This is a genomic window from Novosphingobium sp. LASN5T, assembly GCF_003856955.1.
GTDB lineage: Bacteria > Pseudomonadota > Alphaproteobacteria > Sphingomonadales > Sphingomonadaceae > Novosphingobium.
In genome coordinates, this window is the sequence record NZ_RQSI01000006.1 from 1 (window position 1) to 56,199 (window position 56,199).

53 protein-coding genes, 1 tRNA gene and 1 pseudogene (1 of these 55 only partly in view) are annotated in these 56,199 nt (G+C 66.6%); 34 read left to right on the top strand and 21 right to left on the bottom strand.

Going from position 1 to position 56,199, the window contains the following annotated elements:
- Positions 1-125: 125 nt before the first annotated feature.
- The 5 genes and pseudogenes from EH199_RS05985 to mobF all read left to right on the top strand — a co-directional run.
- A pseudogene (locus EH199_RS05985) lies at positions 126-308 on the top strand (zincin-like metallopeptidase domain-containing protein); the annotation flags it as partial.
- Positions 308-556: an RNA polymerase subunit sigma gene (locus EH199_RS05990; protein ID WP_124808373.1), complete on the top strand. Its 249-nt coding sequence runs from the start codon at positions 308-310 to the stop codon at positions 554-556. The pseudogene EH199_RS05985 and the gene EH199_RS05990, both read left to right, overlap by 1 nt.
- A 62-nt stretch (positions 557-618) precedes the next feature.
- Positions 619-1,548, top strand: coding sequence for a HEPN domain-containing protein (locus EH199_RS05995; RefSeq protein ID WP_124808374.1), 930 nt, complete (start codon positions 619-621; stop codon positions 1,546-1,548).
- A gap of 384 nt (positions 1,549-1,932) precedes the next feature.
- Positions 1,933-2,238, top strand: a complete 306-nt coding sequence (locus EH199_RS06000) for a hypothetical protein (RefSeq protein ID WP_124808375.1) — start codon at positions 1,933-1,935, stop codon at positions 2,236-2,238.
- Between the two features lie 3 nt (positions 2,239-2,241).
- Entirely contained in the window at positions 2,242-5,175 is a 2,934-nt protein-coding gene (gene mobF, locus EH199_RS06005) for a MobF family relaxase (RefSeq protein ID WP_124808376.1), read from the top strand.
- Between the two features lie 13 nt (positions 5,176-5,188).
- Here mobF and EH199_RS06010 read toward each other — a convergent pair whose 3' ends face one another.
- Positions 5,189-6,475 (bottom strand): integrase arm-type DNA-binding domain-containing protein, encoded by a 1,287-nt coding sequence (locus EH199_RS06010; protein ID WP_124808377.1) that lies wholly within the window; start codon positions 6,473-6,475, stop codon positions 5,189-5,191.
- A gap of 158 nt (positions 6,476-6,633) precedes the next feature.
- A tRNA-Ser gene (locus EH199_RS06015) sits at positions 6,634-6,726 on the bottom strand.
- 252 nt (positions 6,727-6,978) lie between these two features.
- Between EH199_RS06015 and EH199_RS06020 the strand changes: the two genes are divergently transcribed.
- The 6 genes from EH199_RS06020 (at position 6,979) to EH199_RS06045 (ending at position 13,939) form a co-directional block, all read left to right on the top strand.
- Positions 6,979-7,782, top strand: coding sequence for a DUF1134 domain-containing protein (locus tag EH199_RS06020; RefSeq protein WP_124808378.1), 804 nt, complete (start codon positions 6,979-6,981; stop codon positions 7,780-7,782).
- Between the two features lie 158 nt (positions 7,783-7,940).
- Positions 7,941-9,113: an amino acid aminotransferase gene (locus EH199_RS06025; protein WP_124808379.1), complete on the top strand. Its 1,173-nt coding sequence runs from the start codon at positions 7,941-7,943 to the stop codon at positions 9,111-9,113.
- The gene (locus EH199_RS06030) at positions 9,100-9,669 is read left to right on the top strand and encodes a GNAT family N-acetyltransferase (protein WP_124808380.1); all 570 of its coding nucleotides are present in this window, start codon (positions 9,100-9,102) and stop codon (positions 9,667-9,669) included. Before EH199_RS06025 ends, EH199_RS06030 begins: the two co-directional genes overlap by 14 nt.
- Before the next feature lie 15 nt (positions 9,670-9,684).
- Complete coding sequence (locus EH199_RS06035; RefSeq protein WP_223806494.1) at positions 9,685-10,764, top strand: glycoside hydrolase family 76 protein; 1,080 nt, start codon at positions 9,685-9,687, stop codon at positions 10,762-10,764.
- A gap of 95 nt (positions 10,765-10,859) precedes the next feature.
- Entirely contained in the window at positions 10,860-11,345 is a 486-nt protein-coding gene (locus tag EH199_RS06040; RefSeq protein ID WP_124808382.1) for a MarR family winged helix-turn-helix transcriptional regulator, read from the top strand.
- Positions 11,346-11,524: 179 nt separating this feature from the next.
- Complete coding sequence (locus EH199_RS06045; protein ID WP_124808383.1) at positions 11,525-13,939, top strand: TonB-dependent receptor; 2,415 nt, start codon at positions 11,525-11,527, stop codon at positions 13,937-13,939.
- Positions 13,940-13,985: 46 nt separating this feature from the next.
- Here EH199_RS06045 and EH199_RS06050 read toward each other — a convergent pair whose 3' ends face one another.
- From EH199_RS06050 to EH199_RS06070, 5 genes are read right to left on the bottom strand one after another with little or no spacing between them, the layout of a single operon-like run.
- Entirely contained in the window at positions 13,986-14,501 is a 516-nt protein-coding gene (locus tag EH199_RS06050) for a hypothetical protein (RefSeq protein WP_124808384.1), read from the bottom strand.
- Positions 14,494-17,310: a 2Fe-2S iron-sulfur cluster-binding protein gene (locus EH199_RS06055; RefSeq protein WP_124808385.1), complete on the bottom strand. Its 2,817-nt coding sequence runs from the start codon at positions 17,308-17,310 to the stop codon at positions 14,494-14,496. Before EH199_RS06055 ends, EH199_RS06050 begins: the two co-directional genes overlap by 8 nt.
- A complete protein-coding gene (locus EH199_RS06060; RefSeq protein ID WP_124808386.1) occupies positions 17,307-17,588 on the bottom strand; it encodes a sarcosine oxidase subunit delta in 282 nt (93 codons plus the stop codon). Before EH199_RS06060 ends, EH199_RS06055 begins: the two co-directional genes overlap by 4 nt.
- Complete coding sequence (locus tag EH199_RS06065) at positions 17,588-18,847, bottom strand: sarcosine oxidase subunit beta family protein (RefSeq protein WP_124808387.1); 1,260 nt, start codon at positions 18,845-18,847, stop codon at positions 17,588-17,590. Before EH199_RS06065 ends, EH199_RS06060 begins: the two co-directional genes overlap by 1 nt.
- Complete coding sequence (locus tag EH199_RS06070) at positions 18,844-19,992, bottom strand: aromatic ring-hydroxylating dioxygenase subunit alpha (protein WP_223806495.1); 1,149 nt, start codon at positions 19,990-19,992, stop codon at positions 18,844-18,846. The genes EH199_RS06065 and EH199_RS06070 overlap by 4 nt, the downstream gene beginning before the upstream one ends.
- Before the next feature lie 121 nt (positions 19,993-20,113).
- Between EH199_RS06070 and EH199_RS06075 the strand changes: the two genes are divergently transcribed.
- From EH199_RS06075 to EH199_RS06095, 5 genes are all read left to right on the top strand, one after another.
- Positions 20,114-21,727, top strand: a complete 1,614-nt coding sequence (locus tag EH199_RS06075) for an NAD(P)/FAD-dependent oxidoreductase (RefSeq protein ID WP_190287159.1) — start codon at positions 20,114-20,116, stop codon at positions 21,725-21,727.
- Positions 21,727-23,163 carry an APC family permease gene (locus EH199_RS06080; protein ID WP_124808389.1) on the top strand — a complete coding sequence of 479 codons (1,437 nt, stop codon included), beginning with the start codon at positions 21,727-21,729 and terminating at the stop codon, positions 23,161-23,163. Before EH199_RS06075 ends, EH199_RS06080 begins: the two co-directional genes overlap by 1 nt.
- A 46-nt stretch (positions 23,164-23,209) precedes the next feature.
- Positions 23,210-23,845, top strand: a complete 636-nt coding sequence (locus tag EH199_RS06085; RefSeq protein WP_158454022.1) for a TetR family transcriptional regulator C-terminal domain-containing protein — start codon at positions 23,210-23,212, stop codon at positions 23,843-23,845.
- Positions 23,846-23,984: 139 nt separating this feature from the next.
- Positions 23,985-25,595: an NAD(P)/FAD-dependent oxidoreductase gene (locus tag EH199_RS06090; protein WP_124808391.1), complete on the top strand. Its 1,611-nt coding sequence runs from the start codon at positions 23,985-23,987 to the stop codon at positions 25,593-25,595.
- Positions 25,596-25,899: 304 nt separating this feature from the next.
- Positions 25,900-27,498, top strand: coding sequence for a sulfotransferase (locus EH199_RS06095; RefSeq protein WP_223806509.1), 1,599 nt, complete (start codon positions 25,900-25,902; stop codon positions 27,496-27,498).
- A gap of 6 nt (positions 27,499-27,504) precedes the next feature.
- Here the strand turns inward: EH199_RS06095 and EH199_RS06100 are convergent, their stop codons facing one another.
- Positions 27,505-28,464, bottom strand: a complete 960-nt coding sequence (locus EH199_RS06100) for an alpha/beta fold hydrolase (protein ID WP_223806496.1) — start codon at positions 28,462-28,464, stop codon at positions 27,505-27,507.
- Positions 28,465-28,625: 161 nt separating this feature from the next.
- Between EH199_RS06100 and EH199_RS06105 the strand changes: the two genes are divergently transcribed.
- The 8 genes from EH199_RS06105 to fghA all read left to right on the top strand — a co-directional run bounded on the left by EH199_RS06105 (position 28,626) and on the right by fghA (position 36,377).
- Positions 28,626-28,901, top strand: coding sequence for a hypothetical protein (locus tag EH199_RS06105; protein ID WP_124808393.1), 276 nt, complete (start codon positions 28,626-28,628; stop codon positions 28,899-28,901).
- Between the two features lie 146 nt (positions 28,902-29,047).
- Positions 29,048-29,761, top strand: a complete 714-nt coding sequence (locus EH199_RS06110) for a response regulator transcription factor (protein WP_124808394.1) — start codon at positions 29,048-29,050, stop codon at positions 29,759-29,761.
- Positions 29,758-31,092, top strand: coding sequence for an ATP-binding protein (locus tag EH199_RS06115; RefSeq protein WP_223806497.1), 1,335 nt, complete (start codon positions 29,758-29,760; stop codon positions 31,090-31,092). The genes EH199_RS06110 and EH199_RS06115 overlap by 4 nt, the downstream gene beginning before the upstream one ends.
- 126 nt (positions 31,093-31,218) lie before the next feature.
- A complete protein-coding gene (locus EH199_RS06120) occupies positions 31,219-31,914 on the top strand; it encodes a carbonic anhydrase (protein ID WP_124808395.1) in 696 nt (231 codons plus the stop codon).
- Positions 31,911-33,446 carry a SulP family inorganic anion transporter gene (locus tag EH199_RS06125; RefSeq protein ID WP_124808396.1) on the top strand — a complete coding sequence of 512 codons (1,536 nt, stop codon included), beginning with the start codon at positions 31,911-31,913 and terminating at the stop codon, positions 33,444-33,446. Before EH199_RS06120 ends, EH199_RS06125 begins: the two co-directional genes overlap by 4 nt.
- A 134-nt stretch (positions 33,447-33,580) precedes the next feature.
- Positions 33,581-35,047 (top strand): D-alanyl-D-alanine carboxypeptidase/D-alanyl-D-alanine-endopeptidase, encoded by a 1,467-nt coding sequence (dacB, locus tag EH199_RS06130; RefSeq protein WP_223806498.1) that lies wholly within the window; start codon positions 33,581-33,583, stop codon positions 35,045-35,047.
- Positions 35,048-35,149: 102 nt separating this feature from the next.
- Positions 35,150-35,521, top strand: coding sequence for a VOC family protein (locus EH199_RS06135; protein WP_124808397.1), 372 nt, complete (start codon positions 35,150-35,152; stop codon positions 35,519-35,521).
- A 4-nt stretch (positions 35,522-35,525) separates the two neighbouring features.
- On the top strand, positions 35,526-36,377 hold the full coding sequence (gene fghA / locus EH199_RS06140) for an S-formylglutathione hydrolase (RefSeq protein ID WP_124808398.1): 852 nt from the start codon (positions 35,526-35,528) through the stop codon (positions 36,375-36,377).
- 54 nt (positions 36,378-36,431) lie between these two features.
- Here fghA and nusB read toward each other — a convergent pair whose 3' ends face one another.
- Genes nusB through hisG form a run of 3 tightly spaced genes read right to left on the bottom strand, consistent with a single transcriptional unit; the run spans position 36,432 to position 38,862 of the window.
- On the bottom strand, positions 36,432-36,893 hold the full coding sequence (gene nusB / locus EH199_RS06145) for a transcription antitermination factor NusB (RefSeq protein WP_124808399.1): 462 nt from the start codon (positions 36,891-36,893) through the stop codon (positions 36,432-36,434).
- Entirely contained in the window at positions 36,890-38,179 is a 1,290-nt protein-coding gene (gene hisD / locus EH199_RS06150; RefSeq protein ID WP_124808400.1) for a histidinol dehydrogenase, read from the bottom strand. Before hisD ends, nusB begins: the two co-directional genes overlap by 4 nt.
- Positions 38,179-38,862 carry an ATP phosphoribosyltransferase gene (gene hisG / locus EH199_RS06155; protein WP_124808401.1) on the bottom strand — a complete coding sequence of 228 codons (684 nt, stop codon included), beginning with the start codon at positions 38,860-38,862 and terminating at the stop codon, positions 38,179-38,181. Before hisG ends, hisD begins: the two co-directional genes overlap by 1 nt.
- A gap of 50 nt (positions 38,863-38,912) precedes the next feature.
- On the opposite strand from hisG, the gene EH199_RS06160 reads away from it, so the two are divergent.
- Positions 38,913-39,995 (top strand): DUF2332 domain-containing protein, encoded by a 1,083-nt coding sequence (locus EH199_RS06160; RefSeq protein ID WP_124808402.1) that lies wholly within the window; start codon positions 38,913-38,915, stop codon positions 39,993-39,995.
- 28 nt (positions 39,996-40,023) lie between these two features.
- Here the strand turns inward: EH199_RS06160 and EH199_RS06165 are convergent, their stop codons facing one another.
- Genes EH199_RS06165 through EH199_RS06185 form a run of 5 tightly spaced genes read right to left on the bottom strand, consistent with a single transcriptional unit; the run spans position 40,024 to position 43,775 of the window.
- Entirely contained in the window at positions 40,024-41,247 is a 1,224-nt protein-coding gene (locus EH199_RS06165) for a low temperature requirement protein A (RefSeq protein WP_124808403.1), read from the bottom strand.
- The gene (locus tag EH199_RS06170; protein WP_124808404.1) at positions 41,240-42,151 is read right to left on the bottom strand and encodes an alpha/beta fold hydrolase; all 912 of its coding nucleotides are present in this window, start codon (positions 42,149-42,151) and stop codon (positions 41,240-41,242) included. Before EH199_RS06170 ends, EH199_RS06165 begins: the two co-directional genes overlap by 8 nt.
- 5 nt (positions 42,152-42,156) lie before the next feature.
- Positions 42,157-42,981: an SDR family NAD(P)-dependent oxidoreductase gene (locus EH199_RS06175; protein WP_124808405.1), complete on the bottom strand. Its 825-nt coding sequence runs from the start codon at positions 42,979-42,981 to the stop codon at positions 42,157-42,159.
- Between the two features lie 54 nt (positions 42,982-43,035).
- On the bottom strand, positions 43,036-43,506 hold the full coding sequence (locus EH199_RS06180) for an NUDIX hydrolase (protein WP_124808406.1): 471 nt from the start codon (positions 43,504-43,506) through the stop codon (positions 43,036-43,038).
- Complete coding sequence (locus tag EH199_RS06185; RefSeq protein WP_124808407.1) at positions 43,503-43,775, bottom strand: BolA family transcriptional regulator; 273 nt, start codon at positions 43,773-43,775, stop codon at positions 43,503-43,505. The genes EH199_RS06180 and EH199_RS06185 overlap by 4 nt, the downstream gene beginning before the upstream one ends.
- 40 nt (positions 43,776-43,815) lie before the next feature.
- Here EH199_RS06185 and EH199_RS06190 point away from each other — a divergent pair, with 40 nt between their 5' ends.
- Positions 43,816-44,406, top strand: coding sequence for a J domain-containing protein (locus tag EH199_RS06190; RefSeq protein WP_124808408.1), 591 nt, complete (start codon positions 43,816-43,818; stop codon positions 44,404-44,406).
- A 6-nt stretch (positions 44,407-44,412) separates the two neighbouring features.
- Here EH199_RS06190 and EH199_RS06195 read toward each other — a convergent pair whose 3' ends face one another.
- From EH199_RS06195 to EH199_RS06205, 3 genes are all read right to left on the bottom strand, one after another.
- The gene (locus EH199_RS06195; protein WP_190287161.1) at positions 44,413-45,432 is read right to left on the bottom strand and encodes a VacJ family lipoprotein; all 1,020 of its coding nucleotides are present in this window, start codon (positions 45,430-45,432) and stop codon (positions 44,413-44,415) included.
- Between the two features lie 147 nt (positions 45,433-45,579).
- Positions 45,580-46,026, bottom strand: coding sequence for a hypothetical protein (locus EH199_RS06200; RefSeq protein WP_124808410.1), 447 nt, complete (start codon positions 46,024-46,026; stop codon positions 45,580-45,582).
- Between the two features lie 84 nt (positions 46,027-46,110).
- Positions 46,111-47,727, bottom strand: coding sequence for a phosphoenolpyruvate carboxykinase (locus tag EH199_RS06205; RefSeq protein ID WP_223806499.1), 1,617 nt, complete (start codon positions 47,725-47,727; stop codon positions 46,111-46,113).
- Between the two features lie 293 nt (positions 47,728-48,020).
- On the opposite strand from EH199_RS06205, the gene EH199_RS06210 reads away from it, so the two are divergent.
- From EH199_RS06210 to EH199_RS06245, 8 genes are all read left to right on the top strand, one after another.
- Entirely contained in the window at positions 48,021-48,764 is a 744-nt protein-coding gene (locus EH199_RS06210) for a response regulator transcription factor (protein WP_190287166.1), read from the top strand.
- Positions 48,757-50,355, top strand: a complete 1,599-nt coding sequence (locus tag EH199_RS06215) for an ATP-binding protein (RefSeq protein WP_223806510.1) — start codon at positions 48,757-48,759, stop codon at positions 50,353-50,355. The genes EH199_RS06210 and EH199_RS06215 overlap by 8 nt, the downstream gene beginning before the upstream one ends.
- Positions 50,352-50,789 carry an HPr kinase/phosphorylase gene (locus EH199_RS06220; RefSeq protein WP_124808413.1) on the top strand — a complete coding sequence of 146 codons (438 nt, stop codon included), beginning with the start codon at positions 50,352-50,354 and terminating at the stop codon, positions 50,787-50,789. Before EH199_RS06215 ends, EH199_RS06220 begins: the two co-directional genes overlap by 4 nt.
- 57 nt (positions 50,790-50,846) lie before the next feature.
- Positions 50,847-51,779 (top strand): RNase adapter RapZ, encoded by a 933-nt coding sequence (gene rapZ, locus EH199_RS06225; RefSeq protein ID WP_124808414.1) that lies wholly within the window; start codon positions 50,847-50,849, stop codon positions 51,777-51,779.
- 123 nt (positions 51,780-51,902) lie between these two features.
- On the top strand, positions 51,903-52,307 hold the full coding sequence (locus tag EH199_RS06230) for a PTS sugar transporter subunit IIA (RefSeq protein ID WP_124808415.1): 405 nt from the start codon (positions 51,903-51,905) through the stop codon (positions 52,305-52,307).
- A gap of 3 nt (positions 52,308-52,310) precedes the next feature.
- On the top strand, positions 52,311-52,607 hold the full coding sequence (locus EH199_RS06235; protein ID WP_124808416.1) for an HPr family phosphocarrier protein: 297 nt from the start codon (positions 52,311-52,313) through the stop codon (positions 52,605-52,607).
- A 7-nt stretch (positions 52,608-52,614) separates the two neighbouring features.
- The gene (locus EH199_RS06240; RefSeq protein WP_124808417.1) at positions 52,615-53,415 is read left to right on the top strand and encodes an RNA methyltransferase; all 801 of its coding nucleotides are present in this window, start codon (positions 52,615-52,617) and stop codon (positions 53,413-53,415) included.
- Positions 53,416-53,471: 56 nt separating this feature from the next.
- The gene (locus EH199_RS06245) at positions 53,472-53,903 is read left to right on the top strand and encodes an META domain-containing protein (protein WP_124808418.1); all 432 of its coding nucleotides are present in this window, start codon (positions 53,472-53,474) and stop codon (positions 53,901-53,903) included.
- Here the strand turns inward: EH199_RS06245 and EH199_RS06250 are convergent.
- Together EH199_RS06250 and rmuC are read right to left on the bottom strand one after the other, a co-directional pair.
- Positions 53,900-54,676 carry a hypothetical protein gene (locus EH199_RS06250; protein WP_124808419.1) on the bottom strand — a complete coding sequence of 259 codons (777 nt, stop codon included), beginning with the start codon at positions 54,674-54,676 and terminating at the stop codon, positions 53,900-53,902. The two genes, EH199_RS06245 and EH199_RS06250, sit on opposite strands and share 4 nt — an antisense overlap.
- A 1-nt stretch (position 54,677) precedes the next feature.
- Positions 54,678-56,199, bottom strand: partial view of a DNA recombination protein RmuC gene (gene rmuC / locus EH199_RS06255; protein ID WP_124808420.1) — the 3' portion only. It continues 26 nt past the right edge of the window; only the last 1,522 of its 1,548 coding nucleotides appear in the window; its start codon lies beyond the right edge, outside the window — the gene reads right to left on this strand; it ends in the stop codon at positions 54,678-54,680.

The window sequence follows — 56,199 nt, forward strand, 5'->3', positions numbered from 1 at the left end:
AGCAAGGCCCAGGCCGCAGCCGATTGGATGCATGCCCAGCAGCCCCAGGCCGAGGAGATGGCGGCGTGAAACAGGTTCGCAAAAATGGCGCTGGAATTCACATTAGCGCTGGACTGTCAGGATATGTCGCCGAGATGTCCTGCGCCTTTACCTGCGCGGCGCTGGGGATCGTGCCTACGGTCCGGCATGTGGACTATATCGGTGCCTGGCTGACCCTCCTCAAGGAAGACGAGAAGGCGATCTTCCGCGCCGCGAGCGGTGCCAGCAAGGCCGCCGACTTCCTCCTCGGCAAGGGGGAGGACCAGTGATGGAGCAGTCCTTCCTCTCCCGTTTGATCCTGCGCCACCGGCTGCGACTGGCGCTGCGCCGGATGACCCCGCTGCAGCGCGAGATCTTCCTCGCGCTGCGATTCAAGGCCGATACTGTCGCCAGACTGGCCGACGTTCACGGACTGAGCAGCGATGCCATTCTCGAAGAGTTTGCACAGGCGCTTCTCGTTCTCGTGCGTACGCTCAATCCGCCGCGCCGATCATGGCGCAACTGGTGGCTGCGATGACACGCCGCCACCAGCGCGGCCCTTGCCAATCTGCGCCTGCCCGGACAGGGTAGCAGGCAGCCATGCGTACCGACCTCGATCATCTTCCGGCGCAGAAGCAGCGCGAGCTCGAGCGCGTGATCGCGCTTATCTTCGAGGAGTTCGAGGACGCCTTTGCGCTCTCCCGTGACGAGTGGAAGAAGCAGGGCCGGATCCTCAAGGTCATCCTCTACGGCTCCTACGCCCGGGGCGGCTGGATCGACGAGCCGCATACCGCCAAAGGCTACAAGTCGGACTATGATCTCCTCATCATCGTCAACGACAAACGCCTCACGGACCGCGTCAAGTACTGGTCCCGGCTCGATGAGCGGCTGATGCGCGAGTACGGCATGACCGGGACCATCCGCACCCCGGTCAACTTTATCGTCCATACCCTCGGCGAAGTGAACGATGGTCTCGCCAACGGCCGGTACTTCTTCATCGACGTCGCCCGCGACGGCATCGCGCTCTATCAGGCTGACGACAGCGAACTCCATGAGCCCAAGCCCAAGACGCCCGCGCAGGCACTGGCCATGGCGCGGGAGTACTTCGAGGAGTGGTATCCGAGCGCGCTTGTCTACCTCGGCTCTGCTCAAGATTTAGTAGCGCAGGGCAGGACGAAGGAGCCTGCTTTCATTCTCCATCAATCGGCGGAGCGGCTGTACCACTGCATTCTATTGGTCGTGACTTTCTACTCGCCACACGTTCACAATCTGGCGTTCCTCCGCACGCAGGCCGAGCGGATCGATCCGCGCCTGACTGCCGTCTGGCCGCGCGATAATCGCAAGCAGCGGGCCATGTTCGAGAAGCTCAAAGAGGCCTACGTCAAAGCCCGCTACTCTAAACACTACCGCATCACGGCCGACGAACTGGCATGGCTCGGCGAGCAGGTTGAGGAGCTCGGACGCGTCGTCCAGGCAATCTGCGAAGAGCGCATCGCCATGCTCGAAGATACCGCTCGGGAAGCGGGCTGAACCTCAATCAGCTGACCACGCAGGCCAGCGCCTGAGAGCAACCGGAGGCCCCGCCGGTCCTGTTCTCCAGATCCCGATTGTCAGTCCGTCCGTGAACCTGGAGCCACCACTCTGGAAGGGGGAAGGTAAGCACACCGTACCCGGGTGCCCGGTGTGCTGAAGTGGCAGAATTCCTGAGCTTTCGAGTGATTGCGCGCTCGTTCCCGAGCTACTGTCATCTGAGGTCCGCCACGAATCTACACTGTAGAGTGACGTACATCCCACGTAACTCGCAGAGATATTGTTCTATATTTGTTCTTCCCACTCGCCAGCTCTTACCCTATCATGATGCCTCGTCCCGGAGGGGTTTCCGGCCGAGGTGGCGGCCAACGCAAGTTGGAAACCATGCGTTTTGCGCTTCAGTGTTATGTCGACGAGAGCCTCCACGAGGCCGTCAGGGCGGCTGCCGCCGCATCCCATATGAGCATGAGCCAGTGGCTCAAGCTGGCCGTGATCGAGAAGATCGAGGGCCATGATGAGGCAGCCTATCGCGACCAGTTGATGGGCCATATGCTGTTTGCGACAGCGGCAGCCGAAGGCCTGCTGCTTGCTCAGGCAGACAAGGGTATCCGCACCCGGGTCCACGCTGCTCACGGCAAGCGGCTGAACGAGTACCGCGAGCGCGTTGCCCGCGCCAGAAGGGACGACTGAGCCATGCTGTCGGTCGCCAATGTGCGCTCCGCCGGCGGGGCAGCAAGCTACTTCGCCAAGGACAACTACTACACCTCGGCTGATGCGGATCGGTCAGGATCGTGGGTCGGCAAAGGCGCTGAACGGCTCGGTCTGACTGGTACCGTCGAAGCTCGTGCCTTCGAGGCCATCTTGCGGGGCGAGTTGCCGACGGGAGGCCGGATCGGGCGCGAAGGCGCAGCGCACCGCGCGGGTACGGACCTGACCTTCTCGCTCCCCAAAAGCTGGTCGATGCTGGCGCTCATCGGGAAGGATCAGCGCATCGTCGATGCTTACCGCGAGGCCGTGATCGAGACGCTCAAGTGGGCGGAAAAGAACGTGGCCTTCATGCGCATCGAGCAAGCAGGGAAGGAGCGGCAGGTGCAGACGGACAACCTGACTGTGGCTTTGTTCCAGCACGATACCAATCGCAATCAGGAGCCCAATCTCCACTTCCACGCCGTCGTTGCCAACATGACGCAAGGCAAGGACGGCACCTGGAAAGCGCTGCGCAATGACCGGCTCTGGCAACTCAACACCTTGCTCAATGCGATGACCATGGCGCGCTTCAGGGTCGAGGTTGAGAAGCTCGGCTACCGCGTCGGTGAGGTCGGCAAGCATGGCAACTTCGAGGCTGCCGGGATCGACCGCGAGGCGGTGATGGCCTTCTCCACACGGCGGCAGGAAGTGCTCGAGGCGCGCCGTGGCGGTGGGCTGGAGGCAGGTCTGATCGCCACGCTGGCAACGCGCTCGGCGAAGGAACAAGGCGTCGATCGCGATGCGCTTCTGTCCCAGTGGCAGGAGCGTGCCTGGGGCCTTGGTCTCGACCTCGCCGGCATGGTGCGCGATGCCCGTGAGCGGTCGACTGCGATGGCCATCGCCGACCAAAGGGCATCGCAAGATCGTCCCTCGATCGCGCAGCGTGGCAAGGTGATGGTGCTCGAACTGGCGGAGCGACTGGGGATCAGGGAAGGGGACCCGCTCGTCCCCACGCGCATCCATCTGCGGCCTGCGCAGGAGATCGCTGCAGCCCATGCAGTGGCCTCCGCTGTGCGGCATTTGTCGGAGCGGGAAGCAGCGTTCAAAGTGACCGATCTCGCCAAGGCCGCACTCGATATCGGTCTGCCCACGACAATGCCGCTGATCGAGAAGCGCATCGGCCAGCTGGCCGACCAAGGGGCGCTCAGCAAGGGGCGCGGTGCCATGCAAGGCTGGCTTACCACCTCCGATGCCGTCGCGCTCGAAAGCCACATGCTCGCAGAGATCGAGAAGGGTAAAGGCGCCGCCACTCCGATCATCGCGATGGACGAAGCAGGTTCTCAACTGCAGGCCTCGGCCAGCCTGAACTTCGGGATGCAACTCAATGCCGGGCAGGAAGCAGCGGGGCGGTTGATCCTGTCGTCGACCAACCGCATCGTTGCCGTGCAAGGCGTAGCCGGTGCCGGCAAATCCAGTCTGCTCCGCCCCGCCGCTCAGATCCTCGGCGAGAACGGGAAACGGCTGATCGGGCTTGGCGTGCAGAACACGCTGGTGCGTATGCTGGAGCGCGATACCGGGATCCCGTCGATGACCTTGCATCGGTTCCTTGGGCAGCATCGAGCGTTGCTAGATGGGACGGCGAGCAAAGCGGAAATGGCCGAAGCACGCTCCGCATATCGGGATACGGTGCTGGTGCTCGATGAGGCCTCGATGGCCTCGACACGCGATCAGGACAGGCTCGTCAGGCTTGCCAATCTGCTCAAGGTCGACCGCCTCGTTCTCATGGGTGATCCGAAACAGCTTGGCGCGGTCGAGGCGGGGAAGCCCTTTGCGCTGGCGCTTGCAGCCGGTACCGAGACCGCGCGGATGGAGACCAACCTGAGGGCGCGATCCGAGACGCTCAAGCTTGCCCAGGCCGCTGCGCAGCAGGGCCGCACTGGCGAGGCGATGGAGCATCTCAAGGATCACATCGTCGAGGTCAGTGAGAACGGCGCGGTCGTGGCAGCAGAGCGCTGGTTGTCGCTGCCGCCTGCCGAGCGGGAACGGACAGGAATCTACGTCTCTGGGCGTCAGTTGCGCGACGAGGTCAACGTGGCTGTGCAGACCGGGCTCGCCCTCAATGGTGAGATCGGACCGGACAAGATGACCCTTCCCGTCCTGTCCCGCGTCAACGCGACGCGCGAGGAGCTAAGACAGGTACGGACTTACGCGCCGGGCATGGTGCTGGAGGTGGCGGCGCGGCAGTCGCGGCAAAACCTGGCGAAGGGGCGGTATGATGTCCTGAAGGTCGATGCCGATAAAGGCACAGTCGAGCTGAGAGGCGCTGATGGTCAGAGGCAAACGTTCCTCCCTTCGCGCATCGGCTTGAAGGGGGACAATCAGGTGCTCCAGCTTCTCGAGCGCAAGGCGCTGACCGTCTACACCGGCGACACCATCCGCTGGACCGCCAACGACCATCAGCGCGGGCTGATCAATGCCGACCGGGCGACGATCAGCGCCATCACGCAGGATGGCATCAGCGTTCGGACATCGGCAGACATGGATCAGAAGCTCAAGGTTGGCGATCCTATGCTGGCGCGGCTCGATCTGGCCTACGCGCTCAACGCACACATGGCGCAGGGGCTAACCTCCGACAAAGGCATCGCCGTCATGGATAGCCGCACCCGCAAGCTGCTTTCTGCGCGAAACTTCCTCGTGACGATCACCCGGTTGCGTGACGAACTCACCCTGATCGTCGACAACCGCAACAAGGTCGAAATGAGAATCGGCCGCAATCCTGGCGACAAAACTTCGGCGCTGGAGGTGGCCGAGCGGCTCGGCGCGGCAGCGACCAAAGGCCAGGAAGCTGGCAAGCCGCCAGAGCCCGAGGCAGAGGCCAAAAGGCCACCCGAGCTTGAACGCACAATCACGCGTGTGGTGCCTTTCGAGATGGGAATTTGATGCCGGGCTTGCCTTATCGGCTCGGCCAACCGAGCATCTTCGCTGGCTCAGGAAATATCCCGAGCAACATCGAGCCCCATACATCGATGATTTCGCGGCGGCGCTTGAGGTATGCGGCGCGATTGTAAGCACCCTCCGAGCCCGACACGCCTTCTGGGATATGAGCCAGCATCAAGTCGATGACATGGCGATCGCCCGGCGTGCCCCCGCGCTCGGCCCACTCGTTCATGATCGTTGAGAACGATGCCCGCCAGCCATGTGGCACATGGCGGCCCTGATAGCCGCAGCGGTTGTAGAAATAGCTCAAAGTGTTTTCGCTCATCGGTACACGCGCATTGCGGTTGCTGGGGAATATCAGCGGACCGCGCCCGGTGAGCACATGCACCGCGCGCAGCACGGCTACCGCTTCGGCTGACAGCGGCACCAGATGTTCAAACCCATCGTCGTGCTTAAGCTCGAGCATGAGTTTCATCCGAGCGGCGGGCACGCGCCACAACGCGTCGGGGCAAGGCTCCTCGTTGCTCCAATCCACGTTCTCGATCTCGGTCCACGGCAGAGCCCGGATCATGCCGGGGCGCTGAGCAGTCAATGCCAGAAAGCGTGAGGCCAGCTTGGTCAGTGGCGAGGCGGGCTCGGCTTCTGTCTTACGGATCATGTCGTGCAGGGCATCGATAGAGACTAGCGCGGGACGCTTGCGGGCGCGTGGTACCGGCCTTAGCGCCTTGGTCACCACACCTGCTGGATCCCGCGCCGCTGCGCCCTCGGCAATGGCATGCACAAACACTGCCGAGATCCTCTGCCGCACCCGGTGCGCCGTCTCGATAGCGCCTCGCTTCTCGATCTTGCGCAAGACCGAGAGTACCAGCGGCTCATCGATCTCGCGGATGGGCAGCTTGCCAATCCACGGAAACACTTCCTTCTCGAGGCTGCTGATAACATCGCCTGCATGGATCGGCGTCCAGCGGCTCTCCTGCAGATCATACCAGCCCCGCGCCAGCGCCTCGAACGTGTTTCCCGCAGCAATTGCCCGTTCGACCTTGGCCTTCTGCGCTTCAAGCCCCGGATCGCGGCCTTCGGTCAGAAGTTTGCGCGCCGCAATCTTCCGGTCGCGCGCCGCCTTCAGCGACAGATCGGGGTAGCTGCCAAGAACGAGCCGCCGCTCCTTCCCGGCAAAGCGGTACTTCATCCGCCAGCTACGGTGACCGGATTTGGTCACATAGAGGTACAGCCCCTCGGAATCGGAGAGCTTGTAATCCTTGTCCTTCGACTTGGCATTCTTGACGGTGAGTTCTGTGAGCATTGATGCCCCCGGGTCGGCGATCGAGTGCCCCCACTAGCGCCCCCGGATGGTCGCGGATGCTCAGGGATCAATCGAAACAAACAGGGAACAATATTGACCGCAAATCCGCAGAAATGCAAGGAAAATAGGATGTTAGGGGAACCTTGCAGATTGCAAGGTGGCGGAGACGGAGGGATTCGAACCCTCGGTACCGGATTTACCAGTACGACGGTTTAGCAAACCGTTGGTTTCAGCCACTCACCCACGTCTCCGGATCGCAGCGGCGAGGGCGGCCTATAGCGGCGGTTCACCAAGGCGGCAAGGGGGGACCGGCGGCCGCCTGCAATTCCTGAACCGGAAGGTGGAAAAGCGGCAACGGTCGCCTGTTTTCGTCGGTCCGGCGTATTTCCGACTCGACTCATCGCCCGTTCATTGTCGCGGAGCGACGACTGGATTCTGTGCTTGAAGGTTGACCGTGGCGGCTGCGGCCGGGGGCCGGGCATGAACAGGATCGGGATGGACGTATGAATATCTACCGCCGGATTATGCAGGCCGCCGCCGGGCTGGCGCTTGTCGCGGGGCAAGCCGCAGTGGCGCAGGTGCAGACGATCGATCCCAATTCGGCGATCGACGGCGATTTGTCGCACGGCGCGGCGGCGGCGCGTGCCACCCCGGTCACGCCGTCTTCGGGAACCTATGCCACGCCCGTCGGGCAAGAGGTGGGCACCACGCCGGCCCTGCCAGCCCCGTCCACCGTGCCGGCACCGGCGTCCGATCCGTCTTTGCCCGCGACGACGACCGCGGCGCCCGTGCCGCCGCCGGCCAGCGCGCAGGCCGCGCCGGGCAATACCTATCACGAAGACGATCTTATCGGCGCAGCGGAAGGCGTGTTCGGCAAGGGCGCCAAGGGGCTGGCGCTGATGATCCGCGATATTCTGGGTAAGCAGGGCGAACCCAACGGGTACATTACCGGACGCGAGGCCGGCGGGGCGCTGGTGGTCGGCCTGCGGTACGGGTCGGGCACGTTGCACCACAAGGTGGAGGGCGAACGGCCGGTCTACTGGACAGGTCCGTCGATCGGCTTCGATGCCGGCGCCAATGCCGGCAACACGTTCGTGCTGGTTTACAACCTGTACGACAGCGAGGATCTCTATCACCGCTTCGGCGCGGGCGAGGGGCAGGCTTACCTCGTCGGTGGGTTCAACGTCAGTTATCTGCGCCGGGGCGATGTGGTGCTGATTCCGGTGCGCATGGGCGTTGGCCTGCGGCTGGGCGTGAACGCCGGTTACATGAAGTTCTCGCACAAGCAGAACTGGCTGCCGTTCTGACGCGGGTCCGGCGGGGCGCCTGACCGGAAACGGCCTGCGAGCCGGACGGGCTCCTCTTTGGTCGACAAATCAGGCCAAAGGCCAAATCAGGGGTTGCCCCGAAGGCATAGCGGCGGCATGGAGCCGCCGCGTTTTCCGCAGCTTTCAGGACACACCCCATGCTCGAAAATCTTGCTCCCCAGCCCGCCGATGCATTGCTTGCGCTGATCAAGCTGCACAATGCCGATCCGCGCGCGGACAAGATCGATCTGGGCGTGGGTGTCTATCGCACGTCCGATGGCGCGACTCCGGTTTTCGCGGCGATCAAGGCCGCCGAGAAGCGGCTGCTCGATACGCAGGATTCCAAGGCCTATCTCGGCCCTGAAGGCGACATGGGCTTCGTCCATGCGCTGATCCCCTATGTTTTCGGCGCGGACTTCGATCGTTCGCGGGTGGAAGGCATGCAGGCGCCCGGTGGAACCGGCGCGGTGCGGCTGGCGGTGGAAGTGGCCAAGCGCGCCGGCATCAAGCGCCTGTGGATGGGCACGCCTTCGTGGCCCAACCACGCCCAGATCGTGAACGCGATCGGCCTGGAACTGAAGACTTTTCCGCACATGACCGCCGATGGCGCGGCCGATCTCGATGCGCTCAAGGCGGCGCTGGCACAGGCGGAGGCGGGCGACGCCGTGCTGCTGCACGGTTGCTGCCACAACCCCACCGGCGTCGACTATACCGATGCGCAGTGGGACGAGATCGCACCGCTGCTGCAGGCACAGGGCGTGCTGCCGATCCTCGATCTGGCCTACCAGGGCCTTGGCGCGGGCATGGAGGCCGATGCCTATGGTCTGCGCAAGGTGCTGGCGACGGTGCCGGAAGCGCTGGTGGCCTACAGCTGCGACAAGAACTTCGGCCTTTACCGCGATCGCGTCGGCGCGTTCTACGCGGTGACGTCGGATGCCGATGCGCTGGCCAAGGCGATGTCGAACGGCGCGACGATCGCGCGCGCCAGCTGGTCGATGCCGCCGGATCATGGCGCGGCGGCCGTGCGGCTGGTGCTGGAAGATGCAGAGCTGACGAAGCTGTGGCTCGCCGAACTTGACGAGATGCGTGACCGGATGCGCTGGGTGCGCGATCGCCTCGCCGCCGCGCAACAGGTCGGCACGGTCAACATGGCGCCGCTCGGCACGCAGCACGGGCTGTTCTCGATGCTGCCGCTCAACGGCGAGCAGATCCTGGCCATCCGCGAAAAGCATGGCGTGTACATGGCCGGTTCCGGGCGCATCAACATTGCCGGGCTGACCAATGGCAATATCGAGAAGTTCATCGAAGCGCTCGGTGATGTCGCGGCCTGATCCGGCCGGGACGGAGCTGTTCGACCGGCAGGCGGTGCTGGAGGGGGAACGCCTCCTTCTGCGCCCCTACCGGCCCGAAGACTACGAAGCGCTATACGCCGTCGCGTCCGACCCGCTGATCTGGGAAGTGCATCCGGCGCATGACCGGTGGCAGGAGCCGGTGTTTCGCGCCTTCATGGCCGATGCGGTGGAACAGGGCGGAACGCTCGTCGCCATCGACCGGGCAAGCGGGGAGGTCGTCGGCTCCTCCCGCTTTCAGGGACTGGACGCGGTACGTTCGCAAGTCGAGATCGGCTGGACCTTTCTGGCGCGCAAATGCTGGGGCGGGGCGTACAATCGCGAGATGAAGCGGCTGATGCTGGCGCAGGCCTTCACCGGCGTGCAGCGCGTGGTATTCCATATCGGCGCGGACAACGGCCGTTCGCGCAAGGCCTGCGAGGCGATCGGCGGCCGGCTGACGGACGCGACCGACGTGGTCGAGCGCGGCGGCGCGATGGTGCTGCACGTGATCTACGAGATCACCCGCGATAGCTTCGCCAGCGGTCCGCTGGCCTGAATGCCCGGCCGTGCCGTGAAAGGCAGGCGCCGGCTGCTATCGCTCGCGATCCGCCTGGGCATCGTGGCCCTTGGCGCGGGGTGTGCCGTGCCGCTTCATGCGGAGGATGCGCCGTGGTCGGCGCGTGCCCGAACGGTGGCGGCCTATCTGGACCAGCAATGGGGCCAGCCCGCGGGCTGGGGCGCAAGCGAACCCTGGCAGCGGTTCGTGATCGTGGACGCGCTGATCGATTACGAACGGCGCACGGGCGATCGCGCGTGGCGCGGCCGCGTGGATGCCGCCGTGCGCAACAGGGCCGGCCTTGCGCTCAACGATGATGCGCTGTGGGCGGTGATCGCCAGCGTTCACGCGTGGAACGGCGATCACGATCCGGCGTTACTCGACTATGCCAGCGATACCTATCGCCGGCTCGTCACGACCTATTGGGATGATCGTTGCCAGGGCGGGCTATGGTGGGACCCCGCGCGATCGTACAAGAACGCCATCACCAACGAACTGCTGCTCTATGCCTCCACGCAATTGTATCTGGCGACCGGACAACAGGCGTATCGCGAGTGGGCCTTGCGTATCTGGTCCTGGATCAGCCAGTCGTCGATGATCGGACGCGACGGGCTGGCCAATGATGGCCTGAACGCCTCCTGTCGCAACAACGGGCAACCCTATTTCACTTACAACCAGGGCGTGCTGATCGGTGGGCTTACCGATCTGGCGACGATCACCGGCGATCCGGCCTATCGCGATCTCGCGGTGCAAACGGCCCTCACCGCCACGCGCCTGCTCTCCACGCCCGGCGGCATTCTGCGCGAACCGGTTCCCTCGATCGGTTCGGACGGCTTCATGTTCAAGGGCGTGTTCGCTTATCATCTGGGCCATCTGCTCGACGACATGCCGGCCGGCCCGGACCATGTGGAACTGCTGCGCTGGAGCCAGGCCAATGCCGAAGCCGTATGGCAAGCCAGCGACGCCGGCATGCGCGCGATCGGAAGCGACTGGTCCGATCGCGCGTCGGCAGCCGGTGCGGCGTCGCAGGTATCCGGCCTCAACATCCTGCTGGTGGCAGGCGCATCCGCTGATACCGGCGGCCCCCACCTTTGAGAACGCGTTGACAAGTCACCGCTTCGCAACACACTGACGCTTCGATCCGGCGGTCAGGCCAGCCGGTGTTCGCGGACCGATGCGGCGGAGATGGCATGAGCGAGGACAGTCAGGATGCCGGATTGACCGGATGGAAGATCGACCAGCTCGATTTCCCGACGTTCCGTATCAGTCTTCTGGCCAAGATCATGGATCGCGTCACGATCCGCACCCTCTCGCAGCAGACCGATTTGTCCTATGCCCAATGGCGCGTGCTTGCCCGGCTGGGTTTGATGCCGGGCGGCGGCACGGTGCGCGATATCGCGACGCTAGCCTGGGTCGATCGTGCGGAGGTCAGCCGCGCGGTGAGCGCGCTCGAAGAGTTGGGGCTGGTGGCGCGCAAGGATAACCCCCGCGATGGGCGCGCGCCGATCCTGACGCTGACGGCGGAGGGCGAACGGGTCTATCGCGATGTGCTGGGCAAGCGCACCGCGTTCCATGAACACCTTCTGGAAGACCTTTCGACGGAGGAAAGGGCCACGCTGGACGCCCTGCTCGTCCGCATCGGAGACCGTTTGCTGGGCGAATTCGACAAGGCATGAATGCCGGGCCGACGGATAGCGCGGAGTCTAGGGTGATCCGCGCGCACCATCCTCGACAGTTGTGCTCCATCCTAGACAGTTGGAGAATAAGTGCTTGACGATTGTCTAATTGCATGAAAACCTCCCCAACAAATTCGATAAGCATAACGTGATTGCGACAGGGCAATGGGGAGCTGGCCATGCGGCGTAGCGACGGTCGTGTTTCGGGTTTGTGGTGGCGCGCGGGGGCCTTGCTGGGGTCGACCGCGCTGGCGGGAACAGGGCTGGCGGGAAGCGGGGTTGCGTACGCGCAGCAGGCGGCGGACCCCAACCAGCCGGTCGATATCGTGGTTACGGCCACCAAGCGCAGCGAACGCATGCAGGACGTGCCGATCAGCATCCAGGCGCTCGGCAATACCGAGCTGGACCAGCGCCAGGTGCAGAGCTTCGACGATTACGCGAAGCTGCTGCCCAGCGTCAGCTTCCAGTCGTTCGGTCCCAGCCAGAGCCAGATCTACTTCCGTGGCGTGACCAGCGGTGGTGACGGGCTGCACGGCGGCTCCGCCCCGGCGAGCGGTCTCTATCTCGATGAAGTGCCGCTGACCACGATCGCCAACAACGTCGATTTCCATGTCTATGACATCGAGCGGGTCGAGGCGTTGTCCGGCCCGCAAGGCACGCTTTACGGCGCAAGTTCGCTTTCAGGCACGCTTCGCCTGATTACCAACAAACCTGATGCGTCAAAGTTTTCAGCGGGTTATGACCTTGATCTCAACAAGTTCGGCAAGGGAGCGGTGGGCGGCACCGCCGAAGCGTTCGTCAACATCCCGCTGGGCGAGCGTGCCGGGATCCGCCTGGTCGGGTTCTACGAGCACGACGGCGGCTATATCGACAACACGCCGGCGACGCGGACCTACACTCTGAACGATGATGACTCGACGACCAACGTCACCATCAACAACGCGAAGTATGTCAAGAAGGACTTCAACGACGTCGATACCTGGGGCGGCCGGGCCGCGCTGAAGATTGATCTGGACGATGACTGGACGGTGATGCCGGGCATTACCTATCAGCATCAGGTCGCGCACGGTGCCTTCCTCTACGATCCCCGTGCCGGCGACCTGCAGGTTCACGATTTCACGCCCGATCTCAACAAGGATAGCTGGTATCAGGCCGCGCTGACCATCGAGGGCAAGCTGTCTGACTGGGACGTGACCTATGCCGGCGGCTATTTCGAACGCCATACCAGCAACCAGACCGACTACAGCTATTACACCGTCGCCTATGACGGAGGCTCGCATCAGGGCGGCTTCTATTACACTTATTTCCCGACAGGGAACGGCGGCTTCCTCGATCCCACGACCTACCAGGTACTGGCCGATCGCTATACCAAGATGACGCACGAACTGCGCATTTCCTCTCCCGCCAAGGAGCCGTTGCGGTTGACGGCCGGCCTGTTCTTCGAACGGCAGACCGACTACATCGAGGCGGATTATATCATTCCCGGCATCTCGCAGATCCCGCAGGACGGGTTCTTTTATCCCAAGCCGATTCCGGGGTTCGGGGATTCGACGTTCCGGACGCGCACCAACCGCGTGGACCGCGATTACGCCGCCTTTGCCGATGTCGCGTGGGACATCGTGCCCAACCTGACGCTCGACGTCGGCATCCGGGGTTTCATCACCAAGAACACGCAGATCGGCTTTTCGGGCTTTGCCTTCAATGCCGCAGATCCGAATTGCGTGCCGACGACCTCAACCGACCGGCCCTGTACCAACATCAACGGCAAGTTCGTCGATTCCGGGGAGACGCACAAAGCCACGCTTTCGTGGAAGTTCGCGCCGAACAAGATGGTCTATGCCACCTATTCCACGGGCTATCGCCCCGGTGGCCTCAACCGCAGGACCGGTATCCTGCCCTACAAGTCCGATACGCTCGACAACTTCGAGATCGGCTGGAAGACAAGCTGGTTCGATCGCAAGCTGACGATCGGCGGGGCCGTGTTCATCGAGAAGTGGAAGAAGCTGCAGTTCGGCCTCAGTCCGGTCGGGCAGGCGGGCGTCACCAACATCTACAACGCCGGCGACGCGCGCGTGCACGGGATCGAGGGCAACTTCGACTGGCGGATGGGCGGATTCCAGCTTTCCGGTTCGGGGACGTATGTCGATGCCAAGCTGACCACGGACTTCTGCCAGTTCGATGCGGCGGGCAACAGCGTGTGCGTGCCGGGCGTCGTGCCGGCGGCGGCGCGGGGCACGCGCCTGCCGATCCAGCCGAAGTTCAAGGGATCGGCCACCGCGCGCTACAACTTCCGGCTGGGTTCGATCGACGCCTACGTACAGGGATCGGTGCTGCATCAGAGCAATTCGCGGACTTTCCTGACCGACGCCGAATATGCGGCGGTCGGGCCGACGCCGGCCTTCACCACGGCGGATTTCGCGGTGGGCGGGCAACTGGGCGACATGACGTTCCAGATATACATCCAGAACGCCTTCGACGCGCGCGGGGAACTGAGCCGCAACACGGCCTGCGCGCCGTCGTTCTGCGGGGCTTACTACCGTGTCTATCCGGTGAAGCCGCAACTGTTCGGGATCAAGTTCGGACACCACTTCTGACGGAGGGGGATGGCGGCCGCGCTCTCGATCCGTCGAGGGGCGGTCGCTAACTCGCCGGCATCTCCACCGCATCCCAGCGGTCCAGCAGCCATTGCCTGACATAGGCCGCATGCGAGCGGTCCACATGGAGGCGGACGGTGTCATCCCGCCACACCGCCGTCACGCGCAGCGCGGCGAAGCGCATCACGCGCGAGCACAGACCGGGGCCGGGCCGGTCATGGTCGAGCCGTGCGGCCACACCCGATCCCGAAAGCGTGAAGGAGACCAGCCCGGCGCCGGCGTCGCCCACCAGCGCGGACTTGCCCGCCACGGCCTGTTCCAGCGCCGGCAGGAGCGCGCCGGGCGTTTCGATCAGGAAGTCATGCGGCCCTTGCCAGATCAGCAGGGCGCCGCCGGCTTGCGTGGCAACGGGCACGGTCGGTGCGGGAAGCGGCGCTTCCAGCACGGCGGTGATCGCGCGCGTCAGCGCGGAATCGCGGTCCGGATCGAACGTAAGCCGGGCGAGAGCGGGCATACTATCGACGTGAAAATGCACGGCCTCCGTGGCCACCGGTTCAGACATGGAGCCGGGCTCCTTCGGGATCGAGGAAGCGCGGCGCCACCACGCGCGCCCGGAAAGCGCGCCCTTCCGACCAGATATCGACCATTTCCCCGTGGCGCTGGCGCCCGTCGGCGAGCAGTCCCAGCGCGATTGCGCGGTCCAGCGTGGGGCTGAAGCAACTGCTGGTGACGAAGCCCTGGCTGGGATGCGGCGAGCCGCCCACGACATGGGCACCCACGGGCAACGGTTCCTGCCGCTCCAGTGGCTCCAGACCGACAAGCTGGCGGCGGCCGGCCTTGGTGGCGGACGGATGGAGCAGCGAACGCTTGCCGAGGTAATCGCCTTCGCGCTGGCCGGGCTTGCCCCAGCCGATGTCGGCCGGGATCGTCGCGCCGTCGGTGTCTGTGCCGACGTGGATGAAGCCCTTTTCGATGCGCAGGATGTCGAGCGCCTCCAGCCCGAACGGCACCATGCCGAACGCCTGCCCGGCTACCCACAGACGGCCGGCCAGCATTCCGGCCTGTGGCGCGGCGATCGCGATCTCGTAGCTGAGTTCGCCGGTGAAGCTGACCCGCTGGATGCGGAGACGGTGGCCATCGAGCGTGGTTTCGGCGACGGACAGGTGCGGGAAATCGGCCGAGGCCGGGGGAAGGGCGCAGCCCGCCGCGCGCACCACGTCGCGCGCCTTCGGCCCTGCGATGGTCAGCACCGCCCATTCCTCGGTCACGTCGCGCGTCACCAGATCGAGCGGCCACTGGCACTGGTGCCAGTCCTCGATCCAGCCGCGCACGCGCGCGGCATGGCCGCTGCTGGCGTTGAGCAGGAAGTGATCGTCGGCCAGGCGGGCGATCACGCCATCGTCGAGCAGCACGCCGAGCTCGTCGCACAGCAGGTTGTAGCGCGCGCGCCCGACCGGAATCGTGCTGGGGCGGCCGAGCGAGATCAGGTCGAGGAAGCGGCCGGCCTCCGGTCCTTTCAGCTCGATCTTGCCGAACGAGGAACTGTCCATGACGCCCACGTTGCCGCGCACGGCCAGCGCCTCGCGCCGGGCCGCCGCCTCCATGCTCTCGCCGGCAAGGGGGTAGTGCGACGGGCGCAGATGGCCGAAGTCCTCGAACACAGCCCCCCGATCGACGTGCCAGTCGTGCGTCGGCAGGTGCTGCCACGGGCGGAACAGCGCGCCGTTGGGGCGGTCGGCGGCCAGCGCGGCGATGGCGACCGGGGCGAAGGGCGGGCGGTATTTCGTGGTGCCGAGCGCCGCCGGATCGTCACCCCGCAACTGCGCCAGCGCGGCAACGCCGTTGGTGCTGCTGAGCCGCCCCTGGTCCACGCCCATGCCCCACACGGTATAGCGCTTGACGTGTTCGACTGAGCGGTAGTTCTCGCGCGTGGCCTGTTCGAGATCGGCCAGCGTCACGTCGGTCTGCAGGTCCACGAACACGCGCTTGGGGTTGTCGCCCGGCGGCAAGGGCGGCGCGGGCGGGCCGGCGAGGGGAAGGGGGGCGGCGGGCGCGTCCCCCCGCGCGGCGGCAAGCCCGGCGGCGCGTCCGCTGGCGACGGCTTCGTCATGATCCCGCAGGCCGGCGGCAAGGCCGCAGACGTGCGTGGGTTGCGCGGCCTTGTCGGGCACGAAGCCGCCCAGCGCGGGATCGTGGCGCGTGCGGCCGCCGGACTGGCTGAACAGCTGGATGGCGGGCGACCACCCGCCCGAAACCACGATCAGGTCGCAGCCGATCCGCTGCGTCCCGTCCGGCCCGTCGATCACCGCACCACGCACGCGGGACCATCCCCGGGCGGCGCGCACGTGGCTGCCGGCATGGACGGGTATCCCGCGCGCGCGCGCCTGCTCTGCCAGCGGTGGCGCGGGACGCAGATCGACGATAGCCCGGACGGCAAGGCCAGCCTCCTGCGCTGCGAAAGCCGCCGCATAGGCGGCGTCCTCGGCGGTCGCGAACAGCGCGGCCTTGCCCGGCGCCACGCCGTAGCGCGCGATATAGGTCTGTACCGCACCCGCCAGCATCACGCCGGGCAGGTCGTTGTTGGCGAACAGCATGGGCCGCTCGAATGCGCCGGTCGCGATCACCACCTGCGCGGTGCGCAGCTTCCACAGCCGCTGGCGCAGACTGCCGGTGTCGATCTCCTCGACGGCGGTCACGAAGTTCGCATCGTAATAGCCGAGCGCGGTGGTGCGGGTGAGGGCCTCCACGCCGGGCGGCAAGGGGCCGGACAGGCGCGTGTCGGCTTCCACCAGCAGGACCTTGGCGCCCGCCGCATGGGCCGCTTCGCCGGCCGCGAGGCCCGCCGGCCCGCCACCGATGACCAGCACGTCGACGTGGCGTTCGCGGGCTTCGTAGCGGTCCGGGTCGGGCAGCGCTGGGGCGGTGCCGAACCCGGCCGCGCGGCGGATGAACGGTTCGAACCAGTGCCAGTTCGGCCAGATGAAGGTCTTGTAGTAGAATCCCGCGCTCAGCAGCGCGGCCAGCCGGTCGTTGAGCCGGCCCAGGTCGAAGCGGGTGGAAGGCCAGCCGGTGGGGCTGGACGCCACCAGCCCCTCGCGCAGCTGGACCAGCGTGGCCGGCACGTTGGGCGTCAGCGCCGCGCCTTCGCCAAGCTGGACCAGCGCATTGGTTTCGGCAAAGCCCGTGCCGATCACGCCGCGCGGGCGGTGGTACTTGAAGCCGCGCCCGACAATGGACACGCCGTTGGCAAGCAGCGCCGAGGCCAGCGTATCGCCGGCAAAGCCCTGCAGCGTGCGCCCGTTGTAACGGAAGGTCAGCGGCTGGCTACGGTCGATCCCGTCGCCGCCCTGGGGAAGCCGGAACCCGCTCATGCCACGCCGTCCGGCCGGGGCGCATCGGGGCGATAGGTGGCGAGAATGCGGTGGCTCACCGTGTCGCGCAGCGCGTGGAACCAGCGCCGGCAGCCGAAGCTGTGGACCCAGCGTTCGGCCAGCACGCCCTTGGGATTGGTGTGGAAGAACAGATAGGCCGCCCAGTCCTCGGGCGAGACCTGCTCGGGCGGTTCGGGCCGGTCGATATGGGCATCGCCACCGTTGACGAACTCGTCCTCGTCGCGCGGGCCGCACCAGGGGCAATCGATCCGCAGCATCAGTGGGCGATCCCGGCGGCGGCGGCTTCGTCGACAAGCGCGAGATCGCGGAAGCGGTCGAGCGAGAAGGCGCGGATCAACGGGTGCGGATCGCCGGTGGCGACGGTGTGGGCGAACGTCTCGCCGCTTGCGGGAATGGCCTTGAACCCGCCACCGCCCCAGCCGCTGTTCAGGAACAGGCCCGGCACCGGGCTTTTCCCCAGCACCGGCGAACTGTCATAGGCGTAATCGACGATGCCGGCCCATTGGCGCAGCAGCCGCACGCGGCTGAACGACGGGATCAGCTCGATCAGCGAGGCCAGCGCCGCTTCCATCGTCGGCAGGTTGCCGCGCTGGGCATAGGAGGCATAGGCATCGGCGTTGCCGCCGATCACCAGCCCGCCCTTGTCGGACTGGCTGACATAGACCCCCAGCACGTTGGACGAGGCGATGGTGTGCAGCACCGGCTTCAACGGCTCCGACACGAAGGCCTGCAGGGCATAGCTGCGCAGCGGCAGGCGGAAGCCCGCCATGTCGGCCAGCACGCTGGAATGCCCGGCGACCGCCACCCCCACGCGCCCCGCGCCGATCAGGCCGCGCGTGGTTTCCACGCCGGTCACCGCGCCGCTGACGGGATCGCGGCGGATGCCGGTGACCGCGCACTGCTGGATGATATCGACGCCCAGCCGGTCGGCGGCGCGGGCATAGCCCCAGACCACCGCGTCATGCCGCACGGTGCCCGCGCGGCCCTGCCACATTCCGCCCAGGATGGGATAGCGCGCATCCGGCCGGGTGTTGAGGATCGGGCAGCGCGCATAGCATTCCTCGCGCGAGAGCATCCGCATGTCCACGCCGTTCAGCGCCATGGCGTTGACCAGCCGGCGCTGGAAATCCAGTTCGTGCCGGCTGTGGGCGACCACCAGCTGCCCGCGCTGGCTGAACATGATGTTGAAGTTCAGCTCGCGCGAAAGGCCCTCGTAGAGGCTGACGGAATGGTCGAAGAAGGCCGCGCTTTCGGGATAGTAGTAATCCGAACGGACGATCGTGGTGTTGCGGCCGGTATTGCCGCCGCCGATCCAACCCGCTTCCAGCACGGCCACGTTGGTGATGCCGTGCTGCTTGGCAAGGTAATAGGCGGTAGCCAGCCCGTGGCCACCGCCGCCCACGATCACCACGTCATAGGCCGCGCGCGGTTCGGGCGAGCGCCAGGCTTCCGGCCAGTGCCGGTTGCCGGTCAGCGCGTGGCGCGCGATCGCGAGGGCCGAATAGCGGCCTTTCATCCGGGCCGGTGCCCGCCCTGGCGATCGGCGACATAGCGGCGGATGTCGAGGCTGTAGTCCTCGATCGGCGAATAGTAGCCGTGCGTGTGGACCCCGGCGGCAATGCCGGACTGGACGCGCTCACACACCGCCCAATCCTGCCGGTTGACCAGATCCCAGAAATCGACTGCGTCGGAGGGATCGAAACCGGCACGCGCCATCTCGTCGGGATGGAACAGGAAGCGGCATTCGATCACGGTCCGATCGGCGGCGACGGGCCAGAGCACGAAGGCGGCGGCGTGGTCCATCGACACGCTGAGCATCACGTTGGGGTAGAGCAGTTCCCCCTTGTGGCGGACCTTCTCTTCTTCCGAAAGGCCGGGGAAGGGCGCGCGCGTGGTGGTGCCGCTGGCGGTATAGGTGACCGCGCCCGGGCGGTGCGGGATGCCCGCTTCCCAGTCCAGATCGATGCCGCCGCGTTCGCGGAACGCCGGCACCACGTCGCACAGTTCGGGGTGGACGGCCGGGCAATGGTAGCACTCGTTGTAGTTTTCGAGCACGATCTTCCAGTTCGCGGCCACCTCGTAACGAATGGTGTGGCCGGTGCGCAGGTCCGCCAGCGGGTAGTTGGCCAGCCGGCGCGATGCGGTGGCAACGCCGGCCGCGAAATCGGGTGCGGTGTCCGGCTTCAGGTTCACGAACACGAAGCCGCCCCAGGTGGCGACGCCCACGGGATAGAGCGCGTAGTCCGCCTTGTTGAAGCCGGGCGCGTCCTGCAGGTGGGGCGCGGCCAGCAGCCGGCCGTCCAGCCCATAGGACCAGCCGTGATAGGGGCAGCGGATCATGTTGCGCGCGATCACCCCGGCGTCGAGCGTCACGCCCCAGCGCGCATCGTTCCCCGCATCGCACAGCCGCGCGCCACGATGCCGACAGACGTTGTAGTGCGCGTGAAGCGCGCCATCGCGGCCGCGCACCAGCAGGATATTCTCGCCCGCCACGTCGAGCACCAGGTGCGATCCCGCCTCGGGCAGGTCTTCCTCGCGCGCGACGCAGAACCATTCGCGCGCGAAGATCGTCTCCTTGTCCAGGGCGAAGGCTTCGGGCGTGAGATAGGCGGCGCTGTCGAGCGAGCGTTCCATCGTGGCGTCCCCCTGCGGCTGGCTCATGATCGTCGATTCCCTGCTGTCGTTATTAGACACTTGCCTCATAAAATTCTTTCGGGCAAGCCATGTGTCGATGGCATCGCGGGAAGGGTGCCGACGCAACGCACCAAGGGGCGCAACGCACATGGCCACGCAGGACCGGACATACGACGCCATCGTGGTGGGCGGCGGCCATAACGGACTGACGGCGGCCGCCTATCTCGCGCGAGCCGGGCGGTCGGTGCTGGTGGTGGAACGGCGGCCGATCGTCGGCGGCGCCTGCGTGACCGAGGAGGTGATTCCCGGCCACCGCGTGTCGTTCACCTCCTACATCGCCTCGATGCTGATGCCCACGGTCATCCGCGATCTCGATCTGGGATCGCATGGCCTGCGCATGGTCGCCTGCGATCCGATCCTGACGGTGCCGCTGGGCGATGGACAGATCATCCGCTGGTGGGCCGACCCCGAACGCACGGCGCGGGAAATCGCCCGCTTTTCTGTCAGCGACGGCGCGGCGTTTCTGGAAGTTGACCGCAAACTCAAGGCCTTGGCCGCCTATCTTCAACCGTTCTTTCTCGAACCGCCGCCGGATCTGGCGGCCAAGGGGCTGGACAAGCTGCGCGAAGGCTTGCGTCTGGCCCGGCGCTTCCGCAAGATCAACGGCGTCGAGATGGGGGAGATGGTCACTTTCCTCACCGGATCGCTCGGCGATTTCCTCGACCGCCATTTCGAGGCGGAGGAGACCAAGCGGATGATCCTGGCCAATAGCGTCTATGGCAAGCACGGCGGCCCTTACGAGCCGGGTTCCGCCGTGGGGATGCTGTTCCACCTGCTGTCGGGCGGCGATCACAGCGTGCAGGGCTTCAACGGGCACGTCATGGGCGGCATGGGCGCGATCACCGGCGCCATCGCGGCGGCGGCGCGCGGCTTCGGCGCGGACATCCTGACCGATGCGCCGGTCGCCCGGATCGATGTCGAACAGGGCCGCGCGACGGGCGTGACGCTGGCGGACGGCCGCTCCTTCCGGGCGGCTGTGGTGCTGTCGAACGCCGATCCCAAGCGCACCTTTCTGGGGCTGGTCGAGCCAGCGCACCTGCCGGCGGACTTCCGCGCCGATATTGCCGCGATCAAGATGGGCGGCCCGGCGGCCAAGCTCAATCTGGCGCTTTCGGGGGAGCCGACCGTGATCGGCCGCGCCCCCGATGCCTCGCCGCTGGAACGGTCGCTGCTGTCGATCGCGCCGACGCTGGAAGGCGCGCAGCGCTGCGCCGACATCGCCCGCTTCGGCGACATTCCCGAACACCTGTGGATCGATTGCGTGATCCCCAGTCTGGTCGACGACAGCCTGTGCCCGCCGGGCCACCACATGATGACCTGCTTTATCCAGTTCGTGCCCTACAAGCTGCGCGAAGGGACGTGGGACGATCATCGCGAGGCCTTCGCGGATTCGATCATCCAGCAGATCACGCGGCACATGCCCGATCTGCCCGAGAAGATCATCGGCCGCACCGTGCTCACCCCGCTTGACCTCGAGCGGACCTATGGCCTGACCGAAGGCAACATCTTCCACGGCGATCTGCATCCCGGAGCGCTGTTCTCGATGCGCCCCGTGCCGCGCTGGTCGCAATACCGGACGCCGGTGGAAGGGCTTTACCTCTGCGGGGCCGGCGCGCATCCGGGCGGCGGGGTGACCGGGGCGCCGGGGCACAACGCGGCGATGCAGGTCCTGCGGGACCGCAAGCGGCGGCGCCAACGCTGATGGCGGGCGGCGCGCACAACCCGCCCAAGGTGATGGGTGTCGCGGACCTCGCGCTGTTCTATATCGTTACCGGCGTCAGCCTGCGCTGGATCGCCACGGCGGCGGCGATGGGGCCAAGCTCCATCGTGGTGTGGCTGGGCGCGTTGCTGGGCTTCTATTTCCCGCTGGTCATGGCGGTGGTGGAGCTTTCCTCACGCTATCCGCAAGAAGGCGGGCTCTATGTCTGGACCCGGCAGGCGTTCGGTCCGTTCGCCGGCTTCATGGCGGGCTGGAGCTATTTCACCTCGAATCTGCCCTACTTCCCCAGCGTGTTCTATTTCGATGCCGGCAACGCGCTCTATATCGGGGGTGACCGGCTGCTGCACTTGCACAACAGCCCCCTGTTCTTCGTCGGCTTCTCGCTGATCGCGCTGGCCTTCATCACCTGGCTCAACATCGTGGGCCTGAAATTCGGCAAGTGGCTGCACAACATGGGGGCGATCGGCATGTGGCTGCCGGTGCTGATGGTGATCGGCCTCGCCGCAGTGGTGGGCTGGCGCTTCGGCCCGGTGACATCGTTTCCCGCCGCCTCTCTGGTGCCGACGTTCGACGTGCAGCACATGATCTTCTGGGCGGCGATCGCCTTCGCTTTGTCGGGTGCGGAAACCGCCTCGTTCATGAGCGGCGAGATCAAGGACCCGCGCCGCACGATCCCGCGCGCGCTGCCGATCGCCGGGCTGGTGATCGTCGGCTGCTATATTCTCGGCACCGTCGCGGTGCTGGTACTGATGCCGGCGGGGCAGGTCAGCAGCCTGCAAGGGCTGGTGCAGGCTGGCGCGGCAGGAGCGGAGCGGCTGGGCGTGGGCTGGATTGTCGTTCCGCTGGCGCTGCTCATCACCATCGGCAATCTGGGCGCGGCCAGCGGCTTCCTTTCCGCCTGCGCGCGCATTCCCTTCGCGGTGGGCATCGACCGGATGCTGCCCCCCGTCTTCGCCCGGGTTCACCCGCGCTGGGGCACGCCTTACGTGGCGTTGCTGCTGCAAGGCGGGCTGGGGGCGGTGTTCTGCATTCTGGGGCAGGCGGGAACGGGCGTGAAGGGCGCTTACGACGTGCTCGTCAGCATGGGCATCATCGCCGCGTTCCTGCCGTTCATGGGCGTGTTCCTGTCGGTGATCCGGCTGCAGCGCGAGCCGGCCGGCCCCGAGGTGACGCGCTTGCCCGGCGGCAAGGTGACCTCGATCGCGGTGGCCTCCATCGGCCTTGCCACCACGCTGGTCGCGCTGGTGCTGGCCGCCTTTCCGGCGCCGGACGAGCCCGACAAGCTGCTGGCGGTGATCAAGATCGCGGGCATGACCGCCGTTCTGCTGGGCACGGGCGCGCTGATCTACGGCCTCGGTAAGCGCAGCGCCCGCCGTGCGGAAGGCTTCCCCGATGCGGTCGATGCGCCTATCTCCTGAAGCGATCGTGCCGGGGGTATCCAGCCTCCGCCGTCCGGGGACCAGAATGACCGAAGCCGCCGCCATTGCCGAACGTCCGCCGCGCAAGCCGCGCGCCAAGCGTCAGCCACCCACCGTGCGGCGGCAGGACCTGCTGGCGATTACCGTAAGCTGCCTTGCGCGGCTGGGTCCGCGCGGCGCGACCGGGCGCGAAATCTGCCGGCAGGCGGGCGTCTCGCACGGCTTGCTGCGGCACTATTTCCAGAAGCCCGACAATCTCCTGTTCGAGACGTACGAACTGCTGTGCGATCAGCTTATCACCCATCTGGAGGAACAGGTGGGGGAGATCGGGACGACCCCGTGGGCCGCGCTCTCGCGCTTTTTCCAGGCCGCTTTCTCTAAGGAATGGGCCAGCGCGGACGTGATCGGCGCGTGGATGGCGTTCTGGCAACTCGCGCGCGGGCGCGAGGACTTCGCCATCGTCAGCGCCCGCTTCAACGCCCGCCAGCGCGCGCTGATGGAGCGAATCGTCCGGCAATTGCCGGGGGCCGGACAGGCCGTGCCCATCGTCGATTCGATCGCGGTCCTTTCGGCCGTGCTCGATGGCCTGTGGATCGAATTCTATCTGTCGGAGGAGCGCACCCCCAAAGATCGCTGCATCGCGCTGTGCGAGGTGACGGCCAAACGCCTTTTTTGCGCGTGAAAGATGCCTGCTTGCGTTGCCGGAAACGTTGTTGTACGAATGTACAACAAGATGCGGGGCGTGTCGGAATAGCCGGCGCGCCGCTGTTGGGGAACGCAGGCCCTGATGTGGTATGGGGCCTTGCTTATGGAGCCGCACTATGACCAAGCAGTATGACGCCGTAATCATCGGCGGCGGCCACAATGGCCTTGTTTGCGCCTACTATCTGGCCCGTGCGGGCAAATCGGTGCGCGTGCTGGAACGCCGCCCGATCGTGGGCGGCGCGGCCGTGACCGAGGAGTTCCATCCCGGCTTCCGCAATTCGGTAGCGAGCTACACCGTCAGCCTGCTGCAGCCCAAGGTCATTGCCGACATGCGGCTGGCCGAACGCGGCCTGCGCATCGTGGAGCGGCCGATTTCCAACTTCCTGCCCCAGCCCGATGGCGGCTACCTGAAGCTGGGTGGCGGGCTGGAGCGCACCCAGGCCGAATTCCGCCGCTTTTCCAAGCACGATGCCGATGCCCTGCCGGGCTATTACGAGGCGCTGGAAACCGTGGCCGACGTGCTGCGCGATCTGGCCCTGAAATCGCCGCCCAATATGGGCGAGGGCCTGCACACCCTGATTTCCGCGGCACGTCAGGGCCGTGGGTTGGCCAAGCTCAGCCTGTCGCAGCAGCGCGACGTGCTGGACCTGTTCACCAAGTCCGCGCGCACGTTCCTCGATTCCTGGTTCGAAAGCGAAGCGGTCAAGGCCGCGTTCGGCTTCGACGCGGTGGTCGGCAACTTCGCCAGCCCGGATACGCCCGGTTCCGCCTATGTCCTGCTGCACCACGTCTTCGGCGAGGTGAACGGCAAGAAGGGGGCCTGGGGCCACGCCATCGGCGGCATGGGCGCGATCACCCAGGCGATGCGCGCGGCGTGCGAGGAAGCCGGCGTGGAGATCACGCTGGAAGCGCCGGTGGCGCGCGTGCTGGTCGACAATGGCCGCGCGGTGGGCGTGAAGCTGGAAGGCGGCGCGGAAGTCATGGGCGGCGCTGTGGTCTCCAACGTCGGCCCGCGCCTGCTCTATGATCACTTGATCGCGTCCGAGGATCTCGAGCCTGAGTTCCGTCGCCGTGTGAAGGGCTTCAAGGTCGGTTCGGGCACCTTCCGGATGAACGTGGCGCTGTCGGAATTGCCGCGCTTCGCCTGCCTGCCGGAACCGGGCGAGCACCACCAGTCGGGCATCATCATCGCGCCGACGCTGGACTACATGGACCGCGCCTATATCGACGCCAAGCTGACCGGCATGGCGCGGGAGCCGATCGTCGAAATGCTGATCCCCTCGACCGTGGACGACAGTCTCGCGCCTCCGGGGCAGCATGTCGCCAGCCTGTTTTGCCAGCAATTCGCTCCCGAACTGCCCGATGGCGGCAGCTGGGACGACGCGCGCGAGCAAGCGGCGGATCTTATCATCGATACGGTCGAACGCTGGGCGCCGGGCTTCAAGGCATCGGTCCTCGCGCGGCAGATTCATTCGCCGCTCGATCTCGAACGCAAGTTCGGCCTGACGGGCGGGGATATCATGCACGGCAACATGTCGCTCGATCAGCTGTGGTCGGCCCGCCCGTTCCTGGGCAACGGCGCCTATCGCGGGCCGCTCAAGGGCCTGTACCTGTGCGGTGCCGGCACCCATCCCGGCGGCGGGGTGACCGGTGCGCCCGGCCACAACGCCGCGCGCGAGATTCTCGGCGAGAAAAGCCTGTGGCGGCGCCTGACCCGCGCGGCATGAGGCATCGGCCGGCGTGAGCGCGGCGCCGACGACGCCCTCGGTCGAGGAGGCCCTGGCCCACGCCCGGGAGCTTCTCGGCCGCGCGCCGTCGCTGGCCGCGCGCCAGGCAGCCGAAATCCTGCGTGTCGTGCCGGGCCACGCGGCGACGCTGGCCGTGCTGGGCGAGGCGCTGGCGGCGCAGGGGAAGGTCGGTCCCTCGATCGCGGCGCTGCGGCAAGCGTTGTCGAAAGACCCGCTGAGGCCCGATGTCTGGCGTCTGTTGGCGGCGCAACTGGCGCAGGCCGGGGATTTCGCGGGCGTGGGCATGGCGCAGGCGGCGGAACTGCGCGCCTCGGTCCACCATCCCCGTCTCCAGCAGGCGGCGCAGGCGCTGGTCGCCAATGACATCCCCATCGCCGAACGCCTGCTCAAGGCGCACTTGCGCGAGGATGACCGCGATATAGCGGCGCTGCGGATGCTGGCCGAAGTAGCGGGGCGGATCGGCCGCTACGACGATGCGCGCACGCTTCTGGAACATGCGCTGGAGATCGCCCCCACGTTCGCTCCAGCGCGCTTCAACCTTGCGCTTGTCCACTATCGCCAGCAGCGTTTCGCGCAGGCGCTGGAGCAGATTGAACGTTTGCTGGAAGCCGAGCCGGGGCACCCCGCCTACGGCAACCTCAAGGCCGCCGCGCTGACCATGATCGGAGAGACGGATGCGGCCGTCGATCTGTTCGAGGATGTTCTGGCGGCTCGCCCGGACCAGCCGCGCATCTGGACCAGCTATGGGCACAGCCTGAAGACGGTGGGCCGGCAGGACGACAGCGTCGCCGCCTATCGCCGGGCGATCGATCTGGAACCCCGGCTGGGCGAGGCTTGGTGGAGTCTGGCCAACCTCAAGACCGTGCGGTTCGGGGCCGAGGATATCGCCGCGATGGAAGCCGCGCTCGCGCGCGACGACCTATCGGCCGAGGATCGTTTCCATCTGCATTTCGCGCTGGGCAAGGCGCAGGAAGATGCCCGCGCCTACGAACCCTCTTTCGCGCACTATGCCGAGGGCAACCGCCTGCGCCGCAGCGCGATCGAGCACGTGCCGGCGACGCGGCGCGTGGAGCGGATGCGCGCGATGCTGACGCCCGATGTGTTCGCCGCGCGGGCGGGGCAGGGCGATCCGGCGCGCGATCCGATATTCGTGCTGGGCATGCCACGCGCGGGATCGACGCTGATCGAGCAGATCCTGTCATCGCATTCCGCCGTCGAAGGCACGCAGGAACTGCCGGACATCCGCGCCATTGCCGGCAATCATGCCGGCGCGGATCGCGACGACTATCCTGCCGGCCTGCTCGCGCTTGATCCCGCGCGTCTGGCGGCGATGGGGGCCGAATACCTCGAACGTACCCGTGTCCATCGCCGGACTGGGCGGCCATTGTTCATCGACAAGATGCCCAACAACTGGCTGCACGTGCCGCTGATCCACCTGATACTGCCCAATGCCACGATCATCGATGCGCGCCGCCATCCGATGGCCTGCTGCTTTTCCAACTTCAAGCAGCACTTCGCGCGCGGCCAGGCGTTCTCCTACGACCTCGCCGAAATGGGTCGCTATTACGCCGATTACGTCGCGCTGATGGACCATGTCGACGCGGTGCTGCCGGGCCGGGTTCACCGCGTTCACTACGAAGCGATGGTCGCCGATACCGAGGGCGAGGTGCGCCGCCTGCTCGATCATGTGGGGCTGCCGTTCGAGCCGGCGTGCCTGCGCTTTCACGAAAACGCGCGCGCGGTGCGGACGGCCAGTTCCGAACAGGTGCGCCGGCCGATCTTCCGCGAGGGGCTGGACCAGCACCGCCATTACGAAGCCTGGCTTGGGTCTCTCAGGGACGCGTTGGGGCCTGTGCTGGAGCGCTATCCCTACCCGATGTGAAAAAGGTCAGACCGCCGCGCGTTCGCGGATGAAGGCGGCGACGGCGTCTGGCGCGGTGACCGGGATCATGTGGCCGCCGGGGATCAGCCGCAACGTGGCGTCGGGCAGCGCCGCGGCCGTGCGTTCGCCATGCAGCGTGGGATCGAGAATCGCGTCCTGTTGCGCGAAGAGGATTCCCGTGGGCGTGCGTGTTTCGGAATAGCGCGCGGCGAGCGCGGCCATCTCGTCGCCAACGCCGCTCGCCTCGCTGGAGGTGCTCCACACCGCCGACGGACGCAGGCCGAGCGCGCCGCCGCCTGCCGTGACGAAATCCGCGGGCGGCGTCTCCGGCGCGAAAACGGCAGCCAATGTCTGTTCGCCGCGAAGCTGACCGATCGGCACCGCCAGCGTCCACGATACGATCCTGCGGGCGACGGGCGAGGGGATGACGAGGCCCTTGAATACGTCCGGCACCTCGCTGATGGGCTGGGTCAGCGGGCATATCAGCACGAGGCCCGAGATCAGATCGGGGAACTCCTGTGCCAGTTGCAGGGCAAGCGCGCCGCCCAGCGAATGCCCGACCACCAGCGGCTTTTCGAGGCCCAGCGTGCGGATGAAGCTGGCGACGATGCGCGCCTGCCTTTGCAGGGTCGGAAGTCCGTCACCGCTGTATTCAGAATAGCCGTAGCCCGGCCGGTCGATCGCGATGACGCGGAAATCGCTTTCCAGCCGCGAGACCAGCGAATGCGTGAAATTGTGCAACTGTCCGCCCAGACCGTGGATCAGCACGATCGGCCGCCCGGTTCCGCGTTCGACGTAATGGAGGCGCGCGCCTTCCACTTCCGCGATTTTTCCCGCCCGCGGAATCATCCGCGAAACGCGTGCGCTGCTGAAAGCGGTCCAGCCGACCAGACCGCCAACGACGGCGGCAGCGGTGGCGAGCGAAGCGGTGACGAGCGAGGCCATGGCAAGCAGCCTATCGGCCATGTTTTCCAGCGCAAGCGAAATGGTGAAAGCCCCGAAACAGGCGGTGCTGGTGCGATTTCACGCGCCTTTGTGTCGGCAGCAATACTTCCTCACATTCGCGAGCGGATCAGGAAATGCCGCATGCGTTAGCCCGGAATCATCAGTATTTCGGGAGTTTTGAGATGATCGTTATGACTCTGGTTGCCATGGCCTCCGCCGCTGTTTCCTCGCCTTCGGCCCAGCCGGGCTGCGCGGCGCAGGCCGGCGGACGCGCGATAGTCTGCGGTGCGCCTGCCGCGGCGCCTTCCGCCAAGCGCGTCGCCGACGCGACGCCCACGGTGACGCGGGTGTGCAATCCGCATCCCGGCAAGGACGTGGCCTGCGCCGCGCATCGCGCACGCGATCTTGATGCCCGCCGTCTGGCCGCAAATGTGCCGGCCGGGCACGCAGCGCACTGACGTTTGCGCCATGTTCCCGCCCGCGCTGTGGCGCGACGCGGGAACATGGCTGCACAGCTGCCGCTATAACTGGCGCACGGCGATGATTGCGGCGTGGACCCGCAATCCCTATTGTCCCCGGCAATGAAGAGTGTTGATACCTTCCGATGACCGCCCCTTCGATCGTACTGGTTGAGGACGATGCGCCCTTGCGCACGTTGACGTCGCGCGCGTTGCGCGAACATGGCTACCATGTCCGCGCCGCCGCGACCGGCGCCGAAATGTGGGTGCTGCTGGAAAACGAGCCGGCTGACCTCGTGGTGCTGGACATCATGTTGCCGGGCACCAGCGGTATCGATTTGCTGCGCCGACTGCGCAAGACCAGCGAAGTGCCGGTCATATTCGTCAGCGCGCGGGGCAGCGAAGAGGATCGCGTGCTGGGGCTGGAACTGGGCGCGGACGATTACCTGGCCAAGCCCTTCGGCACGCGTGAACTGATCGCGCGGATCGGCGCGGTGCTGCGCCGCCATGGCGCCCCCACGGATGACGCGGCGGAGCCACGGTCCAGCGAGATCCGCTTCCTGGGCTGGACGCTCTCGGTCGCCCGGCGCGAACTGCGCTCGCCCTCGGGCGCAATCGTCGACCTCACCGGCGCGGAGTTCGATCTGCTCGCGGCCTTCCTCGGCCAGCCGCAGCGCGTGATCGGGCGGGAGCGCCTGATCGAATTGTCGCGCACGCGCCTGGCCGATAGCTCCGACCGCAGCGTGGACGTGCTGGTCAGCCGCCTTCGCCGCAAGCTGTCCGCCGCCGGCGGGCAGGCGCCGATCGTGACCGTGCGGGGCATCGGCTATATGCTGAGCGCCGAGGTGGAGCGCGCTTGAACGGTTTTCGCCGCTTCCTGCAGAAGTTTGGAGGCGGCATGGGATTGCCCGGCCGGCTGCTCGCGATTCTGCTGCTGGTGGCGACGATCGATTTCGTGGCCAATTCGATCGTGCTCGATCGCGCCAACGATTTCGCGCTGCGCGAGGATGATGCCGCGCGCATGGCCGAGCACCTGACCATCGCCTATCGCGTGATCGAACGGACCGAGCCGGCCAACCGCAGCGTTGTGGCGCGCGAACTGAGCACCGAGCGGTTCAGCGTCCGCTGGTCCGCCCAGCCCGACACGCTGCCGACCACGGTCAGCCTGACCCGCCTGCGCGCGCAGGTGCTGGCGTTCGAACCGGACCTGGGCAAGGTTGATCTGCGGATGCACCTGCTGCCCTTGCGCGGGCAAGGGGACATCGGCGGTTCGATGACGCTGTCCGACCGCTCCTACCTCACCTTCCGCACGTTCAGTCGATCCGCCTGGACACTCAACCTGGGGCGTGTGGGGCAGACGGTGCTGCCCACGGCCTTGCTGGCGTTGCTGGCCTGGTTCCTGTTCCGCACCACGCTGCGGCCGCTGGCCACGCTGGTGCAGGCAACGCGCCGGGTCGGCTCGGCGCAGCCGCAGTCGTTGCCCGAGACCGGCCCGGCCGAAGTGCGCGAGCTGATCCACGCGTTCAACGCCATGCAATTGCGCATCCACGAGCTGCTGGCGCGGGGATCGCAGACCCTGCTGGCGATCGGCCACGATCTGCGCACGCCGCTGGCGCGGCTGCAATTGCGGCTGGACAATGCCGCGATCGATCCGGCGGCCCATCAGGAAATGAGCCGCGATATCGACGAGATGCGCGATCTGCTCGCCTCGTTGCAGGTCTTCGTGGAATCGGGGGACGATCGCACCGCGCAGCAGCGCATCGATGTGGCGGCCATGGTGCAGACACTGGTCGATGCCGCATCGGACCGGGGCGCGGATGCGGTCTATGCCGGGCCGGACAGTCTGGACATGGTGGCGCGCCCGGTGGCCGTGCGCCGTTCCGTTTCCAACCTGATCGAGAACGCGCTGCACTATGGCGGCAACGTCCGCGTCGCGGTGCGCGACCGGGGCGATCTTATCGAGATCGAAGTGGCCGATGATGGCCCCGGCATCCCCGACGATCAACTGGAGGAAGTGCTTCAGCCGTTCGTGCGGCTCGATAATGCCCGTTCGCGCGATACGCCAGGGATGGGGTTGGGCTTGCCCATCGTCCACCGCGCAATCCGGTCCGAAAACGGCCGGCTGCATTTGCGCAATGCCCCGCAAGGCGGCCTTCGCGCGACCATCCGTCTGCCACGCGTGCCCGATTGAGCCGCCGTTGCTGCGGAGCAACAATTTCTTACAGTCCTGCGGAACAACGGAAAAACCACCCGCTTAGCTTGGGGACAAGCCCGGAGTGCAAAGAGCCGGGCATCCTCTGTTTTGCAGGAGTTGACCGTGAACGAGCTTATCGGCCGGGTCTTCAGTTTCGAAAAGACCGTGTTCCCCGACAAGGGCGAACTGTTCCACAAGCTGGCGCATCACGGCCAGTCACCCAAGGCCTTGATGATTTCCTGCGCGGATTCGCGCATCGTGCCGGAGCATATTCTCCAGGCGGAACCGGGCGAACTGTTCGTGTGCCGCAATGCCGGAAACATCGTGCCCCCGTTCGCGACGATGAACGGCGGCGTTTCCTCGACCGTCGAATATGCCGTGGCCGCGCTCGGCGTCAGCGACATCATCGTCTGCGGCCATTCGGACTGCGGCGCGATGAAGGCGCTCTCCGACCCCTCGATGCTCGACGGGATGCCCAACGTCGCGGCCTGGCTGCGCCACGGCGCGGCCGCGGAGCACATTGTCAGCACTGGCTCGCCGCACCTTCACGGGACGGAGCGGGTGCGCGCGCTGAGTCTTGAGAACGTGATCGCGCAGATCAATCACTTGCGCACCCACCCGTCGGTCGCCGCCGCGATCGCGCGGGGCGAAATGGCGCTCCACGGCTGGTTCGTGGACATCCACGCGGGCCAGGTGCTGGGGCTGGACGGCGTGACCGGCCAGTTCGTGCCGATGCGCGAGGATCAGCCGCTTCCCGTCGCCCTGCCGGCCGCGCGCCGCATTTCTGCCGAAGGCCCGCTGGCGGAGGCTGCCGAATGAGCCAGATGGCGGAAAGCCAGACGGTGGGGCGGGGGCCGTTCGCGCACATCGCGCGCGATTTCACCGCGTCGATCGTCGTGTTCCTGGTCGCGATGCCCCTGTGCATGGGCATCGCGATCGCATCCGGCGTGCCGCCCGAAAAGGGACTGGTGACCGGGATCATCGGCGGCATCGTCGTGGGTATGCTGGCGGGGTCGCCCCTGCAGGTAAGTGGCCCGGCGGCGGGCCTTGCCGTGATCGTGTTCGAATTCGTGCGCGATTACGGCATGTCCGCGCTGGGGCCGGTGCTGGTGATCGCGGGGCTGGTGCAGTTCCTGGCGGGCGTCGTGCGCATGGGCGGGTTGTTCCGCGCGATTTCGCCGGCGGTGGTCCACGGGATGCTCGCCGGGATCGGCGCGCTGATCGTGGTCGGGCAGTTCCACATCCTGTTCGACGCCAAGCCGCTGTCCAATGGCATGGAGAACCTGGCCGCCATTCCCGGCCGCGTCCTGGGCCTTGAACCGTGGAGCCTGCGCGCCACCGAATTCGCGCTGATGATCGGCCTGCTCACCATCGGCGTGATGATCGCCTGGGAAAAGCTGCGTCCGGCTTCGCTCAATCTGGTGCCGGCGGCGCTGCTGGGCGTGGTCACGGCCACGCTGGTCGCCTACTTCTTCCAGCTGGACGTGGCGCGCATCCAGGTGCCGGAATCGATCGCGGCGGCGTTCGCCTTGCCCGATACCGGCGTCTTCGGCGTGCTGGCCAACCCCGGCCTGATTGTCACCGCGGTGGCCATCGCCTTCATCGCCAGCGCGGAAACGCTGCTGTCGGCGGCGGCGGTCGACCGGATGCACGATGGCGTGCGCACCGATTACAACAAGGAACTGCGCGCACAGGGCGTGGGCAACTTCCTGTGCGGCGTGTTCGGTGCGCTGCCGATGACCGGTGTGATCGTCCGCAGTTCCGCCAACGTGCAGGCCGGCGCGAAGACCCGGATGTCCACCGTCTTGCACGGCATCTGGATTCTCGGCTTCGTGGCGCTGCTGCCCTGGCTGCTGCGCGAGGTGCCGATGGCGGCGCTGGGCGCGGTGCTGGTGGTGACCGGCTGGAAGCTGGTGAGCCTCGATCATGTGCGCCACCTGTTCCATGCGCACGGCCTGCTGCCGGCGGCGATCTGGGTCGTCACCTTCGTGCTCGTGGTCGCGACGGACCTGCTGACGGGTGTTCTGGTTGGCCTCGCCATGTCGCTGCTCGAACTGGTGCCCTATCGCCGCAACCTCAAGCTCAAGGTGGATGAGAGCCACGACGAGCATGAATCGCACGTCGCGCTGGAAGGCACGGCCACGTTCCTGAGCCTGACCAAGCTGACGGGCGCGCTGGAGCGCCTGCCGGCCAACCGTCCGGTCCGGCTCGACCTCGATGGCCTGAAGGGCATGGACCACACGACCGCCGAAACGATGAGCGAATGGCTTGCCCGCCGGCGCAAGACCGGCGCGCCGGTTCATGTCGAAGGTTCGGAGGACATCCGCCGCCTTATCGCTGCCGCCGCCTGAAATCCCCGTGGTGGCAGTTGCTTGCGGGGCGTGTTCCGGGAGAACGCGCCCCGTCTTTTTTGTTCGTTTGCGCGGCACGCGCTGCGGCCCCAACAAGGGACATCGACAAGCGGCAGAGCGCGGGGCATCATGGCATGATGATCCCGCGCATGCCGTGTCTTGTCCTCGCGCTGGCCTGCGCCGCTACCCCGGTTCCCGCCGCTTTGGCCGCGCCCCCGCCCGCGCAGGCCGCCAGCTTGCAAGATCAGGTGGAGCAGGTTCTCGCCACCGCGCCCGCCGGCACGCGCTTCGGCCTGCTGGTCACGACGGCGGATGGGCGCGAGATCGTGGCGATCAACCCGGACGCGCGTTTCATCCCCGCATCCAACACCAAGCTGTTCACCACGATCGCGGCCTATGCCATGCTGCCGGGCATCGACGCGCCGGATGCGCAAGGTGGCGCGGCGGTGGCGCTGGAAGCGGGCGGCGACGTGGCGCTCTATGGGCACGGCGATGCCCGCCTGTCTTCCGCGCCCGATTGTGCCGAGGATTGCCTTGCCACGTTGGCCGATGCGGTCGCCGCGCGGACGCGCAAGGTCCGCGACGTGATCGGCGACGATCGCTGGTTCCCGGACGAGCGCTGGAGCACCGGCATGAGCTGGAACAACCAGGTGACCGAATCCGGCACCGGTATCTCCGCGCTCTCGCTGGACGACAACGCGCTGGAACTCGTGGTCCAGGGCGCGGCCGGCGAGCAGACGCCGCAGGCGACGCTGCCCTATTATCGCCTGCGCAACGAAGCCGTGACCGTGGAAGGAGGTACGCGGGCGCTGGCCTTCGACCGCGCGCCGAACGGAGACGAATTGCGGCTGGCTGGCACGATCCCGGCGGGCGTGTCGTGGCGCTATCGCGTCGGGATCGACGATCCCGCGCACTATGCCGCCAGCCGGTTGCGTGCCCTGCTGGAAGCGCGCGGCGTGAAAGTGACCGGCGCCGTCCGCGTGCGCCATCGTCCCGCCACGCCGCTTGACGATCCCCGCCAGCGTGGCACCCGGCCTGTGCCCGCGGCGCCGGAACCCGTGTTCCTGGCACGCCTTTCCCCGCCGGCGCTTGCCGCCGACGTGATGCGGATCAACAAGGACAGCCAGAACCTCCACGCCGAACTGTTGCTGCGGCGGATCGGCCGGCTTTCGGGAAGCGGATCGGTGGCCGATGGACTTGCCGCGCTGCGCGGGGTGCTGGCGCAGGCCGGGTTGCCGCGCGCCGGCTACGACTTTTTCGATGGCTCGGGCATGTCGACCTACAACCGCGCCAGCCCGCGCGCGACGGTGCTGTTGTTGCGCTGGGCCGCCGGCCAGCCCTGGGGCGCGGCGTGGCGGGCGACGCTGCCGGTGGGCGGCGTGGATGGCACCCTGAAGAACCGTTTCGCCGCGACGCCGCTGCAGGGCGCGATCTTCGCCAAGACCGGTTCGCTCAACGCCAGCAACGCGCTTTCAGGCTTTCTTCGGGCGGCGAGCGGGCAGGAACTGATCTTCTCGATCTATGCCAACGACGTGCCCGATGGCGTATCCGCCTTGCCCGCGCTGGACCGCGCCGTGCAACTGATCGCGGCCCAGAACTGACGCCTGAACTGATGCCTGAACTGACGGGCGCAAGAGAGCACTTGACCCTCGGGAGCCGACGCCCTCTAAGCGTTTCCTGCTATCGCGAAGGGAGAGATACGCATGTTCACGCACGTGATGTTGGGCAGTAATGACATTGCCCGCTCCAAGAAGTTCTACGACGCCACGTTCGCCGCGTTCGGCGGGCCGGAAGGCGTGACCGACCCCAAGGGCCGGCTCATCTACCAGCACAACGGGGGCATCTTCATCCTGACCCTTCCGATCGATGGAAAGCCTGCCTGCTTCGCCAACGGCGGGACCGTCGGTTTCGGGATGACGCCGGACCAGGCGAATGCATGGCATGCCGCTGGCGTGGCCAATGGCGGCACGGCGTGCGAAGACCCGCCGGGACCGCGCGAAGGCAGCCCGTACTACCTCGCCTATCTGCGCGATCCGGACGGCAACAAGCTGTGCGCGCTGCACGTTCTGGGCTGACCGGATGACGCTTGAGACGGTTTCGACGAGCAAGGCGTACGGCGGCACGCTGGGCGTCTATGCGCACGCTTCGACCGCGACGGGGACGGGAATGACCTTTTCGGTCTTCCTGCCCCCGCAGGCAGAAGCAGGGGCGGGCGCCAAGCTGCCGGTGTTGATCTACCTTTCGGGGCTGACCTGCACGCATGCGAACGTCACCGACAAGGGCGAATACCGCAAGGCCTGCGCCGAACGCGGCATCGTCTTTGTCGCGCCCGATACCTCGCCGCGTGGCGAGGGCGTGGCCGACGATCCGGCGGGCGCTTATGATTTCGGGCTGGGTGCGGGCTTCTACGTCAACGCCACGCAGGCGCCGTTCGCGCCGCATTACCGGATGTGGGATTACATCGCCGAGGAGCTGCCGGCGCTGCTGGCGGCGAACTTCCCTGTCGATCTCGATCGCATGGGCATTACCGGGCATTCGATGGGCGGCCATGGGGCGCTGACGCTGGGCCTGACCTATCCGGACAAGTTCAAGTCGCTGTCGGCCTTCGCGCCGATTGTCGCGCCGGGGCAAGTGCCGTGGGGCCACAAGGCGCTGGGCGGCTATCTGGGTGATGACAGGGCCGCGTGGCGCGCGCACGATGCGACCGCGCTGGTCGAGGACGGCAGGCGTCCGGCGGGCGACATTCTCGTTGATCAGGGCGGTGCGGACCAGTTCCTCGCCGAACAGCTTCGGCCCGAACTGTTCGAGGCGGCCTGCAAGGCGGCGGACGTGGCGCTCACGCTGCGGATGCAGCCAGGCTACGACCACAGCTACAACTTCATTTCCACCTTCATGGAAGACCACGTGCGCTGGCACGCGGAACGGCTTTAGGTTGCGCTATCCTGTCCCCCTTCCGTAACGGGAGGAGGACAGGGCCATCCGGGTCTATTGGCGCACGTCCTTCGCCACGGCATCGAGCAGACCGTTGACGAACTTCGCCTCGCGCTCCTCGAAAAAGGCGTGGGCGACATCGACGTATTCGGTGATCACCGTGCCGACGTTCACGTCGCGCCGGGCCAGCAGCTCGTAGGTGCCGGCGCGCAGCACCTGGTGCATCGTGCGATCCAGCCGCGAGAGCGACCAGCCCTGTGCGAGACGCGCGGTGAGCAGGCCGTCGATCTCGTCGCGGCGGGCGTCCACGCCCTTCACGATATCGTCGAAAAAGCTCACGTCGGCAGCGAGATACTCGACGTCCTCGATCTCCGCGCCCAGCCGGTGCTGGTGGAATTCGTCCAGCAGCAGCCGCAGCTCGGGCTTTTCCATCTCAAGCTGATAGAGCGCCTGCACCGCCGCCAGGCGAGCGGCGGAACGGGCCTGGCCCGGCGCGCGGCCGTTGCGGACGGTCATATGCCGAGCCTCAGTTCGATCGAGCGGGCATGGGCGGTCAGCCCTTCGGCGTTGGCAAGTTGAATGGCGGCGTGGCCGACGGCATCGAGACCGGCGTCACTCACCGCAATGAAGCTGGTGCGTTTCATGAAATCCAGAACAGAAAGGCCCGACGAGAAGCGCGCGCGGCGCCCGGTGGGCAGGACATGGTTGGGGCCGGCGACGTAATCGCCGATGGCCTCGGGCGTGTTACGTCCGAGGAAGACGGAGCCGGCATGGCGAATCTGGGCGAACAGCGCTTCGGGATCGTCAGTCGCGATCTCGACGTGTTCGGCGGCAAGGCGATTGGCGAGGGCGGGGGCCTCGTCCAGCGAATCGACGACGATGATAACGCCGTGCGCGTCCCAGCTGGCCTTGGCGACCTTGGCCTTGGGCAGCATGGCGATCTCCACCCCCACCATGTCGGCCACCATGTCGGCGAACTTCGCATCGTCGGTAATCAGGATCGATTGCGCGGCAGGGTCGTGCTCGGCCTGGCTGAGCAGATCGGCGGCGATCCACTGCGGATCATTCTTCGCGTCGGCGATCACGAGGATTTCGGACGGGCCGGCCACCATGTCGATCCCGACCACGCCGTAGAGCTGTCGCTTGGCTTCGGCCACCCAGGCATTGCCGGGGCCGGTGATGACGTCCACGGGCCGGATGCGGCCGGTGCCATAAGCGAGCGCGGCGATCGCCTGCGCGCCGCCCACGCGCCAGACCTCGTCCACCCCGGCAAGGTGCGCGGCGGCCAGCACCAGCGGATTGATCTCGCCCTTGGGGGTGGGCGTGGCGATGACTAGCCGCTCCACGCCCGCGACCTTGGCGGGAATGGCGTTCATCAGCAGGGACGATGGATAGGCGGCGCGGCCGCCCGGCACGTAAAGCCCCGCGCCATCGACCGCCCGCCACTTCGCGCCGAGCCGGATGCCGGCATCATCGACGTAGTCGCGATCCTGCGGCCGTTGTGCCTCGTGGTAGGTGCGGATGCGCTGGGCGGCCAGTTCCAGCGCTGCGCGCAAGTCTGGCGCCAGCGTCTCGAACGCGTCGCGGCACGCCTCGGGCGCGATGCGCCAGTCGTCATCGCCGGGCAGGTGGTTGTCGAACCGCTCGGTATATTCGGCCAGCGCCGCATCGCCGCGCAGGCGCACGTCCTCGATGATCGTCTGCACGTCGCGTGCGACGTTCTCGTCGCTTTCGCGCCGGTCCTTGACCAGCCGGGTGAAGGCCCTGCCGAAATCGGGATCGCTGGACTTGAGCCGGAGCATCAGGCCGCCTTCCTTTCCGCCACCAGCGCGCGAAACGCATCGATCAGGCCGCCCAGCCGGGCGCTGTCGGTCTTCAGCGCGGCGCGGTTGACGATCAGCCGCGCCGAAACCGGCATGATCCGGCTGGTTTCGACAAGGCCGTTGTCCTTCAGCGTGCGGCCGGTGGAAACGAGGTCCACGATGCGGCTGGCCAGCCCCAGCGAGGGCGCCAGCTCCATCGCGCCGTTGAGCTTCACCACTTCGGCCTGCACGCCCAGCTTCTCGAAGTGCCGCCGCGTGAGGTTGGGATACTTGGTGGCGACGCGGGCGTGGCTTTCGCGGGTCACGTCCGCCGCCCCGTCCACCGCGACCGGCTCGGCCACGGAAAGCCGGCAATGCCCGATATCGAGATCGACCGGCGCGTAAAGATCGGCATAGTCGAACTCATCGATCACGTCGGACCCGACGATGCCGGCCTGCGCCGCGCCATGCGCCACGAACGTCGCCACGTCGAAGGCGCGGACGCGGATGATCTTCACGTCCGGCTGGTTCGTCGCGAAGCTCAGCGCGCGGGAGTTCTTGTCATGGAACTCCGGCTCGGGCACCACCCCGGCTTGCGCGAGCAGGGGCAACGCTTCATCGAGGATGCGGCCCTTGGGCAGGGCAAAGACGAGCTGCGAAGCGGTCGGTGCGGCTGGAGTCATAACCGGCCGCCCATATGGCGAGCGGGCGCAAAGGGCAAGGAAAGCTGGCGATGACAGGAAAATATGAATTCGTCGATATGCAGGCGACGGGCATGGATGCCATCGCCACCGCCTTCGCCAACCAGGTCGCCTATTGCCTGAATGCCGGCGCGCCGGTGACCGCGCGGGTCTGCGCCGCAGTGGCGCAACTGCTGGAGCGCGGGGAACGCGGGCCGCTGCTCGACCGGATTCGCGGGTGGCAGGGCGCGCCGCTGGCCGATGCGCTGCCGTTGCGCGTGGCGGGCGCGCTTCATGGGCTGCACCTGTCCGGCCGCGCGCCGGCGCTGGCCGCACTCTACGCCGGGGCGCAGGACATCGACGACGCGGCGATCATCGCGGGGGTGATCGCCGCGCATGACGCGGACCTTCAGCCCTGGCTCGATGGGCCTCCGCAGACCAACGAGGCGGGGCGCTCCGCCAATTTCGTCGCGGCGATGCTGTGGCTGGCCGACCAGGGCCTGCCGCCGCGCTTACAGTGCCTGGAAATCGGATCGAGCGGCGGGATCAACCTGATGCTGGCGCGCTACCACTATGCGCTGGGCGGCGTGAACGTGGGGCCGGAGCCGGGCGCGTTGCGGATCGCCCCCGTATGGCAGGGCGCGCCACCGCCGGCGCGCGCCATCGAGATCGCGTCCACGCGCGGCTGCGACGTCGCCCCGGTCGATCTGGCGGACCCGGCGCAGGCCCTGCGGCTCAAGGCGTTCGTCTGGCCGGAAATGACCGAGCGTTTCCAGCGGCTGGAAGCGGCCATCGATGCCGCGCGCGCCGCTCCGCCCGATCTGGTGAAGATGAACGCCGCCGATTTCGTCGAGGCGGAACTGGCCAGGCCGCAAGCAGCGGGCACCACGCGCGTGCTGATGCATTCGATCGTCTGGCAATATGTGCCCGTCGACCAGCAGGAGCGCGTTACCGCCGCCATGGAGGCGGCCGGTGCGCGCGCTTCGGCGGAGAAGGCGCTGGCGTGGATAGCACTCGAGGCCAACCGCGAAATTCACCTGCACGAACTTGTCGTGCGCTATTGGCCGGGCGACGGCGCCCCGCGCATGCTGGCGCGGGCGCATCCGCACGGCACCTCGATCGACTGGCGCGGCTGAACCGGCTGGCGAAAGCCGGTGCCCGGGTTCAGCCCTGCGCGAACCGGCTTTTCCAGCCGCCGTGATAGGAGCCCCATTCCCACACCGCCACCACGGCAAGCACGATGACGCTCACGCCGACGAAGGCCAGCGCCAGGGGATGCATCAGCCATGCCCACAGGCCCGCCACGGCGAGCAGAAAGCAGCCCGCCAGATGCGACGGCGGGAAGACCCTGAGCGGGCTGGAGAAGCGTTTGAACAGGCCGTTGCCGAGCAGATAGACCAGAAGCCCGCCGCATTGCGTCAGCACCAGTCCCGGCTCCGTGTGACCAGCCGGTTCTTCGAGCAGCAGCGCGTCGGCCACGGCGCTGACGACGATTCCGGCCACGATCGGCATGTGCAGGTAGGTGTAGGCCGCGCGCGCCACGCGTCCCGCTTCGGCGTGGTGTTCGATGTGCTCCGCCCCGCGCTGGGCGCCCGTGTCGAAATAGACCCACCACATCAGCACGGACCCGATGAAGGCGAGCAGGAACGCCAGCACATGCGCCGGATCGTGCGTGGCCTCGGCAAAGTTCGCGCCGGTTACGACAATGCCTTCACCGAGCGCGATGATGACGATCAGCCCGCCGCGTTCGGCCATGTGGCTGCCCGAGATGTTCCAGTCGCCCGGAGTCGAACGGCCCAGCCCGGGCGTGCGGAACCACATCACCGGTCCCAGATATTCGATCAGCAGCGCGGCGAACCACAGCGCGATCCGCGTGCCATGCGGATCGGCCAGCGCCCCGGCGATCCACAGCGGCGCGGGCAGCGCGAACCAGAACGCGATGCGCGTCATGTTGCGGGCGGCGTCCTGGTCCTCGTCCCGCATGATCAGCACCGTCATCAGCGAGCGGCCGAGCTGGACAGCGACGTAGCTCGCCGCGAACAGCAGGCCGGTTTCGCCGAACGCATCGGGCAGGGCGACCGAAACCAGCAGGCTGCCCAGCATTACCGCGATCAGCATCAACCGCACCGGCCCGCGTTCCGGATCGGTCCAGTTGGTGACCCAGGCGGTGTAGATCCACGCCCACCACACCGCCAGGAACAGGCAGGCCGCTTCCAGCAGCCCCATCCACGAAAGATGGTGCAGCAAGGTGTGCGAAAGCTGCGTGATCGCGAAGACGTAAACGAGATCGAAGAACAGTTCGAGGTTGCTTACCGGGGCGTGCCCACCGCCATGATTGCGCATCAGCGGGCGCTTGCCGGAGGGGGCTTGCTCGTGCTGTTCAGCCATCGGACCTCTTGAATTCGGTACGGGCGAAGAAGCTGTCGATCGCCGCGTTCACTTCCTCGGGCGCTTCCCATGGCACGAAGTGCCCGCAATCGGGAATCCTTTCGATCGTCAGATCGGGGATACCGGACTCCAGCCCTTCGAGATTGGCGGGCGGCAGTGCCAGATCGTCGAGCGCCCAGATCACCAGCGTCGGGATGTTGAGCGGTGGCAGCGGCGGCGGCGTGAAGCCGTCCGGCAGCGCATAGGGCGCGTCGAGCGGGGGCACGTCGATGGGGCTGCCGCGATACCAGTTGAGCATCGCGATGCTCGCGTCGGCATCCTGCCAGTCCCGCATCAATGCATCGCGTTCTTCCGGCTCCATCACTGGCGACCGCTTCCAGTCGAGCGCCTTCATCAGCAGCGCGGCAAGGCCATGTTCGCGCACCAGCGCGTCGTTCGCCCGATCGCGGAAGGCGCGCATGTATTGGCTGGCCGCGCGCTGGACGGGATCGAGATAGAGCAGCTTCTGGAACACACCGGGGTGCGGGGCGTTGGCGATCACCGCGCGCGTCACGCGCGTGCCCTGGCCCATCAACGCCACGCCCCAGGCGATCGCGCCGCCCCAGTCGTGGCCGAGCACGGTGAACTTGTCGACGCCCAGCGCGTCCGCCAGCAGGAAGATATCGCCGATCAGCTTGTCCGGCGTGTAGTTTTCGACGCCTTCGGGCTTGGACGATCCGCGATAACCGCGCTGGTCGGGCGCGATGCAGCGATAGCGCGCCGAAAGATGCGCAACCTGGTGGCGCCAGGTGCGGTGCGATTCGGGAAAGCCGTGCAGGAAGATCAGGACCGGGGCATCCCTTGGCCCCACGTCCACCACGTCCAGTTCGATTCCGTTGGCAAGCGTGATCCGCTGCTGTTCCATGCTGGTTACCCCTCCCGTTGCATCTTTTCCGCGTACCCGGCGGCCATCATCGCGGCGACCTGGTCAAACAGCGCGTCGGGCGTGCGGCGCAGCTCGCCCATCTGCTGCTCGATCCCGCGCGCGATCACGATTTCGCGTTCATCGCGCAGGATTGCCGCCAGCATCTCGGCAACGGCATCCTCCGGCGCGATGCCGTTCTCGATCGCGTGATCGCTGGCGCCGCGCAGGCTGCCATCGGCGGTCATCGCGTTGCGCGATACGTTGGTGCGGACCGAACCCGGCGCAATGACGTGAACCTTCAGCCCCAGGTGCGCGGTTTCGGCGCGCAAGGCGTCGGCATAGCCGATCAGGCCGAACTTGGCGGCACAATAGGCCGTCCGCATCGGCACGCCGACCTTTCCGGCGACGCTCGACATCATGACAAAACGACCTTCGCCCCGTTCCACCATGCGCGGCAGCAGGGCTTGCGTCAGCGCGATGGGGGCCAGCAGGTCGATGCCTACGATATGGTCATAGACCGAAAAGGCTGTGTCGACTGCGAGCGAACGCTGGCTGAGCCCGGCATTGTTGACCAGCATGTCCACGCCGCCGCTTCTTGCCAGCGCCCATTCCCACGCGGCGGCCACGGCCGCATCGCGCGCGTCCGCATCGCCAACATCGAAAGGCAGCACCAACGCATTCCCGCAATCGGCCGCCACTTCTTCAAGCGCGGCGGCGTTACGGCCGGACAGGATCAGATGCGCGCCGTCCTTCGCCAGCGCCCGCGCCATCGCCGCGCCGATGCCGGAGGATGCGCCTGTGATCCACACGGTTTGTCCGTTGAACGTCATCCTCTCCGCTTCCTCTCGTTATCCGATCCCGCGATTCTGCATGGCGCGGCTTTGTCAGGCCGATGGTTCCCCGCTGGCGCCGTCGCGGTCAAGCAGATCGAGCAGTTCGGGCGGGAATATGCGTTCGGGCCATGCGGCAAGCTCGGCCCTGTCGAACCAGCGGTGCTCGCACATCAGCCGGCGCTCCAGTTCCGTATGGCCGCTGGTATCGATCGCGGCGGCGGACACGCGGATACGGAAATAGCGCTCGTCCGCCGTGACGGGTTCGCCGTCGAAGGTCACGAAATCGTTGCCGCGCGCGGCGATCACCGGGCCGGGATCGGCGACGATGCCGGTTTCCTCCAGCAGTTCGCGCCGGGCCGCGTCGGCCCAGTCCTCGCCCGGATCGCATTCGCCGCCCGGCGTGGCCCAGAATGGGCTGCGGCCTTCGGGCGTAAAGCGGAACAGCAACAGCCGGTCATCGGTATCGAACAGCAGGATGCGCGCCGCCCTGCGGATGCGCCGCGCCGTGGCGCTTGCCGTCATTCGCCGGGCGCCCGCGCCTTGATGGCCAGCGCGTGGACGCGTTGCCCCGGCAGATCGCCCAGCGCGCGGTTGACCATGCGCTGCCGCTCCAGCCGGGAAACGCCGGCAAAGGCCGCGCTTTCGATCTCGACGGTGAAATGCGATTCGCCCGACCCGTCGTGTCCGGCATGGCCATGGTGGCTGGCGCTGTCGTTGATCACCGCAAGCCGTAGCGGAAGGAAGGCTTCTTTCAGCCTCTGTTCGATTTCCTGTGCGATCGGTCCTGTCATGTCTTCCGTTTTAGCGCGTCAGGCACCATGTGAAAGCCCAATGAGGCAAGACAAGTTTCACGGCCGCGTCCACAATGCAGGGCGCCTTTGCAATGCTCCCGGCTGCGACCAGCCGGGAGAATTCCGCGCACCCGGCGTGCGCGCTTCGGGCTTCGACGGCCCCGGCGATTACCGCTGGTTCTGCCTCGATCACGTCCGCGCGTTCAACGCCGGCTATGATTTCTTCGCCGGCATGACGCCCGACGAGATTCTGGCCGCGCAATCACCGCTTGCCGGGTGGGACACGCATTCCCGCGCGTTCCGGCCCGATGCGGGCATCGATGCCGCTCCGCGCTGGGCGGACTTCGCCGATCCGCTGGAGGCAATCGCGGCGCGGGCGAAGGCGCGCCGTCAGGATCATCGCAACGCGCAGGAGGCGGCGCAGCGTGGGATCGGCCCCGAAGAACGCGCGGCTTACGAGGTGCTGGGGCTGGCTTTCGATGCCGATCGCCGGGCGCTACGATCGCGCTATTCGGAACTGGTCCGGCGCTATCATCCCGATCGCAACGGTGGCGACCGCAGCCACGAAGGGCGGCTGCAGCAGGTGGTAGAAGCCTACAACCGGCTCAAGGCGACGCGGGCCTTCGCCTGAACCGCTTTACGGCTGCGTGGGCGCGGCTGGCGGGGCGGCGGGAGCCTCCGTCGGCGCTGGCACCGTCGCGGCAGGGGCGGCCGGCGCGCTTGCTTCCGGTGCTGGCGCAGGCGCCGGGGCGGGCACTGCCGGGGTCTTGGGCGCGAACGAGGACGGATCGGGAACCGGCGTGATCTTGCCGTGCAGCGCGTCGATCTCCGCCTGCCGCATCGCCAGATAATACGTACGCGTCGCGGCGTAAGGGTCTTTGGCTTCGATGTTCAGCTTGCGCAGCGTATCGTCGAACTCCACTCGGTAGTCGAGCGAGCGCACCACGCTGGCGCCGATCGAATAGGCGGGATGCTTGAATGGCCCGCGCACCAGCGTGGGGATGAAGGCGCGATCGAAGAACAGGCCGATGCCGTCGCGCAGCGTGGTTGGCCCCACGATCGGCAGGAAGGCATAAGGGCCGGGGCCGATGCCGTAGTAGCCCATCGTGTTGGCGAAGCCGTTGTGGCGATAGGGAAGGTGGAACGGCTTGCGCTTGGCAACGTCGAACAGGCCGCCGATGCCGAGCGTGGAGTTGATCATGAAGCGGCCCAGCGTCTTCAGCGCGCTGTGCGGCTTCAACTGGAGCACGAAGTTCACGAACGCGACCGGTTCGTCCAGGTTGTAAAGCACGTTGTGCAGGCCATCGCGGAGCGGGCCGGGCAAGCCATCGCGATAGACGCTGGCGACGGGCGCGACGAAGGCCTTGTCCACGCCCTGGACCACTTCGTACGACTTCTCGTTGATGTTCTCGAACGGATCGGTGGGTGAGGGGCGACGCTTTGCCTCCACGGTAATGGCGTTCGGATCGGCCTTGGGGGGTGGGGCGGCGGACGCTTGCGCGGTCGCTCCCTGCGCCGTTGTCGATATGACGACGGGCGCCGTGGCATCGTCCCCTGGCACCTGCGGCGCGGCAGCCTCGACCGATGGGTTCGGGGTTTCAGATGCGAACGAGGCGTTGGCTAGCAGGAGCACGGTAGCGGAAACGGGAACGATCAAAATGCAGTCCTGTCGAGCGTTGGTAGGCGCAAGTATCATCAACGGCTGCCCCCGTCCCGATGATCGACCTGCAAGGTGCCATTCTGACACCAGTTTCATGCCAGCGCAACGAACCTGCGCTGCAAATTCGACCGAACTTGTGCTGACTTAGCCCAAGTGTTGGAGATCGGGCTCCACGAACCGGCGGCGCGCTTCGACGGAAAACAGGCGGTCGCGCGAGTAGAACCGCAGCGGCCAGTCGCGCGCCGCTATCTCGCTTTCCAGCAAGCGGTGAACGGCATCGGCCAGCGGAGTCTCCGGCGGCAGGGCAGCCGCGAACTGGCGGATGGCGGTGACGTAAAGCTGGGTCAGCGTCTCGTGATAGCCGGCGCTGTCCGTATTCTCGCCGCCGACCGCGACGTTGTACGCACTGATGATCGCGGGAAGATCGCGTTCGGGAACGATATCAGGGCGTTCGCGCAACAGCCACAGGCACGCGGCGAGGTGCGCTTCGTGCGTCCATTCCGCCTTGGCAAGCGAATGGTCCAGCAAGCCCTGACCCACACGGCGCACGGCCGCGTCGGTGCGGAACGGGGTGGGATCGTCGGTCGGCATGGTCCGGGAAGTGCTGGTGACCCTGGAGCCGGAACCCTGATGGCTCCGGCCCGCGGGTCAGGGCACCAGGGTTCCCGGCAGGTCTCAGGCCGCTTCGGTCGCGGAGACCGGGGCAGCCTGGCGGACGCTTTCATCGACGTGATCGGCGAACTGCGCGAAGTTGTCGATGAACTGGCGGACCAGCGTCTGCGCTGTGCGATCGTATTCCTCCGCATCGGCCCAGCTTGCGCGCGGATCGAGCAGCTTGCTGTCCACGCCCGGCACCGCAACCGGCACTTCGAAGCCGAAGTTCGGGTCCTTGCTGAACTGGGCGTCGTTCAGGCTGCCGTCCAGCGCGGCGTTGAGCAGCGCGCGCGTCGCCTTGATCGGCATGCGCTTGATGCCTTCCATCGTCGCCTTGCCGCCCGACCAGCCGGTGTTGACCAGCCAGCATTTCACGCCGCCCTTGGCGATGCGTTCCTTCAGCAGGTTGCCATAGACCGAGGGGTGGCGCGGCATGAACGGTGCGCCGAAGCAGGTGGAGAAGGTCGCTTCCGGTTCGGTCACGCCGATTTCGGTGCCCGCAACGCGCGCGGTGTAGCCCGACAGGAAGTGATACATCGCCTGGTCCGGGGTGAGGCGCGCGATCGGCGGGAGCACGCCATAGGCATCCGCCGTCAGGAAGATCAGGTTGGCGGGCACCGGCCCCAGGTTTTCTTCCGACGCATTCGGAATGAAATCGATGGGATAGGAACCGCGGCTGTTTTCCGCGAGCGAATTGTCGTCGAGATCGAGCAGCCGGGTGTCGGGATCGATCACCACGTTTTCCAGCACCGTACCGAAGCGCTTGGTGGTGGCGAAAATTTCCGGTTCGGCTTCGGCCGAAAGGCGGATCATCTTGGCATAGCAGCCGCCTTCGAAGTTGAACACGGCGGTATCGGACCAGCCATGTTCGTCATCGCCGATCAGGGTGCGGCTGGCGTCGGCCGAAAGCGTGGTCTTGCCGGTGCCGGAAAGGCCGAAGAACACGGCGGTCTTGCCGTCCTGGCCGATGTTGGCCGAACAGTGCATCGGCATCACGCCCTTCACGGGCAGCAGGTAGTTGAGGATGCCGAACACCGACTTCTTCATTTCGCCGGCATAGGCCGTGCCGCCGATCAGGATGAGCTTTTCGGTGAAGTTGACCGCGATCACGGTTTCGCTGCGGCTGCCGTGGCGCTCGGGGTCGGCACGGAAGCTGGGCAGGTCGATGATCGTGTATTCGGGCGCGAACGTGGCGAGTTCGCTTTCGCTCGGGCGGACCAGCAGCGTGCGGATGAACAGGTTATGCCAGGCCAGTTCGTTGATGACACGCACGTTGACGCGGTGTTCCGGCTGCGAACCGCCGAACAGGTCGGCCACGTAGAGCCGGTCCTTTTCGGCCAGCGCCTTCAGGAAATCAGCCTTCAGCGCGGCAAAGTGTTCCGGCGTCATGGCAACGTTGGTCTTGCCCCACCACACCGTGTTTTCGGTTTCGGCATCCTTGACGATGAACTTGTCCTTGGCCGAACGCCCGGTGTGCTTTCCGGTGGCGACCACGAACGGGCCTTCGGCGGCGAGCAGGCCCTCGCCATTGCGAACGGCGTGCTCGACCAGCGGAGCTGTGCCCAGGTTGGCGAAGAGTTCGGCCGGTTCGGGGAAGCCCTGCTGCGAAAGGGGCACGTTCAGGCGGCTATCGGACACATTGGGTCTCCCATGCTGCACTGCCTGCGGGACCGGGGTCATTTCCGGGCTGCGCGGGCGGCGCTTTGCGAATACGAATGCGTTGATTCCCGATTGCGCATAGTGCGTGGTCGGCATCGCGTCAAATCCCGCGAAATGTGCAGTTTTTTGCACGATAGTTGCGTTTTTTGCAATAAATGGTGCTGCGATGCACAATTTGTGCGGCGGGCAGGTTGCGTCTGTAACGACCCTGCGATGGGGCTATCGACAGGCGCCGCCTTGCCGGAACTTCGATGGGCGATTATGCGAAGGCGATGTCCGGCAACGAAACCGCGATCCCGCATCGGGCTGCGACCGTGGCCCTGGTCGACGACGACCGCAATATCCTGACGACGGTCTCCATCGGGCTGCAGGCCGAGGGCTTTGTGACGCGGCTTTATTCGGATGGGGCGGCCGCTCTCAAGGCCCTGCTCGACAACCCCCCTGACCTTGCGGTGTTCGACATCAAGATGCCGCGCATGGACGGCCTGGAGCTGTTGCGACGGCTGCGCGAGAAAAGCGATCTGCCGGTCATCTTCCTCACCAGCAAGATCGACGAGGCGGACGAGGCACTGGGCCTCGCCATGGGCGCGGACGATTATATCGCCAAACCTTTCAGCCAGCGGCTGCTGATCGCGCGCATCCGGGCCATCTTGCGGCGCAGCGAAATCGTCCGCCGCGATGCAACCGAGACGGCTCCGGCCGAGCCGCTTCCCGATCCGATCCGGCGCGGAAGGCTGGTGATGGACCCCGCCCGGCACCTGGTGGAATGGAACGGCGCGCCGGTTTCGCTCACGGTTACCGAGTTTCTGATCCTAGAGGCGCTGGCCATGCGGCCGGGCGTGGTGAAGACGCGAAACCAGTTGATGGACGCGGCCTATCACGATGACGTGTTCGTGGACGATCGCACGATCGATAGCCACATCAAGCGCCTTCGCCGCAAGTTCCGCGCCGCCGATCCCGCCTTCGCCGCGATCGAGACGCTTTATGGCGCGGGATACAGCTTTGCCGATGAATGACGGCCTTGCCGAACCGGCGCCCCAGCGCGCCGGACGCCTTGGTCTGACGCGCATCGGCCTGACGCGCACGCGCGGCCCGTCGCTGACGGTGCGCATCCTGGCCGTGAACGTGATCGCGCTGGCGCTGCTGGCGGGCAGTTTCTTCTACCTCGACAGCTATCGCACGCAGCTTCTCAAGGAGCGTTTCAAACTGGCGCGGGCGGAAGCGGAAATTGTCGCTGACGCTGTCGAGCCGGTTGCGCTGCCCGACCGCCGGATGCTGATCGCGCGAATCGGTTCGGAGCAGCGGCTGCGCTTGCGGCTCTATGGCGCGGACAATGCTCTGGTGGCCGACAGCTTTGCCCTGGCGGGTCCGTCGTTCGTGCTGATCGATCCGGAAACCGAGCCGTGGTACCAGAAGGCTGCCCGCTTGCTCGACCGGGGCGTGGACCTGGTCGTGGGGGCGCCCAAGGTGGACAGCTATCGTGAACCCGCCAGCCCCGATGGCGGAAACTGGCCGGAAATCACCACCGCCCGCGAACACCGGGCAACAGCGGTCTATCTGCGCTATGCGCCCGACCGCACGCCGGTGATCAGCGCGGCGACGCCTGTGGGATCGGACGGGGACATGCTGCTGACCACGCGCAACGCGCTGGATATCACGCAGGCGGTGCGAGACGCGCGACAGACGCTGGTCATCATCATCGGCCTGGCGTTGCTCCTGTCCATCCAGTTGTCGCTGTTTCTGGCGCGGACGATCGTACAGCCGTTGCGGGCGCTGGTCCGCGCAGCGGTGCGTGTGCGGCTGGGGCGAGAGCGCGAGGTGGTGGTACCGCGCCTGCCCGATCGGGGGGACGAGATCGGGCTGCTGGCGCGCGCCGTATCCGACATGACGGCCGCCTTGCGGCAGAAGATCGACGCGGTGGAGAGCTTCGCCGCCGATGTGGCGCACGAATTGAAGAATCCGCTGGCGTCGCTGGGCAGCGCGATCGAGGCGATGGAGCGGATCGAGGACCCGGACCTGCGCCGCCAGCTGGCCGCGATCGCCGCGCATGACGTCCAGCGTATCGATCGCCTGATCACGGAAATCGCCGACGCGAGCAGGATCGACGCGGAACTGAGCCGCGCGACCTTCACGCAGCTCGACCTGGCCGATCTGGCGGCGCAGGTGGTGGGGGCGCGCGACGCCAGACCGGACCGGGCGGCGGTGCGCATCCGCTTCGCGCGCGGGGAGGGGGGAACCCTGGTACGGGGCGATGCCGTGCGGCTGGAACGTGTGCTGGAAAACCTGCTGGACAATGCGGTGTCGTTCTCGCCGCCCGAAGGCGTGGTCGATGTCGCGGTCGGGGGGGAAGGTGCGAACGTTTGGCTTTCCGTATCCGATCAAGGGCCGGGCATTCCGGAAAGCGAACGGGAAAAAGTGTTCGAGCGGTTCCATTCGGTGCGCCCGGCCGACGAGGCATTCGGTTCGCACAGCGGGTTGGGTTTGGCCATTGCCCGCACGATCGCGGAAGCGCACGATGGCGCCCTGACGATCACCGACAGGCCTGACGGAGCGGCCGGGGCCTGTCTGCTGCTGGAAATGCCGCTCGACCGGGAGGAAACGGCATGAGCGATGCGCATCCCATCACGCATCAGGGCACATGCGTGATGATCGGAACACAGGGGCTGTTGATCGAAGGGCCGCCGGGGGCAGGCAAATCCAGCCTGGCGCTGGCGCTGATCGATCGCGGCGCGACGCTGGTGGGCGATGACGGCGTGCTGATCGAGGCGCGGAACAGCCGTGTCATCGCCAGCCCGCATCCCCGGATCGCGGGCAAGCTCGAAATCCGCAACCTCGGCCTCGTCGAGATGCCGGCGGTGGGAGGCGTGCCTCTGGCGCTGGTGGTGCGACTCGATGCGGCCGCGCCGCGGTTCGTCGCGGCGGCCGACAGCGCGGTGCTGGCGGGGTGCGCTCTGCCGATGATCCGGCTCTATCCCGATACGCCGGTGCTGGCGCTGCGTGCCGAAGTGGCGCTGCGGCAATTCGGCCTTCCCGATTTCTGAAACAACCGATTTTCGAGAGTTCTTTCCTTAGTGCCCGGGAAAGCGCAGAAGGCTGGCATGGCGCGCGAATCCGAGGATCAACCCCAACGCATCCTGCTGGTGACCGGTGTTCTTGGCGCGGGCAAGACCACGGCGCTGCGCACGCTGGAGGACATGGGCTGGGAAGCGGTGGACAATTTCCCCATCCGCCTGCTCGACCGGCTGCTGGAAACCGAACGCGGTTCGGCGGCGCTCGATTCCGGCACGCCGCTGGCGATCGGTTTTGATACCCGCACGCGCGGGTTCGATCCCGCCAAGACCATCGAACTGGTCAAGGGTCTGTCCGAACGGCCCGGCCTGTCGATCACGACCCTGTTCCTCGATTGCGCCGGCACCGAACTGGAGCGCCGCTACAACGAGACGCGCCGCCGCCATCCGATGAGCGAGGGCAAGCCGGCCGCGACCGGCATCGCGGCCGAACGCGAGTTGCTGGAGCCGCTGCGGCGCTGGGCGGACGTGGTCATTTCCACCACCAGCTTCACCACCAACGACCTGCAACGCACGATCCGCGAACGGTTCGGCGATCAGGGGCCGGCGCGGACCACGGTGACCATTACAAGCTTCGGCTTTTCGCGCGGGATGCCCCCACTGGCCGACCTGATCTTCGACATGCGCTTTCTGGCCAATCCGCACTGGATCGACGATCTGCGTCCGATGACGGGGCAGGACGCGCCGGTGGGCGACTATATCCGCCAGGACCCGGCGTTCGACGAGGCATTTGCCCGCATTCGCGACTTGCTGCTGCTGTTGCTTCCGCGCTTCGAGGAGCACGGAAAAGCGTACGTTAACATTGCTTTCGGCTGCACCGGAGGCCGCCATCGTTCGGTGTTCATGGCCGAACAGATCGCTTCCGCCTTGCGCGACGCCGGATTTTCTCCCACATTGCAGCACAGAAATCTGGCGTCACGGGCGGCTGACCTGCTCGAAGACGACCGGCGAGAGACTGGGTGAGGTCGCTCTGGAAGACGTGCAATGGAATTGCCAACGGTTTCGCGTATCGCGTGATCCTGCAAAGCCTGCGTTAAGCATGGGCAGGATAAGATGCTCGGCCGTCTTTCGGAGCCATCCTGTTTCATGATTGGTCTGATTCTCGTAACGCACGGCGCTCTTGCCGAGGAATTCATCCATGCCATGGAGCATGTGGTCGGCAGGCAATCCGATGTCATCGGTGTATGCATCGGCCCCAATGACGACATGGAAAAGCGCCGCAAGGAAATCGCCGATGCGATTCGGCGAGTGGACAGCGGGGATGGCGTGATCATCCTCACCGACCTGTTCGGCGGCACGCCGTCCAACCTGGCCATCTCGCTGATGCAGGCGGGGAAGGTGGAAGTGATTGCCGGCATCAACCTTCCCATGCTGATCCGCCTTGCCAAGGCGCGGGTGTGCATGGGGCTTCGGGAAGCGACGGTGGCCGCGCGGGAAGCGGGCCGCAACTACATAACGATCGCATCCGAATTTCTGGGACAGGACGCGTGAAGCATGGCTGAATCGAGCTACGTCGCCCGAGAAACCGTTACCATCGTCAACCAGCGCGGCCTTCATGCCCGCGCCAGCGCCAAGTTCGTGAACGCGGTGGCCAAGCTGCCCGCCGGGCTGGACGTGAAGGTGGCGAAGGACGGCACCGAGGCGGCAGGCGGCTCGATCCTGGGGCTGATGATGCTGGGCGCGGCCAAGGGCGACACGGTCGACGTGATCGTCTCCGGCCCGGAAGGTGAGGCGGACAACGTGCTGATGAAGCTGTCCGGCCTGATCAAGGACGGCTTCGGCGAGGACTGACCGGCCGGTGCGCAAGGTTATCACCGGGTTCTCCAACCCGACCGTCAAGTTCGTCCGCTCCTTGCGCGACAAGAAGCACCGCAAGCGCGAGCAGCGCTTTCTGGCCGAGGGATTGCGCCTGCTGACCGACGCGCGCGAGGGCGGCCGCGTGCCGGAAATCCTGCTGATGGCGCAGGGACGCGAGCCGCACCCCTTGCTCGATGTGCTGGAACAGACCGTCGCCGCTGCCGGGGGCGATGTTCTCGAACTGCCCGAAGACCTGCTTGCCAAGGTGACGGGCAAGGACAATCCGCAGGCTGTGGCCGGCGTCTTCGCCGAATGGGATACCGGCCTTGCCACGATCGACCGCCACGCCGCGCCGATCTGGCTGGTGGCGCAGGCCATGCGCGATCCGGGGAACATTGGCACCATGCTGCGCACGGCCGACGCGGTGGGCGCGGGCGGGCTGATCCTGCTCGACGATTGCGCCGATCCCTTCTCGGTCGAAGCGGTGCGCGCCAGCATGGGGGCGATCTTCACCCAGCGGCTTGCCCAGGCGCGCTGGGACGATTTTATCGGCTGGCTGCGCGCGGGTGAGGGGCAACTCGTCGCCGCGTCGCTTCGGGAGGCCGTGCCCTATCGCGGTGCGCCTTATGTCGCCCCGTGCTTCGTGATGGTCGGCAACGAATCGCGCGGGTTGCCCGAGGACTACGAAATGGCCTGCGATCTGCGCGTTACCATGCCGATGAAGGGGCGGGCCGACAGCCTGAACGCGGCGGTTGCCGGGGCAGTGCTGGCCTACGAGGTGCTGGCGTCGCTCGAGGGTTGAAACGGCGCCATCGGCGTTAATCGTATGATCATCGCGCCGTTCTATAAGACGGTATCATGCGCAACGTTCCGATCCTTGCCGCCTTCGCGCTTTCTGCCAGCCTGCTGGCCGGAGGCTGCACGACGCCGGCGGCCGGTGGCGCGCCCGGCCTTGTCGGCACGCAATGGACTATCGCCAGCATCGACGGAAAGGCCCCCGCCGCGCCAGATCGGGCGCGGATGGGCTTTGCGGAAACGCGCCTTTCCGCCAGCGTCGGCTGCAATGGCATCGGTGGCGAATACCGGGTGGAGGGCGATCGGTTGATTGCCGGTCCGCTGATTTCGACGCGGATGTTCTGCGAAGGACTGGTGGGGCAGCAGGAGGAAGCGGTGAACGCTCTCCTGTCCGGTGCCCCGCGCTTCCGGCGCAACGGCGATCGCCTGTGGATCGAATCCGGCGGGCACACGCTGGAACTGCACGGTGCGCCCACGGCCAAATCCAAAGGCTAATCGCCCGAAATAAGCGCGGTGATTTTCCAGCCGCCATCGTGTGGCTCCGCGATCAGGCGATAGGAAATCACGCTGCGCAGCTTCGCTGTTTCGACATAGCCGTTCTGCCCTGAGGCCATCAGCTTGACCCGGGTGAAGCGCGCCTTGGGATCGAAGCTTTCGGACGCGATCGACACCATGGCCCAGTCGAGCGTGGCGCGGGTTTCTCCGGCAGCCGAAGGCGTGGCGCGCAGCGGCACGTCCGGGCCGGTTGCCAGCATCGTGGTATAGGGATCACCGTCGTCGGGCACGTTCCAGAAGTACCAGGGCATCGCCGCCAGCCCGCCTTCGATCGAACAGCCGAGCGGCAGGATGCGGTCCAGCTCCTGCCACAGGCCCGCCTTGGGATCGGCCAGTCGCTTCTTCAATTCGTCGGCGCCGCTGCCGCCGCCGTAGTCGAGCCGGATGTTGGGATCGGCCAGCGCGGCCAGTGCGCCAGCATCCCGCGCGGTGACCGCTGTCGCCAGCCGGCCGCGAAACGCTTTCCACCCAGGCGCCTTGTCGCAGTCCTCGCGCGGGGCATAGCGCGCCTCTTTCGGTGTCGGGCTGGGCGTGGGGGAAGGCGAGAGGGCGGATGACGGTTCGGGTTCGGGCGTGGCGCTTGCCTCCGCCGGGTCCGACGCGGCTTCGGCGGGAGGCGCGGCCACGGGAGCCTGCTGCTCGGGCGCGGCGCGGTCGCAGCCGGCCAGTACGCTCAGCGCCGCGAATGCCAGCCATCGCCCCCGTACTTTCATTTCACCCCGCCGTCGCTGCGATGTCGTCCTCTGTATCAACCGGTTGCGGCGCGGGAAGTTCCGAAGGCTCTACCGCCATGCTTTCGGCATAACGCGGTGCGGATTCGACGAGCGAGACTTCCTCGATCTCGCGCTTGCCGATCGAAACGCCCTTGTCGCGCAGGCGGCGGCCGGCCGAGAGGACGTTGCGTTCGAAGCTGCCGACGAACTTGTTGTAGTTTTCGACCGCGCTGTTCAGCCCCCCGCCCACGCGCTTGAGATGCTCGGTGGCGGTGGCGAGGCGATCGTAAAGCTCGGTCCCCGCCTTGCCGATTTCCACGGCTTCGCGCGCGATGGTGTCCTGCCGCCATACCATCGCCACGGTGCGCGCGATGGCGACGAGGTTGGTGGGCGTGGCGAGCAGCACCTTGCGTTCGAAGGCGAAGTCCCAAAGCCCCGGATCGTGTTCGAGCGCGGCGGCGACGAAGTGTTCGCCTGGCACGAACATCACCACGTAGTCCGGCGCGTCGTCGAACTGGCTCTGGTAGGATTTCGCGCCAAGCTGCTGGATGTGGTTGCGCATCGAGGTGGCGTGCAGGGTGAGGAAATGTTCCCTGGCCTCGTCCGTGTCGGCCGCGAATGCATCCTGATAGGCGTTGAGCGAGACCTTGGCGTCCACGATCAGGCTTTTCTGCCCGGGGATGCGCACGATCGCGTCCGGGCGGAGGCGGCCGTCCTCGGTGTCGATCGAATGCTCGGTGACGAAATCGGTGTGTTCGGCAAGCCCGCACTGTTCGAGCAGGTTGCGCAATTGCTGTTCGCCCCAGCGCCCGCGCGCCTTGGGCGCGTTGCGCAGCGAATTGCCCAGCCGCGCGGCTTCGGCGCGCACGGCCTCCTGCCCATCGCGCATCGACTGGATCAGGCCCGACAGCTGCCCGAACGAATCCACCCGCTTGGCTTCGAGTTCCTGAACCTGCTGTTCGTATTTCTGGAGCCGCTCGCCCACCGGGGCGAGCAGCGTGCGCAGGCGTTCGGCGCTGGTCTTCTCGCTCTGTTCGAAGCGATCGGCGGCGCGGCGCAGGAACGCCTCCTGCGCGCCTTCCAGCACCTTGGCGCCGGCCGCCTCGAATTCCTTGCGCAACGCCTCGCGCGCCTCGACCAGCAGGCGCTCGCGCTCGGCGAAGTTGGTGGCGTCGGCCTTCATCCGCGCGACTTCGGCCCGCAGCGCCTCGCGCTCCTCGCGCGCGGTGGCGAGGTCGGCGGCGAGCGCATCGGCATGGCGCGCGCGTTCCGTGGCCGAGGCCAGTTGCGAGGCGAGCGCGTTGCGTTCCTGGCGGATCGCGGCAAGTTCCCCGGTCACCTGATCGAGCAGCTTCACCCGCTCGCTCATCGCCGCGAGATCGACCGTCATCGCCTTGACCGTGGCCTCGTGCGCCTTGGCCGCGCTGTCCCGCTCGGCATGGCGCTGCTGCCAGTCCGCCACGGGACGCCCGCCCAGAAACCAGCCGATCGCAAGACCCAAAACGAGGGCGACGATCAGGAAA

Bases quoted from the DNA above. Each gene is read 5' to 3' on its own strand.
- EH199_RS05990 (WP_124808373.1), top strand. From the start codon at position 308: ATGGAGCAGTCCTTCCTCTCCCGTTTGATCCTGCGCCACCGGCTGCGA.
- EH199_RS05995 (WP_124808374.1), top strand. From the start codon at position 619: ATGCGTACCGACCTCGATCATCTTCCGGCGCAGAAGCAGCGCGAGCTC.
- EH199_RS06000 (WP_124808375.1), top strand. From the start codon at position 1,933: ATGCGTTTTGCGCTTCAGTGTTATGTCGACGAGAGCCTCCACGAGGCC.
- mobF (WP_124808376.1), top strand. From the start codon at position 2,242: ATGCTGTCGGTCGCCAATGTGCGCTCCGCCGGCGGGGCAGCAAGCTAC.
- EH199_RS06010 (WP_124808377.1), bottom strand. From the start codon at position 6,475: ATGCTCACAGAACTCACCGTCAAGAATGCCAAGTCGAAGGACAAGGAT.
- EH199_RS06020 (WP_124808378.1), top strand. From the start codon at position 6,979: ATGAATATCTACCGCCGGATTATGCAGGCCGCCGCCGGGCTGGCGCTT.
- EH199_RS06025 (WP_124808379.1), top strand. From the start codon at position 7,941: ATGCTCGAAAATCTTGCTCCCCAGCCCGCCGATGCATTGCTTGCGCTG.
- EH199_RS06030 (WP_124808380.1), top strand. From the start codon at position 9,100: ATGTCGCGGCCTGATCCGGCCGGGACGGAGCTGTTCGACCGGCAGGCG.
- EH199_RS06040 (WP_124808382.1), top strand. From the start codon at position 10,860: ATGAGCGAGGACAGTCAGGATGCCGGATTGACCGGATGGAAGATCGAC.
- EH199_RS06045 (WP_124808383.1), top strand. From the start codon at position 11,525: ATGCGGCGTAGCGACGGTCGTGTTTCGGGTTTGTGGTGGCGCGCGGGG.
- EH199_RS06050 (WP_124808384.1), bottom strand. From the start codon at position 14,501: ATGTCTGAACCGGTGGCCACGGAGGCCGTGCATTTTCACGTCGATAGT.
- EH199_RS06055 (WP_124808385.1), bottom strand. From the start codon at position 17,310: ATGAGCGGGTTCCGGCTTCCCCAGGGCGGCGACGGGATCGACCGTAGC.
- EH199_RS06060 (WP_124808386.1), bottom strand. From the start codon at position 17,588: ATGCTGCGGATCGATTGCCCCTGGTGCGGCCCGCGCGACGAGGACGAG.
- EH199_RS06065 (WP_124808387.1), bottom strand. From the start codon at position 18,847: ATGAAAGGCCGCTATTCGGCCCTCGCGATCGCGCGCCACGCGCTGACC.
- EH199_RS06070 (WP_223806495.1), bottom strand. From the start codon at position 19,992: ATGAGCCAGCCGCAGGGGGACGCCACGATGGAACGCTCGCTCGACAGC.
- EH199_RS06075 (WP_190287159.1), top strand. From the start codon at position 20,114: ATGGCCACGCAGGACCGGACATACGACGCCATCGTGGTGGGCGGCGGC.
- EH199_RS06080 (WP_124808389.1), top strand. From the start codon at position 21,727: ATGGCGGGCGGCGCGCACAACCCGCCCAAGGTGATGGGTGTCGCGGAC.
- EH199_RS06085 (WP_158454022.1), top strand. From the start codon at position 23,210: ATGACCGAAGCCGCCGCCATTGCCGAACGTCCGCCGCGCAAGCCGCGC.
- EH199_RS06090 (WP_124808391.1), top strand. From the start codon at position 23,985: ATGACCAAGCAGTATGACGCCGTAATCATCGGCGGCGGCCACAATGGC.
- EH199_RS06095 (WP_223806509.1), top strand. From the start codon at position 25,900: ATGGCGCAGGCGGCGGAACTGCGCGCCTCGGTCCACCATCCCCGTCTC.
- EH199_RS06100 (WP_223806496.1), bottom strand. From the start codon at position 28,464: ATGGCCGATAGGCTGCTTGCCATGGCCTCGCTCGTCACCGCTTCGCTC.
- EH199_RS06105 (WP_124808393.1), top strand. From the start codon at position 28,626: ATGATCGTTATGACTCTGGTTGCCATGGCCTCCGCCGCTGTTTCCTCG.
- EH199_RS06110 (WP_124808394.1), top strand. From the start codon at position 29,048: ATGACCGCCCCTTCGATCGTACTGGTTGAGGACGATGCGCCCTTGCGC.
- EH199_RS06125 (WP_124808396.1), top strand. From the start codon at position 31,911: ATGAGCCAGATGGCGGAAAGCCAGACGGTGGGGCGGGGGCCGTTCGCG.
- dacB (WP_223806498.1), top strand. From the start codon at position 33,581: ATGATGATCCCGCGCATGCCGTGTCTTGTCCTCGCGCTGGCCTGCGCC.
- EH199_RS06135 (WP_124808397.1), top strand. From the start codon at position 35,150: ATGTTCACGCACGTGATGTTGGGCAGTAATGACATTGCCCGCTCCAAG.
- fghA (WP_124808398.1), top strand. From the start codon at position 35,526: ATGACGCTTGAGACGGTTTCGACGAGCAAGGCGTACGGCGGCACGCTG.
- nusB (WP_124808399.1), bottom strand. From the start codon at position 36,893: ATGACCGTCCGCAACGGCCGCGCGCCGGGCCAGGCCCGTTCCGCCGCT.
- hisD (WP_124808400.1), bottom strand. From the start codon at position 38,179: ATGCTCCGGCTCAAGTCCAGCGATCCCGATTTCGGCAGGGCCTTCACC.
- hisG (WP_124808401.1), bottom strand. From the start codon at position 38,862: ATGACTCCAGCCGCACCGACCGCTTCGCAGCTCGTCTTTGCCCTGCCC.
- EH199_RS06160 (WP_124808402.1), top strand. From the start codon at position 38,913: ATGACAGGAAAATATGAATTCGTCGATATGCAGGCGACGGGCATGGAT.
- EH199_RS06165 (WP_124808403.1), bottom strand. From the start codon at position 41,247: ATGGCTGAACAGCACGAGCAAGCCCCCTCCGGCAAGCGCCCGCTGATG.
- EH199_RS06170 (WP_124808404.1), bottom strand. From the start codon at position 42,151: ATGGAACAGCAGCGGATCACGCTTGCCAACGGAATCGAACTGGACGTG.
- EH199_RS06175 (WP_124808405.1), bottom strand. From the start codon at position 42,981: ATGACGTTCAACGGACAAACCGTGTGGATCACAGGCGCATCCTCCGGC.
- EH199_RS06180 (WP_124808406.1), bottom strand. From the start codon at position 43,506: ATGACGGCAAGCGCCACGGCGCGGCGCATCCGCAGGGCGGCGCGCATC.
- EH199_RS06185 (WP_124808407.1), bottom strand. From the start codon at position 43,775: ATGACAGGACCGATCGCACAGGAAATCGAACAGAGGCTGAAAGAAGCC.
- EH199_RS06190 (WP_124808408.1), top strand. From the start codon at position 43,816: ATGAGGCAAGACAAGTTTCACGGCCGCGTCCACAATGCAGGGCGCCTT.
- EH199_RS06200 (WP_124808410.1), bottom strand. From the start codon at position 46,026: ATGCCGACCGACGATCCCACCCCGTTCCGCACCGACGCGGCCGTGCGC.
- EH199_RS06210 (WP_190287166.1), top strand. From the start codon at position 48,021: ATGTCCGGCAACGAAACCGCGATCCCGCATCGGGCTGCGACCGTGGCC.
- EH199_RS06215 (WP_223806510.1), top strand. From the start codon at position 48,757: ATGAATGACGGCCTTGCCGAACCGGCGCCCCAGCGCGCCGGACGCCTT.
- EH199_RS06220 (WP_124808413.1), top strand. From the start codon at position 50,352: ATGAGCGATGCGCATCCCATCACGCATCAGGGCACATGCGTGATGATC.
- rapZ (WP_124808414.1), top strand. From the start codon at position 50,847: ATGGCGCGCGAATCCGAGGATCAACCCCAACGCATCCTGCTGGTGACC.
- EH199_RS06230 (WP_124808415.1), top strand. From the start codon at position 51,903: ATGATTGGTCTGATTCTCGTAACGCACGGCGCTCTTGCCGAGGAATTC.
- EH199_RS06235 (WP_124808416.1), top strand. From the start codon at position 52,311: ATGGCTGAATCGAGCTACGTCGCCCGAGAAACCGTTACCATCGTCAAC.
- EH199_RS06245 (WP_124808418.1), top strand. From the start codon at position 53,472: ATGCGCAACGTTCCGATCCTTGCCGCCTTCGCGCTTTCTGCCAGCCTG.
- EH199_RS06250 (WP_124808419.1), bottom strand. From the start codon at position 54,676: ATGAAAGTACGGGGGCGATGGCTGGCATTCGCGGCGCTGAGCGTACTG.